The sequence below is a fragment of the Parerythrobacter aurantius genome (assembly GCF_045291475.1).
In the GTDB taxonomy this organism is placed as follows: Bacteria; Pseudomonadota; Alphaproteobacteria; order Sphingomonadales; family Sphingomonadaceae; genus Parerythrobacter; species Parerythrobacter aurantius.
Window position 1 is genome coordinate 2681443 of the sequence record NZ_CP147985.1, and the last position, 57039, is coordinate 2738481.

At 64.0% G+C, this 57039-nt stretch carries 53 protein-coding genes (2 of these 53 cut by a window edge); 20 read left to right on the plus strand and 33 right to left on the minus strand.

Annotated features, from left to right (window positions below):
- The 6 genes from WAB17_RS13350 to WAB17_RS13375 all read right to left on the minus strand — a co-directional run.
- Positions 1–214: the beginning of a glutathione S-transferase family protein gene (locus WAB17_RS13350; RefSeq protein WP_435417832.1), read on the minus strand. Its footprint begins 398 nt before the window's first position; only the first 214 of its 612 coding nucleotides appear in the window; the start codon lies at positions 212–214; its stop codon lies off the left edge, out of view.
- A gap of 1 nt (position 215) precedes the next feature.
- A complete protein-coding gene (locus WAB17_RS13355) occupies positions 216–1001 on the minus strand; it encodes an enoyl-CoA hydratase-related protein (RefSeq protein ID WP_435417833.1) in 786 nt (261 codons plus the stop codon).
- A gap of 96 nt (positions 1002–1097) precedes the next feature.
- Complete coding sequence (gene mce, locus WAB17_RS13360) at positions 1098–1547, minus strand: methylmalonyl-CoA epimerase (protein WP_435417834.1); 450 nt, start codon at positions 1545–1547, stop codon at positions 1098–1100.
- Positions 1544–2446 carry a hypothetical protein gene (locus WAB17_RS13365; RefSeq protein ID WP_435417835.1) on the minus strand — a complete coding sequence of 301 codons (903 nt, stop codon included), beginning with the start codon at positions 2444–2446 and terminating at the stop codon, positions 1544–1546. The genes mce and WAB17_RS13365 overlap by 4 nt, the downstream gene beginning before the upstream one ends.
- 8 nt (positions 2447–2454) lie before the next feature.
- A complete protein-coding gene (locus WAB17_RS13370; RefSeq protein WP_435417836.1) occupies positions 2455–3981 on the minus strand; it encodes an acyl-CoA carboxylase subunit beta in 1527 nt (508 codons plus the stop codon).
- A gap of 64 nt (positions 3982–4045) precedes the next feature.
- Positions 4046–5071: an NAD-dependent epimerase/dehydratase family protein gene (locus WAB17_RS13375; protein WP_435417837.1), complete on the minus strand. Its 1026-nt coding sequence runs from the start codon at positions 5069–5071 to the stop codon at positions 4046–4048.
- A 71-nt stretch (positions 5072–5142) separates the two neighbouring features.
- On the opposite strand from WAB17_RS13375, the gene WAB17_RS13380 reads away from it, so the two are divergent.
- Positions 5143–6267, plus strand: coding sequence for an NAD(P)/FAD-dependent oxidoreductase (locus tag WAB17_RS13380; RefSeq protein ID WP_435417838.1), 1125 nt, complete (start codon positions 5143–5145; stop codon positions 6265–6267).
- Positions 6268–6270: 3 nt separating this feature from the next.
- Here the strand turns inward: WAB17_RS13380 and gorA are convergent, their stop codons facing one another.
- The 4 genes from gorA to WAB17_RS13400 form a co-directional block, all read right to left on the minus strand.
- Complete coding sequence (gene gorA / locus WAB17_RS13385; protein ID WP_435419393.1) at positions 6271–7620, minus strand: glutathione-disulfide reductase; 1350 nt, start codon at positions 7618–7620, stop codon at positions 6271–6273.
- A gap of 98 nt (positions 7621–7718) precedes the next feature.
- Positions 7719–9194 carry a DEAD/DEAH box helicase gene (locus WAB17_RS13390; RefSeq protein ID WP_435417839.1) on the minus strand — a complete coding sequence of 492 codons (1476 nt, stop codon included), beginning with the start codon at positions 9192–9194 and terminating at the stop codon, positions 7719–7721.
- 250 nt (positions 9195–9444) lie between these two features.
- Positions 9445–9882 carry a hypothetical protein gene (locus tag WAB17_RS13395; RefSeq protein ID WP_435417840.1) on the minus strand — a complete coding sequence of 146 codons (438 nt, stop codon included), beginning with the start codon at positions 9880–9882 and terminating at the stop codon, positions 9445–9447.
- A gap of 25 nt (positions 9883–9907) precedes the next feature.
- Complete coding sequence (locus tag WAB17_RS13400) at positions 9908–10615, minus strand: CDP-alcohol phosphatidyltransferase family protein (RefSeq protein ID WP_435417841.1); 708 nt, start codon at positions 10613–10615, stop codon at positions 9908–9910.
- Between the two features lie 62 nt (positions 10616–10677).
- Here WAB17_RS13400 and chrA point away from each other — a divergent pair, with 62 nt between their 5' ends.
- Complete coding sequence (gene chrA / locus WAB17_RS13405) at positions 10678–11988, plus strand: chromate efflux transporter (protein WP_435417842.1); 1311 nt, start codon at positions 10678–10680, stop codon at positions 11986–11988.
- On the opposite strand, the gene WAB17_RS13410 is transcribed toward chrA, so the two are convergent.
- On the minus strand, positions 11985–12455 hold the full coding sequence (locus WAB17_RS13410) for a TspO/MBR family protein (RefSeq protein ID WP_435417843.1): 471 nt from the start codon (positions 12453–12455) through the stop codon (positions 11985–11987). The genes chrA and WAB17_RS13410 overlap by 4 nt on opposite strands.
- Positions 12452–13996 carry a glucose-6-phosphate isomerase gene (pgi, locus tag WAB17_RS13415; protein WP_435417844.1) on the minus strand — a complete coding sequence of 515 codons (1545 nt, stop codon included), beginning with the start codon at positions 13994–13996 and terminating at the stop codon, positions 12452–12454. Before pgi ends, WAB17_RS13410 begins: the two co-directional genes overlap by 4 nt.
- Before the next feature lie 51 nt (positions 13997–14047).
- Between pgi and lepB the strand changes: the two genes are divergently transcribed.
- Genes lepB through WAB17_RS13435 form a run of 4 tightly spaced genes read left to right on the plus strand, consistent with a single transcriptional unit; the run spans position 14048 to position 17735 of the window.
- Positions 14048–14899 (plus strand): signal peptidase I, encoded by an 852-nt coding sequence (lepB, locus tag WAB17_RS13420; protein ID WP_435417845.1) that lies wholly within the window; start codon positions 14048–14050, stop codon positions 14897–14899.
- Positions 14896–15567 (plus strand): ribonuclease III, encoded by a 672-nt coding sequence (gene rnc, locus WAB17_RS13425; RefSeq protein ID WP_435417846.1) that lies wholly within the window; start codon positions 14896–14898, stop codon positions 15565–15567. The genes lepB and rnc overlap by 4 nt, the downstream gene beginning before the upstream one ends.
- The gene (gene era, locus WAB17_RS13430; RefSeq protein WP_435417847.1) at positions 15564–16469 is read left to right on the plus strand and encodes a GTPase Era; all 906 of its coding nucleotides are present in this window, start codon (positions 15564–15566) and stop codon (positions 16467–16469) included. The genes rnc and era overlap by 4 nt, the downstream gene beginning before the upstream one ends.
- A 6-nt stretch (positions 16470–16475) precedes the next feature.
- Positions 16476–17735: an MgtC/SapB family protein gene (locus WAB17_RS13435; protein ID WP_435417848.1), complete on the plus strand. Its 1260-nt coding sequence runs from the start codon at positions 16476–16478 to the stop codon at positions 17733–17735.
- Positions 17736–17751: 16 nt separating this feature from the next.
- Here WAB17_RS13435 and WAB17_RS13440 read toward each other — a convergent pair whose 3' ends face one another.
- From WAB17_RS13440 to plsY, 6 genes are all read right to left on the minus strand, one after another.
- Positions 17752–18183, minus strand: coding sequence for a response regulator (locus WAB17_RS13440; RefSeq protein ID WP_435417849.1), 432 nt, complete (start codon positions 18181–18183; stop codon positions 17752–17754).
- Positions 18184–18377: 194 nt separating this feature from the next.
- Complete coding sequence (locus WAB17_RS13445) at positions 18378–18701, minus strand: hypothetical protein (protein ID WP_435417850.1); 324 nt, start codon at positions 18699–18701, stop codon at positions 18378–18380.
- 82 nt (positions 18702–18783) lie between these two features.
- Positions 18784–21336, minus strand: coding sequence for a type I DNA topoisomerase (gene topA, locus WAB17_RS13450; protein ID WP_435417851.1), 2553 nt, complete (start codon positions 21334–21336; stop codon positions 18784–18786).
- A gap of 92 nt (positions 21337–21428) precedes the next feature.
- Positions 21429–22091: a hypothetical protein gene (locus tag WAB17_RS13455; RefSeq protein WP_435417852.1), complete on the minus strand. Its 663-nt coding sequence runs from the start codon at positions 22089–22091 to the stop codon at positions 21429–21431.
- Positions 22091–23206, minus strand: a complete 1116-nt coding sequence (gene dprA, locus WAB17_RS13460) for a DNA-processing protein DprA (RefSeq protein WP_435417853.1) — start codon at positions 23204–23206, stop codon at positions 22091–22093. The genes WAB17_RS13455 and dprA overlap by 1 nt, the downstream gene beginning before the upstream one ends.
- Before the next feature lie 7 nt (positions 23207–23213).
- Positions 23214–23807, minus strand: a complete 594-nt coding sequence (gene plsY, locus WAB17_RS13465; protein ID WP_435417854.1) for a glycerol-3-phosphate 1-O-acyltransferase PlsY — start codon at positions 23805–23807, stop codon at positions 23214–23216.
- 96 nt (positions 23808–23903) lie between these two features.
- Here plsY and murI point away from each other — a divergent pair, with 96 nt between their 5' ends.
- The 7 genes from murI to WAB17_RS13500 all read left to right on the plus strand — a co-directional run bounded on the left by murI (position 23904) and on the right by WAB17_RS13500 (position 31321).
- Positions 23904–24698: a glutamate racemase gene (murI, locus tag WAB17_RS13470; protein WP_435417855.1), complete on the plus strand. Its 795-nt coding sequence runs from the start codon at positions 23904–23906 to the stop codon at positions 24696–24698.
- Positions 24699–24780: 82 nt separating this feature from the next.
- Positions 24781–26001 carry a 5-aminolevulinate synthase gene (hemA, locus tag WAB17_RS13475; RefSeq protein ID WP_435417856.1) on the plus strand — a complete coding sequence of 407 codons (1221 nt, stop codon included), beginning with the start codon at positions 24781–24783 and terminating at the stop codon, positions 25999–26001.
- A gap of 40 nt (positions 26002–26041) precedes the next feature.
- The gene (locus WAB17_RS13480) at positions 26042–27265 is read left to right on the plus strand and encodes a cell wall hydrolase (RefSeq protein WP_435417857.1); all 1224 of its coding nucleotides are present in this window, start codon (positions 26042–26044) and stop codon (positions 27263–27265) included.
- An 11-nt stretch (positions 27266–27276) separates the two neighbouring features.
- Complete coding sequence (locus WAB17_RS13485; RefSeq protein WP_435417858.1) at positions 27277–27555, plus strand: YdeI/OmpD-associated family protein; 279 nt, start codon at positions 27277–27279, stop codon at positions 27553–27555.
- 59 nt (positions 27556–27614) lie between these two features.
- Positions 27615–28289, plus strand: a complete 675-nt coding sequence (locus tag WAB17_RS13490; RefSeq protein ID WP_435419394.1) for a nitroreductase — start codon at positions 27615–27617, stop codon at positions 28287–28289.
- 104 nt (positions 28290–28393) lie between these two features.
- A complete protein-coding gene (locus WAB17_RS13495; RefSeq protein WP_435417859.1) occupies positions 28394–30589 on the plus strand; it encodes a putative bifunctional diguanylate cyclase/phosphodiesterase in 2196 nt (731 codons plus the stop codon).
- 69 nt (positions 30590–30658) lie between these two features.
- The gene (locus WAB17_RS13500; RefSeq protein ID WP_435417860.1) at positions 30659–31321 is read left to right on the plus strand and encodes a LuxR C-terminal-related transcriptional regulator; all 663 of its coding nucleotides are present in this window, start codon (positions 30659–30661) and stop codon (positions 31319–31321) included.
- Between the two features lie 278 nt (positions 31322–31599).
- Here WAB17_RS13500 and WAB17_RS13505 read toward each other — a convergent pair whose 3' ends face one another.
- From WAB17_RS13505 to WAB17_RS13525, 5 genes are all read right to left on the minus strand, one after another.
- Positions 31600–32802 carry a type III PLP-dependent enzyme gene (locus WAB17_RS13505; RefSeq protein WP_435417861.1) on the minus strand — a complete coding sequence of 401 codons (1203 nt, stop codon included), beginning with the start codon at positions 32800–32802 and terminating at the stop codon, positions 31600–31602.
- A 232-nt stretch (positions 32803–33034) separates the two neighbouring features.
- On the minus strand, positions 33035–33544 hold the full coding sequence (locus tag WAB17_RS13510) for a hypothetical protein (RefSeq protein ID WP_435417862.1): 510 nt from the start codon (positions 33542–33544) through the stop codon (positions 33035–33037).
- 70 nt (positions 33545–33614) lie between these two features.
- Complete coding sequence (locus WAB17_RS13515; RefSeq protein ID WP_435417863.1) at positions 33615–34787, minus strand: carboxynorspermidine decarboxylase; 1173 nt, start codon at positions 34785–34787, stop codon at positions 33615–33617.
- Positions 34788–34794: 7 nt separating this feature from the next.
- Positions 34795–35688 (minus strand): peptidyl-alpha-hydroxyglycine alpha-amidating lyase family protein, encoded by an 894-nt coding sequence (locus tag WAB17_RS13520; RefSeq protein WP_435417864.1) that lies wholly within the window; start codon positions 35686–35688, stop codon positions 34795–34797.
- 74 nt (positions 35689–35762) lie between these two features.
- Positions 35763–36974: a saccharopine dehydrogenase family protein gene (locus tag WAB17_RS13525; RefSeq protein ID WP_435417865.1), complete on the minus strand. Its 1212-nt coding sequence runs from the start codon at positions 36972–36974 to the stop codon at positions 35763–35765.
- 110 nt (positions 36975–37084) lie between these two features.
- Here WAB17_RS13525 and WAB17_RS13530 point away from each other — a divergent pair, with 110 nt between their 5' ends.
- From WAB17_RS13530 to WAB17_RS13540, 3 genes are all read left to right on the plus strand, one after another.
- Positions 37085–38050: a threonine ammonia-lyase gene (locus WAB17_RS13530; protein WP_435417866.1), complete on the plus strand. Its 966-nt coding sequence runs from the start codon at positions 37085–37087 to the stop codon at positions 38048–38050.
- Positions 38051–38117: 67 nt separating this feature from the next.
- Entirely contained in the window at positions 38118–38567 is a 450-nt protein-coding gene (locus tag WAB17_RS13535) for an MAPEG family protein (RefSeq protein ID WP_435417867.1), read from the plus strand.
- The gene (locus WAB17_RS13540; protein WP_435417868.1) at positions 38564–38995 is read left to right on the plus strand and encodes an MAPEG family protein; all 432 of its coding nucleotides are present in this window, start codon (positions 38564–38566) and stop codon (positions 38993–38995) included. The genes WAB17_RS13535 and WAB17_RS13540 overlap by 4 nt, the downstream gene beginning before the upstream one ends.
- Here the strand turns inward: WAB17_RS13540 and trxB are convergent.
- Positions 38992–39972, minus strand: a complete 981-nt coding sequence (gene trxB / locus WAB17_RS13545; RefSeq protein WP_435417869.1) for a thioredoxin-disulfide reductase — start codon at positions 39970–39972, stop codon at positions 38992–38994. The two genes, WAB17_RS13540 and trxB, sit on opposite strands and share 4 nt — an antisense overlap.
- Before the next feature lie 71 nt (positions 39973–40043).
- Positions 40044–40823, minus strand: coding sequence for a tyrosine-protein phosphatase (locus tag WAB17_RS13550; RefSeq protein WP_435417870.1), 780 nt, complete (start codon positions 40821–40823; stop codon positions 40044–40046).
- Between the two features lie 141 nt (positions 40824–40964).
- Here WAB17_RS13550 and WAB17_RS13555 point away from each other — a divergent pair, with 141 nt between their 5' ends.
- The gene (locus WAB17_RS13555) at positions 40965–41429 is read left to right on the plus strand and encodes a response regulator (RefSeq protein WP_435417871.1); all 465 of its coding nucleotides are present in this window, start codon (positions 40965–40967) and stop codon (positions 41427–41429) included.
- A 47-nt stretch (positions 41430–41476) separates the two neighbouring features.
- On the opposite strand, the gene WAB17_RS13560 is transcribed toward WAB17_RS13555, so the two are convergent.
- Positions 41477–42424 (minus strand): acyl-CoA dehydrogenase family protein, encoded by a 948-nt coding sequence (locus tag WAB17_RS13560; RefSeq protein WP_435417872.1) that lies wholly within the window; start codon positions 42422–42424, stop codon positions 41477–41479.
- A complete protein-coding gene (locus WAB17_RS13565; RefSeq protein ID WP_435417873.1) occupies positions 42421–43560 on the minus strand; it encodes an acyl-CoA dehydrogenase family protein in 1140 nt (379 codons plus the stop codon). Before WAB17_RS13565 ends, WAB17_RS13560 begins: the two co-directional genes overlap by 4 nt.
- A gap of 93 nt (positions 43561–43653) precedes the next feature.
- On the opposite strand from WAB17_RS13565, the gene WAB17_RS13570 reads away from it, so the two are divergent.
- Complete coding sequence (locus WAB17_RS13570) at positions 43654–44457, plus strand: crotonase/enoyl-CoA hydratase family protein (protein ID WP_435417874.1); 804 nt, start codon at positions 43654–43656, stop codon at positions 44455–44457.
- Positions 44458–44460: 3 nt separating this feature from the next.
- Here the strand turns inward: WAB17_RS13570 and WAB17_RS13575 are convergent, their stop codons facing one another.
- Both WAB17_RS13575 and WAB17_RS13580 read right to left on the minus strand, forming a co-directional pair.
- Positions 44461–48045 carry a M1 family aminopeptidase gene (locus tag WAB17_RS13575; RefSeq protein WP_435417875.1) on the minus strand — a complete coding sequence of 1195 codons (3585 nt, stop codon included), beginning with the start codon at positions 48043–48045 and terminating at the stop codon, positions 44461–44463.
- Between the two features lie 14 nt (positions 48046–48059).
- Positions 48060–48956: an ABC transporter ATP-binding protein gene (locus WAB17_RS13580; RefSeq protein ID WP_435417876.1), complete on the minus strand. Its 897-nt coding sequence runs from the start codon at positions 48954–48956 to the stop codon at positions 48060–48062.
- A 166-nt stretch (positions 48957–49122) separates the two neighbouring features.
- On the opposite strand from WAB17_RS13580, the gene acs reads away from it, so the two are divergent.
- Positions 49123–51066 carry an acetate--CoA ligase gene (gene acs, locus WAB17_RS13585; protein ID WP_435417877.1) on the plus strand — a complete coding sequence of 648 codons (1944 nt, stop codon included), beginning with the start codon at positions 49123–49125 and terminating at the stop codon, positions 51064–51066.
- Between the two features lie 67 nt (positions 51067–51133).
- Positions 51134–52084 (plus strand): transglutaminase-like cysteine peptidase, encoded by a 951-nt coding sequence (locus tag WAB17_RS13590; protein ID WP_435417878.1) that lies wholly within the window; start codon positions 51134–51136, stop codon positions 52082–52084.
- A gap of 15 nt (positions 52085–52099) precedes the next feature.
- Here the strand turns inward: WAB17_RS13590 and WAB17_RS13595 are convergent, their stop codons facing one another.
- The 4 genes in view from WAB17_RS13595 to WAB17_RS13610 are tightly spaced (at most 23 nt apart) and all read right to left on the minus strand, a layout consistent with a single transcriptional unit that may run on beyond the window.
- Positions 52100–53365, minus strand: a complete 1266-nt coding sequence (locus tag WAB17_RS13595; protein ID WP_435417879.1) for an HlyD family type I secretion periplasmic adaptor subunit — start codon at positions 53363–53365, stop codon at positions 52100–52102.
- Positions 53362–54381, minus strand: a complete 1020-nt coding sequence (locus tag WAB17_RS13600) for a cell wall hydrolase (protein WP_435417880.1) — start codon at positions 54379–54381, stop codon at positions 53362–53364. Before WAB17_RS13600 ends, WAB17_RS13595 begins: the two co-directional genes overlap by 4 nt.
- Positions 54378–56522, minus strand: coding sequence for a type I secretion system permease/ATPase (locus WAB17_RS13605; protein ID WP_435417881.1), 2145 nt, complete (start codon positions 56520–56522; stop codon positions 54378–54380). The genes WAB17_RS13600 and WAB17_RS13605 overlap by 4 nt, the downstream gene beginning before the upstream one ends.
- Positions 56523–56545: 23 nt before the next feature.
- Positions 56546–57039, minus strand: partial view of a TolC family protein gene (locus WAB17_RS13610; RefSeq protein WP_435417882.1) — the final stretch only. It continues 907 nt past the right edge of the window; 494 of the gene's 1401 nt are visible here — the last part of the coding sequence; its start codon lies off the right edge, out of view; it ends in the stop codon at positions 56546–56548.

Consider the following 57039-nt stretch of genomic DNA (forward strand, 5'->3'; position numbering starts at 1 on the left):
GGCAGATCGCCACGCTCTCAGTAATGACCGCGCCATCGTCGGTTTCCAGCGCCGGGGTCTGCCCGCGCGGGTTGATCCGCAGGAACTCTTCGGACTTCTGCTCGCGCGCGGGGATCGAAATCTCGCGGCTCGGCAGGTCGATGCCCTTTTCGGCCGCAAAGATGCGCACCCGGCGCGGGTTGGGCGCCGGGTTGGGACTGTCATAGAACAGCATACTACTTGCCCTTGAACTCGGCCTTGCGCTTCTGGAGGAAGGCCATTCCCCCTTCCATCGCATCGGCGCTGCCGCCGGCGATCTGCTGCCCCTCGGCCTCGGCCAGCAGGACGTCGGACAGTGTACCGTCCATCGCCAGCGCGATGTTGCGCTTCATGGTGGCGTAGGAAACGGTGGGGCCGTTGGCGAGCTTCTCGGCCAACGCCTTCGCCTCGGTCATCAGCGCGTCGTCATCCACGGCCTTGTAGATCAGGCCCCATTCCTCGGCCTGCTCTGCACCGATCTTCTCGCCCAGCATCATCATGCGGGTGGCGCGGGCGCGGCCGATCGCGCGGGCGAGCAGCCAGGTCGAGCCGCCATCGGGCACCAGGCCAATATTGACGAAGGCCTGGAGGAAATAGGCGCTCTTGCCCGCGATGGTGAAGTCCGCCGCCAGCGCGAGCGAGCAGCCGACGCCCGCCGCCGGGCCGTTGACCGCGCAGATCACGGGCACCTTGGCCCGCAGCACCTGCGTCACCGCCGGGTTGTAGTGATTCTGCAAGGCGCGGTGGCTGCCGCCCTTTGCCTGCAGCGCGCTGCGCTCTCCGCGCGCGGCAAGGTCCGCACCCGAGCAGAAGCCCTTGCCCGCGCCGGTGATCAGCACCGCCCGTGCATCGCCCAGGTCATATAGCGCGCCGCCCAGCTCGTCGGCCATGTCCGGGCCCATGGCATTAAGGCGCTCTGGTCGGTTGAGGGTGATGGTCAGCAGCGGCCCGTCGCGCTCGACGGTGATGGTTTCGTAGGACACGCTTGTCTCTCTCCCAAAAGTCCTGTTTCGCAACCGACTGTGGCGCTGCTCGGTTGTGCTGGCAAGTCCGTTACGACGCGCGACGTCGGGCGAACCTCAATTCGACCAGTGCGTGTCGTCCCTGGGCGTTTCCATGATCTCGGTCAGCTGGCCCATCATGTCCTTGGGATGCAGGAAGAAGATCGGCGTGCCATGCGCCCCGATGCGGGTCGGACCGAGGATGCGCTTGCCCAGCCCCTCGAACCACGCGCGCGCCGCCGCGATGTCCTCGACCTCGTAGCAGAGGTGGTGCTGCCCTCCGTGCGGATTCTTGGCTAGGAAGCCGGTGAGCGTGCTGTCCGGGCCCAGCGGCTCGATGAGTTCGATCTGGGTGCCGTGGGTGCCATTCTCGCCGGGCGTATCGACGAAGCACACCTTCACCCCCTGCTCGGGCAGGTCGAACGGCTCGGTGATCGAACTCGCCCCCATCACCTCGCGGTAATAGGCCACGCTCTGAGCGATCGAAGGCGTCGCGACGCCGATATGGTTGAGACGGCCGAGTTTCATGGCACGACAATTGAATCTATGGACACATCAGGTCCGAGCAATTTCGCGATTTCCCTCATAGTCATCGACGTCTCACGCATATCGTTGTCGATAAATGTGACCTCTAAGCGATGAGCGCCCCCTGCACGGTCAGAGGTGATGGAGTCGACGTTATCCAAAAACAGAACCTTATTCTGTAAGTTCTCCGGGATTTCTTTCTCAGATTTTATGATAACCTTTCTCTTGCCACCATAGTTGCTCAGCGCACCCCGCGCAGCGCGAACATTGGAAGGATAGTTACCACCAAAGTTAGCTCTACGCTCTAACCGCGACATCATAGCAAATAAGTCATCCATTCTCTCGGCAACATATTTATCACCTGGCACGGTCTCAGTTGTAGGCTGAAAAATCTGAAAGCTTCCGAAAGCTGAAAGCGGACTTTTATACTTACCAGTTTTTACTTGCTCCAGAATTTGCAATATCTTTCCAGTCAATTTCTTCTGGAATTCGACGGTTTTGTGTATATGTAGGTCCGTGGGGTAGCCAACGTGTTCTATGACTTTGGTGTCGAATGGAATAGATGCAAAGTCGTCAGTGACAATTACAACAGGCTTATTAAAGGTCAGCCTCATTCCTAATTCAAACATAACATTAGGATTCAGGCCACTTACATCACAAACGACCATTTCATTGTCATATAAATTGTGGATGATGCGTGATTGAACTACATCACTTTCAAACGAATCACTAACAATCTGGGGCGTCATGCCCGCGTCGACGATTGCGTCGTCTAAAACACGCTTTACGTCAGCCCAATGCGAAGCGTCATATTTTGGAGGAATAGCCGAAATGGGCATGATAATGCCGCAAATTGGCTTCCTTTTGTCGACATCCTTGGGAGTTGAGGGCTCTTTCGCCATATTAGTCCTTAAAGCGGAATATTATCGTGCTTTTTCCATGGATTCTCTAGTACCTTGCCTCGCAACTTTCGCAACCCCAGCGCGATCCGCCGTCGGGTCGAGTGCGGGTAGATCACCTCGTCGATATAGCCCCGCTGCGCCGCGACGAAGGGGTTGGCGAAGCGCTCCTCGTATTCGCGGGTCTTCTCGGCCTGCTCCTCGGCGCTCATGCCGCGGAAGATGATCTCCACCGCGCCCTTGGCGCCCATCACCGCGATCTCGGCGGTCGGCCAGGCGTAGTTCAAATCGCCGCGCAGGTGCTTCGACGCCATCACGTCGTACGCCCCGCCATAGGCCTTGCGGGTGATGACGGTGATCTTGGGCACGGTCGCCTCGGCATAGGCGAACAGCAGCTTGGCACCATGCTTGATGATGCCGTTGTGTTCCTGGTCCGTGCCGGGGAGGAAGCCGGGCACGTCGACGAAGGTCAGGATCGGGATCTCGAACGCGTCGCAGAACCGCACGAAGCGCGCGGCTTTCTTGGACGAATTGATATCGAGCACGCCCGCCAGCACCATTGGCTGATTGGCGACCACGCCCACCGTGCGCCCTTCGACCCGGCCGAAGCCGCACAGGATATTGCCCGCATGGGCCGGCTGGATTTCGAAGAAGTCGCCTTCGTCGAGCACCTTCCGCATCACTTCGTGCATGTCGTAGGGCTGGTTGGCGTTGGCCGGGATCAACGTGTCGAGGCTGTCCTCTTGTCTGTCCCACGGGTCGCTGGTCGGTCGCTCGGGCACCGGCTCGCGGTTCGACAGCGGCAGGTAGTCGAAGAAATTGCGGGTGGCGAGCAGCGCCTCGATATCGTTTTCGAAGGCGTTATCGGCGACGCTGGTCTTGGTGGTGTGGGTCACCGCCCCGCCCAGCTCTTCCTGTGTCACGGTCTCGTTGGTGACGGTCTTCACCACGTCCGGCCCGGTAACGAACATGTAGCTCGAATCCTTCACCATGAAGATGAAGTCGGTCATCGCCGGGGAATAGACCGCCCCGCCCGCGCACGGCCCCATGATCAGGCTGATCTGCGGCACCACCCCGCTGGCAAGGACATTGCGCTGGAACACATCGGCATAGCCGCCGAGCGACGCCACCCCTTCCTGAATGCGCGCCCCGCCACTATCGTTCAGGCCGATGACGGGCGCGCCGTATTTCATGGCGCTTTCCATCACCTTGCAGATCTTCTCCGCATGGCGCTTCGACAGCGAGCCGCCGAAGACAGTGAAGTCCTGCGAGAAGACGTAGACAAGCCGCCCGTTGATCGTGCCGCTGCCGGTGACCACGCCGTCGCCCGGGATCTTCTGGTCCTGCATCCCGAAATCGACACAGTCATGCTCGACATAAGCGTCGAGCTCCTCGAAGCTGTCTTCGTCGAGCAGGATGTCGAGCCGCTCGCGCGCGGTCAGCTTGCCCTTGGCATGCTGCGCGGCGATGCGCTTCGCGCCCCCACCCATCAGGGCAGCTTCACGGCGACGTTCCATTTCAGCGATATTGGCGGACATGTGCTCTCCCGGTCTGGTGCAAGGCGGTTAGCCAGCGTGGTCGGCCAGCGTCAAGCGACGTGGTTCAGGGCTTCACCACGCCGTGGTCGAACAGGCTGCGGGCGCAATCGAGGATACTCTCTTCCTCCGGGCGCGTTTTCCAGCCCAGCACGCGTTCCGCATGGCTGGCATTGGAATGACGGATGCGGCCCAGTTCGGCTTTTACCGAGCGGAAAGGCGGGTTGATGATCATGAAGAGGCTGACCAGCCAGCCCGGCATCACGCGCCTGGGCACTTTGCGCGTTTGCTCTGCCGGCAGGCCGGCCCGCAGGATATTCGCGATCTCGATCATCTTCAGGAACCGGCCCGAGGCGATGAACCGCTCGCCCGCGATGCCGGGCGTCTCCAGGCAACGCACATGCAGGTCGGCGACATCGCGCAGGTCGACCACGCCGAAGCCGATATCGGGCGCCATCGGCACCTTGCCGCCCAGCAGCATGGTGATCGGCGTGACCGAGGGCGAAAAGTCGCCGCTGTCGACCGGGCCCAGCACCAGCACCGGGTTGACCGAGACGAACTCCATGTCGCCACCCTCGGTCTCGATGAACTTGCGCGCCTCGCGCTCGGCGATGGTCTTGGATTTGGCATAGGCGTTGGTGTCGGGCGAGTTGAGGTCGGTCCAGTCGGCTTCGGTCGAGGTGTATTCCTTCCCGCCCCGACCATAGGCGATGGCGGCGATCGAACTGGTCTGGACGAAGCGCCTGACCCCCGCCGCCTTAGCGAAACGCAGCGCGCGAAGCGTGCCTTCGCGGGCCGGGACGATCAGCTCGTCCTCGTGATCGGGCACCGAGTCCGACACCGGCGAGGCGACATGGGCGACATGGGTGCAGCCCGCCACCGCCTCGGCCCAGCCATCATCGCTTAACAGTTCGGCCTGAAACACCTTCAGCCGCTCTGCGGGCGGATTACCGAAACGCTGACGCAGGCCCGCCTCGCTCTTGGCCGTGTTTCGGACGGTGGTGTGAACCGTCCACCCCTTGGCCAGCAGCTGCTTGATGAGTTCCCCGCCGATGAAGCCGGTGCCGCCGGTGACCAGAACCGTATTTTGCATGATTGTTCTCCCTTGTTACCGACGTAAGGCCAACGGTTGCGGCGCGCAACGCAATGCGTCACTCTCGGCCGATGCAGGATGTGGATGTCATCGTTGTCGGAGGCGGGATCGCCGGACTGTCGCTGGCCGCCCGCTGCACCGCGCATGCCAGCGTGACCGTGCTGGAGGCGGAGGCCGCTGTCGGTTTCCACTCCTCCGGTCGTAGCGTGGCGCACGCGCATTTTGGTTTGGGCGACGATGTCATCCGCGCGCTGACGGCATTGAGCATGGGCCGTCTCGCGGAAAGGCCGATCGATGGCAGCGCACCCGCCGGGACGGTGCACCCGACACTGCATATCGCGAGCGCCGATCAGCAGGCGGCGCTTGACCAGCTCGAATGCGATCACCTTCGCGTCGGGCGAACGATGAGGCGGCTCAATACCGGGGGTGCACGGGCGCTGGTCCCGATCCTGAGAGAAGAGGCAGTCGTTGCCGCCCTGATCGACGAGACGAGCCTGAAACTCGATGCGGACGCAATGCTGCAAGGCCATGTCCGCACGCTCCGCTCCGGCGGCGGCGAGCTGGTCCTGGGTGCGGCGGTGTCGGCCGTTTCTCGCGATGGGAACCGCTGGACTGTCGAGACGAAGAACGCCTCCTACAGCGCCCGTTTCCTCGTCAACGCTGCCGGGGCCTGGGCCGACCGGCTCGCCGCCATGGCCGGTGTCACCCCGATCGGATTGCAGCCCCGACGCCGGACGGTCATCGCGCTCGACGGCCCGGATGGGCAGGATATCATGCACTGGCCCTTCACCAAGACCGTCGGCGAGGGGTTCTACCTGCTGCCCGAAGGCAGCGGCCGGTTGCTGGCTTCGTCGATGGATGCGACCCCTAGCGAGCCGTGTGACGCTGCGCCAGAGGAGCTCGACATCGCCGTTGCCGCGCACCGCATCGAGGAAGCGACCACGCTCCAGATCCGCCGTATCCACCACAGCTGGGCGGGCCTGCGCAGCTTCGTGGCGGACGAGCGACCGGTGGTGGGCTTTGCCCCCGATGCGGCAGGCTTCTTCTGGTTCGCAGGCCAGGGCGGGTTCGGGTTGCAGACCTCGCCGGCGCTGGCCGATCTCGGCGAGGCGCTGCTGTTCGGCGTGGAGTTACCTGCCGAGTGGGAAGTACACGGCCTAGCGCCTGGACTGTTCTCGGCCGACCGGTTCGGCTGAGGGCTACTTCATCAGCACCAGTTCTTCGGCCATAGTCGGATGGATCGCTGTGGTGGCATCGAAATCCGCCTTGGTCAGTCCCGCCTTCACCGCGATGGCGGCTGCCTGCATCATCTCGGGCGCGTCGGGCGCGATCATGTGGATGCCGACGATCCGGCCGGAATCGCCGTCGCAGATCATCTTAAACAGGCTCCGTTCGTTTCGCCCGGCCAGCACGTTCTTCATCGGGCGGAAATCAGACAGGTAGACCTTGACCGAGCCAAGCTTGTTCTTGGCCTCCCCCTCCGTCATCCCAACGGCGGCGATCGGGGGGTGGCTGAAGACGGCGCTGGCGACGCAGGAATGGTCCACCGCCACGGGCGGGCCCTTGCCGAACACGGTTTCGGCAAAGGCCTGGCCTTCGCGGATGGCGACGGGGGTCAATTGCACGCGGTCCGTCACGTCGCCGACGGCGTAGATGTGATCGACATTGGTCTTGCTGAAGCGATCGACCTTGATCTCGCCATTCTCGCCAAGCTCGACCCCTGCCTTGTCGAGGCCGAGAGCTTCGGTGTTGGGCGTGCGGCCGACCGCCATCATCACCAGGTCGGCCTTTTCCTCGTCGCAATCCGACATCTTCACGAAGTAGCCGCCGTCGGGGCACGGCTTGATGTACTCGAACGTCGTATTGAAGCGGAACTTGATCCCCTTCATCGTGGAAATCTGGAGCAGGCGGTCGCGCACTGCCTCATCATAGCTACGCAGCAGGACATCGCCGCGGTTGACAATGTGAACGTCGCATCCGAACTCGTTGAAAATACCGGCGAATTCATTGGCGATATAGCCGCCGCCGGCAATGATGACCTTCTTTGGCAGTTCGTCGAGATGGAACGCCTCGTTCGAACTGATAGCGTGCTCCGAGCCCTCGAAATCCGGCATCCGCGGCCTGGCGCCGGTGGCGATGAGAATGTGCGCGGCAGTGACCTTGCGGCCGCTGGCAAGGGTTATCTCGTGCGGCCCCGTGATCTCGGCCCGTTCCCGGAAGATGGTCACGTCGTGGTTCTGGAGCGTGTCGGTGTAGGCACCCTCGAGCCGGTCGACATCGGCCAGCACATTGTCGCGCAGCACTTTCCAGTCGAACTTGCGTTCGCCGATTTCCCACCCGAAGCGCTGGCAATCCTCCAAGTCTTCCGCGAAATGCGCGCCGTAGACGAGCATCTTCTTGGGCACGCAGCCGCGGATGACGCAGGTGCCGCCGACGCGATGCTCTTCGGCAATGGCGACTTTAGCCCCCAGCGCCGCGGAAACGCGGCTGGCGCGAACCCCGCCGGAGCCCGCGCCAATCGTGAAGAGGTCGTAATCGTATTCGGCCATGCGGCTCATCTCCTGCTGCGCGGGCGATATGGCGGCTCAGGGCGAGCTTGCCAACCGCCGTGCGCGCAGGAGCGTGTTCGCAGGCCGCAAGCTCGGGGTTACCCTTGGCGGCGCTGCTGGCCGCTCCCGCCGTTGCCGCCGCCATTGCCACCGTTGCCGCGACCGCCGAAGCGACGACGACGGTTGCTGCCCGGCTTGCCGCTCGGTGCGCGACCGGCATCACCCTGGCCGGCATGCTTGGGTTTGCCTGCACGATTGGGGTGCTTGCTGCCGGGGCTGCCCTGCTTCTTCACCGGGTTCTCCACCGGGCCGCGCGCATCGCCACCAGCGCGAGCTGCGCTGCTACCGCGCGGCTTGGGCTGGACGCGGGGGCCGCGCTGCTGCTGCTCACGCTTGGTCGGGCCGACGCCTTCGACCACGGCACGGAAGTTGTCCGGCAGGGCGAGCCGCTCGAACTCCGCATCGGTATTCTTGCGGATATCCTTCAGATAGGCGCGTTCGTCCTCGGCGCAGAAGGCGATGGCGATACCATCCTTGCCGGCGCGAGCGGTGCGGCCGATGCGGTGGACATACTGTCCCGGAACATTGGGCAGTTCGTAATTGATAACGTGGCTGACGCCCGGGATGTCGATCCCGCGCGCGGCTACATCGGTGGCCACCAGCACGGGTACGCGGGCGCTCTTGAACTCGGCCAGGGCGCGTTCGCGCTGTGGCTGGCTCTTGTTGCCGTGGATGGCGTTGGCCGCGATGCCGACCTGCGCCAGCTTCTTCACCACGCGGTCCGCACCATGCTTCGTGCGGGTGAAGACGAGCATGCGCTCCTGCTTGCCCGGCACCGGGTGGCGGCCCTTGAGGATCATCTCGAGCAGCGACTGCTTCTCGTCCTGCTGGACCATGAACAAATACTGGTCGATCCGTTCCGCCGTGGTCGCCGCCGGGGTGACCGAGACATGCGCCGGATCGGTCAGGTAGTTCTTGCTCAGTTCCTTGATGCTGGCCGGCATGGTGGCGCTGAACAGCAGCGTCTGGCGTTCCTTGGGCAGCATCGGCACGATTTTGCGCAGGGCATGGATGAAGCCGAGGTCGAGCATCTGGTCGGCCTCGTCGAGGACGAGGATCTCGACCCCGTTCAGCGCAAAGGCGCGCTGGTCGATCAGATCGAGCAGGCGGCCCGGTGTGGCGACGAGGATATCGGTGCCGCGGTGCAGCTTGTTGCGATCCTTGCCGACGGAGGTACCGCCGACGATCGACTGGACCTTGAGGCCCGCCATCGCGCCATAATCCTTGGCCGACTGGGCGATCTGCCCGGCCAGTTCGCGGGTCGGGGCCAGCACCAGCATGCGGCAGGACTTGAACGGCGTCTGCCGGTCAGCCTCACGCAGATTGTCGATGCTTGGCAGCATGAAGGCGGCGGTCTTGCCGGTGCCGGTCTGGGCGATGCCGAGCAGGTCGCGACCTTCGAGCAGCAACGGAATGGCCTGTTCCTGGATCGGGGTCGGGGTGTTGTAGCCCTTCATGTCGAGGGCTTGGAGCACAGGCTGCGAAAGCCCGAGGGTTTCGAAAGTTGTGGTCATATAAACTCGCAATCTATGCGGTGCACCTCGCGGAATCCTGACGGAATCCGGGCGCAGCGCGGGTGTCAAAACGACCCGCGTGAAAAGGGAAGCTTCTTGAAAAAGGACCGAAGGGCTGCCGGGGCCTGGGGAATGTCTCTCCCCCGCCACTTCACGCTGGCGGGCGCTTCGATGGCCGGCATATGGTGCAACGCAGCATGAAAGTCAATTAAAGTTGTTCGATCCGATACTTGGAGCATAGCCCTGCCGGTCAGTCACCCTTGACCCATGTCTGAAAATCGATCGTACCCGTGTAGGTGCCAAAAACAGGTCGAACTTCGCAGTCCCGCGCCGGTTCGAAGCTATGATGCCTTTTGAGGACCCGGCAGAAAGATATCTCTACAGACTTGCGGCGGAACTTGCGGTTGAATTTGCAGCCAACGGCCTTGCCAACATCGTCGACGGTCAAAGTGTAGTTGAGCACCTGTGTCAGCATCCCCTGGCGGCCAGCCTCAATGACGAGCTCATCGACCCCGGTAAATTCAATCAGGATCGGCGGGCTGCCACCGGGCGGGCCGGTATCCTCAACCGATTCCTGGCCCGATGCCGATTGTGGAGAATGAACTGCAAGAGCTGCGATAACGACAAGAGACCACACGAGGATTCTCATTTCGCGTACTCCAAAAGCCAAACCAATCGGAGCCAGCATTGCTTCTGCAAAAGGGACGGCAAGCCTAGCGCTTGCGCCATTCCTCGTTGCGCGCAGGCTCTTCCTTCGCCAGGCGCCGCGCCGTCACGCCGGTCTGGATCGCGAACAGCGCGATCAGCGTCAGCCCGACGAAGCCCGTGAACAGGTCGAAGCCCGAGAGCGCACCGAACCAGCCCGGCCCTGTCCCGAACCACATCATCGCCAGCGTCAACGCGATCAGCATGAAGCGCAGCTCGGTCGGCCCGGCATTGAGGTAGGACAGCTTGAGTTCGCCCAGAACGCGGACCGACAGGAAGGCGTGGATTGACAGCAGAAGGTAGCCCGCGAGCGCCACCAGCGCCCATTCGAGTGTCACATAAGGGCTGAGGCCGATGCCCATCACGACAAGCGTGGTCGCCAGCCCGTCGCAGCTATGGTCGAGGAAATAGCCGTAGCGCGGCCGCTCGATCTGCCGGAAGCGGGCGAGGCTGCCGTCGGTGCTGTCGCCGAACCACTGAACGGCATAACCGGCAATCGCCAACCAGAGCCATTCTTCGCCCCGGTTGCTGGCCAGGTATCCTGCGAAGACCATGAAGGCCCCGACCATGCCGATCCCGGTGAGCATGTCGGGCGTCACCCATCCGGGCAGCCGCGCGCAGATCCAGTTGAGCAGCCGCCGCTCGCTGCGGGCCAGCAGGTTTTCCTGGATGCGGTTGATCGGCGGTAGCGGCTTGGGGGACTGTGACTCTTCCATGACGGCGCCATGCGCTGCTTTGCGATGGCGCACAATCGCTAAAGCGCGCATATCCGCCTCGCATGACCCCTACCCTCGCCGCATCCCCCGATCTCGCCGCGCTGACCCGCGCATTCTGGCGCATCGGCTGGCTCAGCTTCGGCGGACCGGCCGGCCAGATCGCCCTGATGCACCGCGAAATCGTCGAGGACCGGCGCTGGGTGGGGGAGCAGGACTATCTGGAGGCGCTCAACCTCTGCCACCTGCTACCCGGTCCGGAAGCGCAGCAACTGGCGACATGGATCGGCTGGCGTCTCCACGGCTGGCGCGGCGGAGTCATCGCGGGCGGACTGTTCGTGCTGCCCGGCGCGGTTGTAATGCTCGGCCTGTCGGTCCTCTATGCGATTGCAGCCGATCTCGCGTGGTTCGAGGCGCTCTTCCTCGGCATCAAGGCGGCGGTGCTGGCGATCGTTCTGCAGGCGCTGATCCGCATCGGCTCGCGCGCGCTGGGCGGACCCTTGCGCAAGCTGCTGGCGGTGGCGGCCTTCGTCGCCTTGTTCGTCTTCGCCCTGCCCTTTCCGCTGGTCGTGCTCGGCGCACTCGCGCTGGGTGCAGCGATCGGCGGAGTGCGGCCCGAATGGCTCGCCCTGAAGCCGGTCGAAGCCGTAACGCATGGACCGATGCCGTGGGGCGCCAGCCTGCGCGCGGTCGCGGCTTGGGGAGCGATCTGGGTCGCACCGCTCGGTCTGGTCCTCACGACGCTCGGGCCCGAGCACGTGCTGTGGGATGTCGGGCTGTTCTTCTCGAAACTGGCGGTCGTCACCTTCGGCGGGGCCTATGCCGTGCTGGCCTATATGGCGCAGCAGGCGGTCGAAACCTACGGCTGGCTCGCACCCGGCGAAATGGCGGACGGGCTGGGCCTGGCCGAAACGACGCCCGGGCCACTCATCATGGTGACGCAGTTCACCGGTTTCCTGGCCGGATGGCGCGCGCCGGAGCCATTTGCGCCGCTGCTTGCCGGCATCCTTGCCGCGGGCCTGACGACCTGGGTCACCTTCGCCCCGTGCTTCCTGTGGATTTTCGCGCTGGCGCCGTGGATGGAACGGTTGAAGGCTGCACCCCGCATCCGTGCCGGGCTTGCTGCGGTGACGGCAGCGGTCGTCGGGGTCATCGCGAACCTGGCGCTGTGGTTCGCGCTGCATGTGCTGTTTGCGCAGGTGGCGACGGCGCAGGCGGGACCGGTGCGACTGTCCGTCGCCGAATGGACGACGCTGGACTGGCGCGCGGCCGCGCTGACGGTCGTCGCGCTGTTGCTGACCTTCGCCGCCAGATGGAGCGTCATCCGCGTGCTGGCCCTCTGCGCCGCCGGTGGGCTTGCGCTGTCCCTGCTCTAGCCGAAAGGCCGGTTGAGCCGGACGATCGCGAGATTAAGGCAGGCGGCGAAGCTGACCCACACGAGGTAGGGCACGATCAGCCAGCTCGCCAGCACCGAGAACTCGCGCAGGACGATGCAAAGCGACAGCACCGAGGCCCACAGGAACGGCACCTCGACCAGCGACCAGTCGGGCCGCTTCAGCGTGAAGAACAGCGGCGACCACAGGAAGTGGAACACGCCGTTGACCACGTAGAGCGCGATGAGCAGTTGCCGCGCACTCTCGTCCGGTGCGCCGTTCCAGCTCAGCACGAATGCCCATGCCGCCAGCCCGAGGATCAGCGTCCACGCCGGCCCGAACAGCCAGTCGGGCGGCTGCCAGCTCGGCTTGTTGAGCTCGCGATACCAACTGCCGATCTTGGTCAGTAGCCCGCCGCCTAGCCCGAGAATCACTGCCCATGCGATGGCGAAGGTCAGCTGGAAGTTCATTGGTTCAATCCTGCCGCCTCCAGCAGCGCCTGCGTGCTGGCATCGAACTCCGCCTCGCCGGCCTCGATATCCTTGGCCATCTTCTTGCCCAGTTCGACGCCGAACTGGTCGAAGGGATTGATGCCCATCAGCACGGCATTGGCGAAGGTGCGATGCTCGTGGAAGGCGATCAGCGCGCCTAATGTGGCGGCGTCGAGATCGTCGCACAGCATCGTCGCGCTCGGGCGGTCGCCGGGAAAGGCACGCGCGGGGTCTTTTCCGTCGGCACTCATATTGCCGCCCGCCATCAGCGCGGCGCCTTGCGCGAAGCAGTTGGTCAGCAGGATGCGGTGATGCGCCGGGTCGAGCTGGTCGCCGGGCGCGATGCTGGCGATGAAGTCGACGGGCACGAGGGTGGTTCCCTGATGGAGCAACTGGAACACCGCGTGCTGCGCGTCCGTCCCCACCCCGCCCCAGGTGATCGGCGCGGTCGGGCCGTCGACCGGCGAGCCGTCGGCCTTCACCCTCTTGCCGTTCGATTCCATCTCCAGCTGCTGGAGGTAGTCGGGCAGCAGGCCGAGCCGTTCGTCATAAGCGAACACCGCCCGGGTCTGGCAGCCGCGCACGCGGATGTAATACTGGTCGGCAAAGGCGGCGAGGAGCGGGATGTTGGCCCTGCCCTCGCTCTCCGCGAAGTGAATGTCCATGGCCTGCGCGCCCGCCAGCATCGCCTCAAACTCGTCCCATCCGGCCGCAAGCGCGACCGGGAAGCCGATGGACGACCATAGCGAATAACGCCCGCCGACGCTCTCCATGAAGGGCAGCACGCGGGTCTCGTCGATGCCCCACTCGACTGCCTTCTCCGGCGCGGCGGTGAGCGCGATCACCCGCCCGCTCGGGTCCTTGACGCCGTTTTCGCCCAGCCATTTCAGCGCGCTTTCGGCGTTGGTCATGGTCTCGATCGTGGTGAAGGTCTTGGAAGCTACGGCCACCAGTGTCGTCGCCGGGTCGCAGGTGGCAAAGGCCTGCTCAAGCGCCACGCCGTCGATATTGGAGACGACAGGGACATCGACCAGCGCCAGATCCCGCGTTAGCGCATCGATTGCGAGCTTGGGTCCGAGCGCGCTGCCACCGATCCCGATGTGGATCAGGTGCTTCACCTCGCCCAGCGCACCCTCATGGATCGCCTCGACCAGCATCTGCATGCGTGCGAGCAGCGCCTGCGCCTCCTCGACGCTCGCGTCCGAGCCGGTCCCTCGTTGCGCGGTATGTTCCGCTGCTCGCCCTTCGGTGACGTTGATCTTCGCCCCCGACAGAAGTTTGTCCCGTGCGCCGGCAAAATCGACCGCTGCTGCGAGCGCCTCGAAACCGTCGAGCAGCGCGTCGGCAAGATGGGTCTTCGACCAGTCGAACAGGATACCGCCCGCCGTTTCGCCCTCGCCCCACGTCAGGCGGCGGCTCAGCTTGGTCACCCTGTCGGGGTCTCCGGCGAAGAGGGCGGCAAGCGTCGCATGCTCCTGTTCGCGGATTGTGTTCCAGGCTTTTGTTGCAGCGTCGGTCACGGTTCCAGAATCCCCTTGCCAGTGATGGCCGGTGGCCTAGGGGTGCAAGCCATGGATGGGAAGAGCCAAAGCCTCGCCGATGCAACGGTGGCGACAGATTCCGCCACGGGCGGTGTGCCCGGGCGCACGCGGCGCGAGATGAGTTTTCCCTTGTTCCTGCTGCTGGTGGTCACCTTCGCGCTCGCCTTCCGCAGTTTCGCCTTTTCCCTCTTCAGCATCCCGAGCGAAAGCATGATGCCGCGGCTGATGGTGGGTGACTACCTGATCGCGTCCAAATGGGATTACGGCCTGTCGCGCCACTCGCTGCCGCTGGAGCTGGGCCTTCCGGCAGGGCGTGTCCTCGCTTCGACGCCGGCGCGCGGGGACGTGGTGATCTTCAAGCATCCGGTCGATCACGTCGATTACGTCAAGCGCGTCATCGGCCTGCCGGGCGATGTGGTGGAGGTGCGTGGAGGCAATGTCGTCGTCAACGGCCAAGTGCTGGCGCAGAAACGCATCGGCGAATTCCGTGTGCCCGTCTCGCCCAACACGGATTGCCCCAGCGGCATCCCGATGGAACAGCGACCGGGCGCCGTGCCGCGCTGCCGCTACGCCATGTGGCAAGAAATCAACACTCAGGGTGTAAGCTATCCGGTACTCGATTTCGGCCCGAGCCCGCAGGACGACTGGGGGCCGCGCGTGGTGCCCGACGGCCGCTTGTTCCTGATGGGCGACAACCGCGACAATTCACTCGACAGCAGGTTCCCGGCCGAGCCGGGCAAGGGCATCGCCTTTGTCCCGCAGGACCTGCTGGTCGGCAAGGCCCGCGTCATCGTCTGGTCGACCGACGGCAGCGCCCAGTGGCTCAAGCCATGGACATGGTTCACGGCGGCACGCGAAGGGCGTATGGGAACAGGCCTATGACCAGTCTCGCCCCCACTACCCGCGAATGGCTCGCGGGAATCGGCTTTACCGTGACCGACGACGAATTGTGGCTGGAAGCCCTTACCCACGGCAGCACCGGCGCCCTGCGCGACTACCAGCGTCTCGAGTTTCTCGGCGACAGGGTCCTCGGCCTCGCGATTTCCGACCACCTCTACCGCAACGTAGGCGGGGCGGAAGGCGCACTCGCCCAGCGGCTGAACGCCCTCGTCAGCAAAGGGTCCTGCGCCAGGGTCGCTCGGCAGCTGGGTGTCTGCGACTATGTCGTGCTGGGAAAGCAGGCCCGCGAAGACGGCGCGGCGGGCAGCACCAATATCATGGGCGATGTCATGGAATCGCTGCTGGGAGCGAACTATCTCGAGGCCGGTTATGCGGCGACGGCGCTGTTGGTGCACCGGTTCTGGGAGGAAGACCTGCAAGGCAAGACCGGCCGTTCCAAGCACCCCAAATCGGCCCTGCAGGAATGGGCTGCCGGCAACCAGCGGCGCCCCCCGGAATACCGGCTGGTGGACCGGTCCGGACCGGACCACGCGGCCGTTTTCACGGTCCGCGTCGAAGTTCGCAATGTCGGTGCCGCAGAAGCAAGCGCCAACAGCAAACAGGAAGCGGAGACGGCGGCCGCCAAACTTTTCATGGAGCAATTCGGGTGACCGATACCCCCACACCCCATTGCGGCGTCGTCGCTGTCCTCGGCGCCCCCAATGCCGGCAAGTCGACGCTGGTCAACCAGTTGGTCGGCCAGAAGGTCGCAATCACGAGCGCCAAGGCGCAGACTACCCGTGCGCGGATGCTCGGCATCGCCCTGCACGAACAGACGCAGATGATCCTCGTCGATACCCCTGGTATCTTCGCGCCCAAACGGCGGCTCGACCGGGCCATGGTCAGCGCCGCCTGGGAAGGCGCCGAGGCTGCCGATGCCGTTCTGCTGATGGTCGATCCGGTCAAGCAGCGGCGGCACGAGCTCGAGCCTTTGCTGGAGAGCCTCGCCAACCGGCCGGAGCGCAAGATCCTCGTCCTCAACAAGGTCGACGTCGCCAAGAAGGAACCCCTGCTGGCGCTGGCGCAGGAACTGACCGGCAAGGTCGAGTTCAGCGAAGTCTTCTTCGTATCTGCCCTCACCGGCGACGGCGTCGCGGAGATGAAGGCAGCGCTGGCCGCGTTGATACCCGAAGGGCCGTGGCATTACCCCGAAGATCAGGTCAGCGATGCCAGCGAGCGCTTGCTCGCCACCGAAATAACGCGCGAACAGCTCTACCAGCAACTGCACGAGGAACTGCCTTACGACAGCGCCGTGCGCCCGGAACTGTACCAGCACCGCCCCGACGGCAGCCTCGAAATCCACCAGCAGATCGTCGTCACCCGCGACAACCAGCGCGCCATCGTGCTCGGTAAGGGCGGCAGCCGGATCAAGGCCATCGGCGAGGCCGCGCGCAAGGAATTGGCAGAGGTGCTTGGCGTGAAGGTCCACCTGTTCCTGCACGTGAAGGTCGAGGAGAACTGGGCCGAAAGCCGCGAAATCTTCGAGGAGATCGGGCTCGACTGGGTCCGATAGGTCGCCGTGATACCTTTCCCGCCTGACCTGTGGGCGCACGCCGGGTCCGGCCTAGCGGTCGGCCTGCTGGTCGGGATCGAGCGGGGGTGGAAACTGCGCGGCGAGGCCGATGGCATGCGGGTCGCGGGCATCCGCACATTCACCCTGCTGGGCCTCGTGGCCGGACTGGCTGGCGTGCTGGCCGCAGCCGGCTACGCCTTCGTATCGGGAATGGTTGTTGCCACTGCCGCGCTGGTGATCGCTATCGGATATGGCAGGGCGGCGTTGGAAATTGGCTCGCCCGATGCGACTTCGGCCGTCTCAGCTCTCGCGGTACTGGCGCTGGGCTTCCTTGGCGGCACGGGCGAGCCGGCGCTGGCGGTGGCGGGTGGTGCGGTAATGACGCTAATCCTCGCCCTGCGGACCGAGGTCCATGGCTTCATCGACCGGCTGGACGAGGCCGATATCAAGGCCTTCGCCCGCTATGCCGTCATCGCACTGGCGGTCTATCCCTTCCTCCCCGCCGGTCGCTACGGTCCCTATGATGCGTGGGAGCCACGCACGCTGTGGCTCGTGGTGGTACTGGTGACCGGCTTCTCCTTCGCCGGATACGTCGCCAACCGCATCTTCGGAGCCAAGCGCGGGACCATTGCCACCGCCATCATCGGCGGGGCATACAGTTCTACGGCGGTCACCCAATCGCTCTCGCAAAGGCTGGGCGCCGATGAAGGCACCGGGGCCGAGAATGCCGGCATCGCCCTTGCGAGCGCTGTGATGTACATGCGGGTTAGCCTGCTGGTCGGCGTTCTGGCGACACCGCTGCTCAAGCCCTTCGTCATCCTGATCCTGCCCCCGCTGCTGACAGCCTGGGGTGTCAGTTGGTGGCTGACCCGCAAGGCCGCGCACAGCACCGGCCCCGCCCCGCCAGGGAACCCGATCGCGCTCATCCCCGCTTTCGGCTTCGCCGCCTTCGTGGCCGTGGCCGCTGTCGCGGCGCGCTGGGCGCAAGGCGAGTTCGGCGAACAGGGCATCGCGGTCTTGCTCCTGCTGATGGGGAGCATGGATGTCGACGCCGCCATCGTCACGGCAGGCGGGCTGGAACCCGGCACCATCGCCAACGAATTGGCTGCGCTGGCGATCACCGGGACGATTCTGGCCAATATGACCGTCAAGCTGGGCGTGACGATCGCCTACGGCCGCTCAGCCGCGAAGGCCGCCGCTTGGGCGCTGGGCGCGAGCATGCTGGCGCTGGTGGCCAGCTTGATAGTTGGATATTTGCAACTCTAGCGAAGCGGTCGAGGGGCTAGCCCGCCACTAACCGCTCCACCTTCGCCTTCAGCGCTGCCTCGTTGAACGGTTTGACGATGTAATCGTCGGCCCCGGCGCTGATGCCTTCATGGATGTCGGTCGCCTCGCCCTTGGAGGTGCAGAACATCACCTTCGCGCGTTCAGCACCGGGGATCGAACGCAATTGCGCGACGAATTCGACACCGCTCATCACCGGCATCTGCCAGTCGGTGATGACGAGGTCGGGCATGACCTGGCGGCAGCGGGCGAGCGCTTCCTCGCCGTTTTCGGCTTCGGCCACGCGGTAACCGAGTTCCTCGGCGATCTTGCGCGAAAGCTTGCGGACGACGCGGCTGTCGTCGACGATCAGGCAACGCTTGCTGCCCGGCGACGCGTTGCCCTCGCGCATGGCCTTGGCGGCGGCGACGATGGCGTCGGTATCGCTCATGTCCGGCGTCGCAGGCGCGCTACCCGGCAGCGGATCGTCCCTGTAGGGCACGTCCTCGTACACCAGCTCGCTGCGGGTGGCCGGTTCCGGCGGATAGACCGGTTCCTCGCGTGGGACAGCCTGCTGCTTCGCGGGAGCATGGGCGTCCTGCGACAGGGTTTCCTGGCCCGCAGTCGGGCCGGTGCGGCGCTTGATCAGATTTTGAATGGTCGTGCCTCCCGCTCGAGCGCGCTGCGCATGGCAAGCTCGTCGTCGAACTCCCGCCCGTAGCCGTCGTCGAAACCTTCATCGTCGTTATGTCCGCCGACTTCTTCGCCTGCAGTCAGGCGGACGTGGATGTAGGGCATCCAGACATCGCCGAAGTCGGCTTTCTGGTACCAAACGTCGAGCACATCGTAGCTCGCCCACATACCGTTCTTTTCGCGCAGCCGTAGGCCTTCGCCAATGCGCGGCACCGCAGCGAAGCGCAGGCGGTGCTGCGACTGGTGCGTTTCGTTCTGGACTTCGATTTCGATCACAGCCGTTCCCCGATTGGGATCAGGCCTAACAGCCAATGCTTGATGATTTACCAACAAGCACGGGCGGCTGATCGCGTGGCTCCTATTTGGCGGCGGCCTTCTTTTTTGCCGGGGCTTTCTTCGCAGCCGCCTTCTTCGGTGCAGCCTTCTTGCGCCCCTTCTTCTTCGGCGGACCCTTCGCTGTACGGGCGTCGATCAGTTCGATCGCCTGCGCCTCGGTCACGTCCTCGGGCTTCACGTCCCGCGGCAGGGTCGCATTGGTGGTGCCGTCGGTGACATAAGGGCCATAGCGGCCCGGCATGACCTTCATCTCGCCGCCGCTGGTCGGGTGCGCACCGAGGCTCTTGATCGCCTCTGCCTTGCCGCGCGCCGCACCGCCGCGGTTGGCCGCCTGCGCCAGGATATCGACCGCACGGTTCATGCCGACTTCGAACACCTCGCGCGTATTGGTCAGCTTGCCGTATTTGCCGTCGTGGCGGAGATATGGGCCGTAACGTCCTATGTTCGCTTCGATTTCTTTGCCGGTTTCCGGATGCGCACCGACGATGCGCGGCAGGTCGAGCAGCTTGGCGGCCCATTCGACATCGAAATCGTCGAGGTCCTTGGGAATGCTGGCGCGCTTCTTCTCGCCGTCGGCTTCCATCTCGACATAGGGGCCGAAGCGCCCGGTCTTGCGGTGGATATCCGCGCCGGTGACGGGGTGCTGGCCCATCACGCCATCTTCCTCGCCCGCACCGCCCTCGCCGCCCGGCTGGGCGAAGCGGCGGGTATATTTGCATTCGGGATAGTTGGCACAGGCGACGAAGGCCCCGAACTTGCCCCCGCGCAGCGCCAGGCGGCCACCACTGCGGCCCTCGGCAATGCATTGCGGGCAGGCACGCGGATCGCTGCCGTCCTCGCGCGGGGGGAAGAGGTAGTCTGAGAGATATTCGTCGAGCGCCTCGGTCACTTCCGAAGGCAGCTTCTCCATCACCTCGTCGGCCTTGACCTTGAAGTCGGCCCAGAACTTGGCGAGCAGCTCCTTGTACTCCTCGCGCCCATCGGAGACGGTATCGAGCTCGTCCTCCATCCCTGCGGTGAAGTCGTAAGCGACATATTGCGGGAAGAAGCGTTCGAGGAACACCGTGAGCAATCGGCCCGATTCCTCTGCAAAGAAACGGTTTTTCTCCATCCGCACATAGTCGCGGTCGCGCAACGTCTGGATGGTCGAGGCGTAGGTCGAGGGGCGACCGATGCCGAGCTCCTCGAGCCGCTTGACCAGCGAAGCTTCGGAAAAACGCGGCGGCGGCTGGGTGAAGTGCTGGTTGGCCTCCACGCCGCGCTTGGCGGGGCTGTCGCCCTTGTGCATCACAGGCAGCAGGCCGTCATCGTCGTCTTCGGACTTCTCGTCGAAGCTTTCCTGGTAAACCGCGAAATAGCCGGGGAATTTTACCACCTGCCCGGTGGCGCGCAGCTCGTGCTGGCCGGTTGCATCACGCAGGGTCACGGTGGTCCGCTCGAGCTGCGCGGCGGACATCTGGCTCGCCATGGCGCGCTTGAAGATCAGGTGGTAAAGCTTTGCTTCGTCACCCGAACCGGCATGCTCGCGCTTGAAACTGGTCGGGCGGATCGCCTCGTGGGCTTCCTGCGCGTTCTTGGCCTTGGTGGCGTAGAACCGTGGCTTCTCAGGCCGGTAATCCTCGCTGAACCGCTCCGCGATGGCGTCGCGCGCGGCCATGATGGCGCTCATGTCCATCTGCACGCCGTCGGTGCGCATATAGGTGATCGCACCCGCCTCGTAGAGCGACTGCGCCAGGCGCATGGTGTGGCTGGCCGAGAAGCCGAGTTTTCGCGCGGCCTCCTGCTGAAGCGTAGATGTGGTGAACGGCGGTGCGGGGTTGCGCTTGAGCGGCTTGGTCTCGATCTCCTCGACCGTGAAGCGCCCCTGCTCGACCGCAGCCTTGGCCGCGAGCGCGGAGCCCTCGTTGCCCAGCGTCATCTTGTCGAGCTTTTTGCCGTCGAACTTCACCAGGCGCGCGTCGAACTCGGTCCCGTCGTGCAGCAGATGCGCTACGATCGACCAGTATTCCTCGGCCTTGAAGGCCTCGATCTCGCGCTCGCGATCGACGATCAGCCGCAGCGCAACCGATTGCACGCGGCCCGCGCTCTTCGCGCCGGGCAGCTTGCGCCACAGCACGGGGCTGAGGGTGAAACCAAACAGGTAGTCGAGCGCGCGGCGGGCGAGATAGGCATCGATCAGCGGCTGGTCGAGCTCGCGCGGTTTGCCCATCGCCTCGGTCACCGCTGCCTTGGTGATGGCGTTGAAGGTGACCCGGTCGACCTTGGCAGGCAGCGCCTTGCGCTTGGCCAGCAGTTCCTTGACGTGCCACGAAATCGCCTCACCCTCGCGGTCGGGGTCGGTCGCGAGCACGAGCCGATCCGCGCCTTTTGCCGCGTCGGCGATTTCCTTGAAGCGGCTCTGCTTGTCGCGATAGAGTTCCCAGTCCATCGCAAAATCCTCATCCGGGCGCACGCTGCCATCCTTGGGCGGCAGGTCGCGGACATGGCCGTAGGAGGCGAGAACCTTGAAGTCCTTGCCCAGATAGCCCTCGATAGTCTTCGCCTTGGCCGGCGATTCAACGATAACAAGCTGCATGGAATGAGCGATCCAGTCCCTTACGCGTATACGTGTACGTACGCGCGAGGGTGGGGTTGGCGGTTGAAGGTCGTCAAGTGGATAGAATGTCCCTACTCAAAAACCGCCGCCAAAGTCCGGCTTCTGTCCGCAGTCAATGAGTAGACGGCGATGCCCACGGTTGCGAAGACATTACCACCAATCGCCAATCCCACATTTCCGAGAATCGACAAAGGCAGATTGACCTCACCGAAACCGCGCACAGACCAAAACAAACCGGCTATCGATACGGCATAGATGCCAATTGGCACCAAGAGAGAGATCGCGATCGGTGTGAAATGCGGCCCGGTCGCATCCCAGGATTTTCCCATGGCATTTGCGATACCGTCGCCATCGACCAGGCCGTACCCGTAGATGGCAGACCAACGGACCGCGAGCACCAATCCGGGTATAACCAACAAGACCAACCCAGCCGTCAGGCCAATCGCGCTCAGCAATGCAAGACCGAAGTAAGTCCCGACCTGTCCGTTAAGATCGCCCGAGACCAATCCGGAATTGCGTAAGAGCGCGCGCAAGACAATGAAGTCGATTGCGAGACTAACGATGCCAAGAAAGAGGTTCGATACAGAAGACGTGAAAAACAAGTCGACCGCAATATTTCCTAGCGCCAAGACCATGGTGGTCACCACCAGCGTGCCGGATGCTGCCATTGCTAGCCGGCGGAATTCCGCAAAAATAAGGTCGACCCGGTTTCCAACCGTTTCGTTGGCGTCCACTAATGTTCTCCCAGGGCTAGGCTCACCCGCCCGGCCGCATGCCGCTCCAGTTTGCCAACGATCTCCAACTCCAGCAGCGCCAATTGCACCGACGCCGCGCTCTCGCCCGACTGGCGGATCAGTTCGTCCACCGCCACCGGCGCGGTTGTCAGCAGGCCCTCGATATCGGCGGGCTCCGCAACGGCCAGTTCCTCGGGTGCGTGGTCGAAGTCGAATGCACCTCCTTCGCGGAAGCTCAAGCGCGGAGTGCCGTCGAAGCTGCTGAGCAGTTCGACCACATCCTCCGGCGCCTGCACCAGCACCGCGCCTTCGCGGATCAGCTGGTTGCACCCGGCGGAGCGCGCATCGAGCGGGGAGCCGGGAATGGCCATGACCTCCCTCCCCGCCTCGCCCGCCAGCCTCGCCGTGATAAGCGAGCCGGACTTGGGCGCGGCCTCGACCACCAGCGTACCCGCGGCGAGACCCGCGATGATGCGGTTGCGGCTGGGGAAGTGGCTGCCGCGCGGTTCGGTGCCGGGGGGTTGCTCGGCCAGCAGCAGCGCCTCACTGGCGATCCGTTCCTGCAAGTCGGCGTGCTGCGGCGGATAGGCGATGTCGATCCCGCTGGCGATGACGCCGATGGTCGCGGGGAATGCGCCTTCATGGGCGGCACCGTCAATACCGCGTGCCAGACCGGAGACGACGGTGAACCCCTCCCCCGCAAGCGCCGCTGCGAATTCGCGCGCGATCTTGACCGCCGCCGCACTGGAATTGCGCGCGCCGACCATGGCGACGCAGGGCTTGGCCGCTAGCGACAGGTCGCCGCGAAAGGTCAGGATCGGCGGCGCGCTGTCGAGCTGGCCGAGCGACGCGGGATAATCCGGCTGGTCATGGAACAGGTAGCGCGCGCCCGCCCGGCGGATCGCCTCCACCTCCCGCTCGATCACCTCTGCGGCTACGGCGCGATAGGCCCGGCCGCCCCGCTGCGCCAGGTCGGGCAATGCCTCCAGCGCCGCCTGCGCATTGCCGAACCGCGCCAGCAACTGCGCGTAGCTGACCGGTCCGATGTTGGGCGAGCGCAGCAGCCGGATCCTGGCAAAGGCTTCGGTTTGGGAGAGTGCGACCTCTTGCGACATGGGGCGGTCAGTTCTTGCTGCCGACCCTCGGTTCCTCGCCCCTCAACAATCGCCCGACGTTCTCGCGGTGCAGGAAGATCACGATCACCGCGATCAACCCCAGCGCCGCAGCAAAGGTCGGCCGGTCGAAATACCACGCCGCGCCTACGGCCGCGACCACCGCGCTCATTCCGGCGAGCGAGCTGATGCGGGTGAGCGCCAGCATACCTAGCCAGACCAGCGCATAGGCGAGCCCGATGGGCCATCCGAGCCCGAAGCAAACGCCGCCTGTCGTCGCAACACCCTTGCCGCCCTTGAAGCCGAGCCAGACGGGAAAGCAGTGCCCCAGGACCGCGCCGAGCGCCGTCCATCCGATATCGTTGAGGAACCAGCCCCATGCGAGGAAGACCGGGATGAAACCCTTCAGCGCATCCAGCACCAGCGTCGCCGCGGCGACGCCCTTGTTTCCGGTGCGCAGCACATTGGTCGCGCCGATATTGCCGCTGCCGATTTGGCGAACATCGCCGAGCCCGGCCATGCGCGCCAGGATCAGCCCGAACGGGATCGACCCGAAGGCGTAACCCAGCAGCAGCGCGAGCGAGGGGTCGATGTTGAAATCCATTTGAAAATCCCCCGAAGCCTTGCACCGCTTTACTTATCACGGCGGTTAAGTGAAGAGCGCGACTTCGACAAGCTTAGCCCGATCGGAAACGGACCCTTGGCCCCAGTTTCTCCCATCCTGCTGTTCGATTCCGGTGTCGGCGGGCTGACGGTGCTGGCCGAGCTGCGCAAGCTGTTGCCCGGGGCACCGGTCATCTACGCGGCCGACCATGCCGGGTTACCTTATGGCGCGAAGAGCGAAGCCGAAGTGGCGGCGCGCGTCTGCGGATTGCTGGGCCGGATGAGCGAGCGTTACGCCCCCCGCGCCATCTGTATCGCCTGCAATACGGCCAGCACCATCGCCTTGGGCATGGTCCGCGAAGTGCTGGAGGTGCCCGTTGTCGGGACCGTGCCGGCGATCAAGACTGCGGCTGCGCTCACCAAGTCGGGGGTGATTGGCCTTTTGGGGACGGCGGCGACGGTCCGCCAGCCCTATGTCGACCGGCTGGAAGCCGAATTCGCGGCGGACAAGACCTTGATCCGCCACGCCGCGCCCGGCCTGGTGGGCCTCGCCGAGGCGAAACTGCGCGGCGAGGACGTCGATCCAGCCGCGGTCAGCGAGCAACTCGCAGGGCTGCTGGAAGCCGAGCAAGGCCGCGATATCGACACTGTCGTCCTCGCTTGCACCCATTTCCCGTTGCTGGAGGACGACCTGCGCATGGCTTTCGGCCCGGACGTCCACTTCGTGCACGGTGCCGAAGGCATCGCGCGGCGCATTCTTGCGATTACTGAGGGCCAATCCTTCGATAAAAGCGCACCCGACCTGTTCGTCACCACAGGCGATCTGGCTGGAATCGAAGCACTTTCTCCGGCGCTCGGCAGATACGGCTTGTTGCGTACCAGGCAATTCTGATCTCGCTGTCAATCCTGCGAATCGTTCGCAAAGATCGCGCTGGAACGGGGCCTGATTCCGGAGTATTTGCGCCCGCGATCCAATGAACTACGACCAGATCTTTGACCAGGCGATCGACCGGCTCCACGCCGAAGGCCGCTACCGGGTCTTCATCGACATCCTGCGCAACAAGGGTGCATATCCCAACGCGCGATGCTTCCACGGCCACAACGGGCCCAAGCCGATAACGGTCTGGTGTTCCAACGATTATCTCGCGATGGGCCAGCATCCCAAGGTCATCGCGGCGATGGAAGAAGCGCTGCATGATGTGGGCGCCGGATCAGGCGGTACCCGCAATATCGGTGGCAACACGCACTACCATATTCAGCTGGAGCAGGAACTCGCGGATCTGCACGGCAAGGAATCGGCATTGCTGTTCACCAGCGGCTATGTTTCCAACGATGCCACGCTCAGCACGCTGGCCAAGCTGCTTCCCGGCTGCGTCATATTCTCCGACGAATTGAACCATGCCAGCATGATCGCCGGCATTCGCAATTCGGGCGCCGAAAAGCGGGTTTTCCGCCACAACGACGTGGACCATCTGGAAGAACTGCTCGCCGCCGAAGATCCGGCCACGCCCAAGCTGATCGCCTTCGAAAGCGTCTATTCGATGGACGGCGATGTCGCGCCGATCCACGCGATCTGCGACCTTGCCGAGAAGTACAATGCGCTCACCTATATCGACGAGGTTCACGCCGTGGGTATGTACGGCGCACGCGGCGGCGGCATTTCGGAACGCGACGAGGCGGCGCACCGGATCGACATCATCGAAGGCACGATGGGCAAGGCCTTCGGCGTCATGGGCGGCTATATCGCGGCCGATGCGAAGATCATCGACTGCATCCGCAGCTATGCCCCGGGCTTCATCTTCACCACTTCGCTGGCCCCGCCATTGGTGGCCGGCGTGCTCGCCTCGGTTCGACATCTCAAGCAATCGAGTGTCGAGCGCGATGGCCAGCAGGCGGCCGCCGCCACGCTCAAGGCGCTGATGCGCGATGCAGGATTGCCGGTGATGGACAGCACCACCCATATCGTCCCGCTGATGGTGGGCGATCCGGTGCGCGCGAAGAAGATCAGCGATATTCTGCTGGCCGAGTACGGCGTCTATGTTCAGCCGATCAACTTCCCGACCGTGCCGCGCGGGACCGAACGACTGCGCTTCACGCCGGGCCCCGCGCATACCGAGGAAATGATGCGCGAGCTGGTAGAGGCGCTTGTCGAAATCTGGGACCGGCTCGAGCTTGCGTTGAAGCAGGCGGCCTGATCCGCTGCCTTGACGGCGCCGCCGCGTCCAACATGCATCCATGACCGGCCCATCGACCTTGCAGCTTCATTTGCGCGAAAACGCGCCCATGTACGGCGTGCTTGCCCTGCTGGTCCTGACGTTCTTCACCCTCGCGGCGCTGACACCGGACAGCAGACGTGCGCCGGTCGCAGCCGCGACGTGGGAGCACGGGGCGACGCCGCCTCCGTTGCCCGGTCTCAACGCACTTCCCGCGGCCGCGGATGACACCGTGGTCCTGTCGGATCTCGCCCCCCTCGATGCCCGGGCCAGGAACGCAATCGTGGAGCTTGCCGCCATCGGCCCCGGCACGGCGGCTCCGTTCCGGTTCCGCGGCAGTTCCGATGACCGTCGGCGGGCGCGCGAATGCCTTGCTCTTGCGGGCATGGCCGAGGCGGGCAGCGGCGACGGAGACCAACGGGCCGTGATGCAGGTCATCCTGAACCGGGTGCGCCACCCGGCCTTCGCCAAGACCGTCTGCGGGGTCGTATTCGAAGGCTCACAGCGCGCCACCGGATGCCAGTTCAGCTTTACCTGCGACGGCTCGCTCGCACGCCGGTATAGCGATGCGGCATGGACGGCAGCGCGCCAGCGCGCCGAGCAGATGCTGGGCGGAGCGACCTACGCGCCGGTCGGCAATGCGACCCACTTCCATGCCGATTTCGTCTATCCCTGGTGGAGCCCCAAGCTCGACAAGGTGGCACAGGTCGGGCCGCATATCTTCTTCCGCTGGCGCGGCCCGTGGGGCGCTGCGACGGCGCTCTCGGCTCGATACGCAGGGTCGGAGCCGGACCCTCTTCCGCTGCGGCAGCGTGCGTTAGAGGTCGCGGCTGCCCATCCGCTGCCTGTACCCGGGTCCACGGAGACCCTTCTCGAGACTGGTTCGGCCGTGCGCTCGATAACGGCAAGCCCGGCAGCCGCCAAGCCGGCGCAGGCGTCCGACAGCGCCGCGCCGGGGTCGCCGGCTCCGGGGGTTCATTTCGTCCTGGTTTCTGCCAGCGACAGCCCCGCGGCCCTTGTCGACAAGGCGCGCATGCTCTGCCCGGGTGACCGATACTGCCAGGTCTATGGCTGGGACGATCCCACTGCGATTCCGGCAAAACTGCCGATCTCGCCGGACGCCCGGCGTGCGCTACGGTTCAGCTTCCTCCCTGCACGAGCAGGCAATGCTGAAGCGGTCTTCTTCGATTGCCAGCTCTTTCCTGCACCTTCACCCGGCTCTTGCCTTCCGCGCGCAAGGCCATAGGCTGTTGGGTGATGGATACGCCCGCCGACCCCGGATTTCGTCATGACACGCCGCCCGAGATCGTCGCGGCACTCAATGCCGATCCGCGGCTGAAGGCTTGCTGGGACGTGCTTACCCCGCTGGCTCGCAACGAATGGATTTGCTGGACGATCAGCGCACGGCAGCAGGCCACCCGCACAAGGCGGCTCGAACGCTTGAAAGTCGAAGTCGCGTCCGGGAAAAAGCGGCCGTGCTGTTGGCCGGGCTGCCCCCATCGGCGGGAGTCCGCGCGAAAATGGCTGGACGCGTAGCCGGGCGACGGGGCACGAATTCCAAGTTCGAACAGGGAGAATTTATGACATCGACGGCGATGACCTATGACGAGGTGGTGCTCGGCCGCAAATCGATCCGCGGCAATCTCGACAAGCCGGTGCCGCGCCCGTTGCTGGAGGAGGTCATCGCGCTCGCCATGCGCTCGCCCAGCTCGATGAACACCCAGCCTTGGCATTTCCACATCATCACCGGCGAACCGCTCGACCGTATCCGTCGCGGCAACACCGAACGCATCCTCGCCGGCGTTCCCGACAGTCGGGAATTCCGCCGGGGCGAGCCATTCGCCGGCGTACACCGCGACCGGCAGGTAGAGGTCGCCAAGCAGCTCTTCGCCGAAATGGGAATCGAGCGGGACGACAAGGAAGGCCGGCAGGACTGGGTATTGCGCGGGTTTCGCCAGTTCGACGCCCCCGTTTGCGTCATCATTACCTATGACCGCGAGCTGGGCGGAAGCGACGACACGGCGTTCGATTGCGGCGCCGTCACCACCGCGCTGGTCAACGCCGCGTGGAGTAGAGGACTGGGCTGCGTCATCAACTCGCAAGGCATCATGCAAAGCCCTGTCGTCCGCGAGCACGCCGGCATCCCCGACGACCAGGTCATCATGAAGGCCGTCGCCCTGGGATGGCCCGATCCGGATTTCCCCGCCAACCGGGTCTATTCGAACCGCAAGACCCTTGCCGAGGCAGCGCGCTTCCTCGGCTTCCCCTGACATTTCTCGACGGCCGCGACGGTCAATCCTTAGGGCGATGGTAACCAATGCGCTTGTAGCAATATTGGTCAACACTGGCCCGAACAGAGAGAACCGTCCGCTTCATGTCCGTCCGCAGCCTTTTCCAGGGAATATCGTCACGCGGCGATGCCGGCGGGATCATCGGGCCGCATGATGGCGCACGCCGCATCGAAGTGCTGGAGGATGTCGAGCAGGCCGGGATAAACTGGGTCTGGGCCAGCGACGCCGAAGGGCGGCTCATTTATCTCACCAGAGGCGCAAGCGAAAAGCTCAGCCTCGGGGCCGAAGACATCATGGGCAAGTCGCTGGTCGACCTGTTCGAGATCGATCCCGACAATCCCGATGGCGGCACCGCCCGTCCCCTCAACTTTCAGCTCAAGGCCCATAACCGCCTACACGACCTCGTCGTGCGCTTTGCGCTGGGCAAGTCGCGCCACGACGTCAAACAGGTATGGTGGTCGCTGACCGCCCTGCCCAAGTTCGACAAGGCCGGCACATTCTGCGGCTATCGCGGGCATGCCAAGGACATCACCGTCGAATACGAGCGCAAGCTGGTCGATACCAAGCTGGCCGAATTCGACTCGCTGACGGGCCTCGCCAACCGGCACTACATGAACAAGCGGATCGAGAATATTCTCGCCGCGTACCGGACCGCAAAGCGGTCGTGCGCGCTGATGATGCTCGACCTCGACAAGTTCAAATACGTCAACGACACCATGGGCCACCCGGCAGGCGACGCCGTACTGATCCAGGCCGCAGAGCGCCTTCGCGCGGTGGTCGGCGACCGCGGGGAAATCGGCCGTCTCGGCGGCGACGAGTTCCAGATCATCCTGCCCGATATAGACGATCGCGGGACATTGGGTGAGCTGGCGGAAAAGATCATCAAGATCGTCAGCCAGCCCTACCCGGTCGGCGATGAGAAGCGGGCAGTGATCGGCACCTCCGTCGGCATCGCCATCGCGCCCTACGACGGGGTAGAAAAGGAAGAGCTGGTCAAGGCCAGCGACCTAGCCCTTTATTCGGCCAAGAACGGCGGACGCGGCCAGTTCCGTTTCTATCATGCCGACCTGCGCGACGAGGAAGAGGAACGCCAGGCGCTGATCGACGATTTGCGGGAAGCGCTCAAGAAGGGCGAACTCGAACTCCATTACCAACCGGTAGTCCGAGCCAACGACAACACTGTAGTGTGCCTCGAGGCGCTGATGCGCTGGCAGCACGAAGAGCGTGGCTCTGTCAGCCCGGGGGTCTTCATCCCGGTCGCCGAGGAATCCGATCTCATCATCCAGATGGGTGAATGGGCGCTGCGCCAGGCCTGCGAACATGCCTTGGCATGGCCTGCAACCGTCAGGGTGGCAGTGAACGTGTCGGCTGTGCAATTCGTGCACAAGGCCTTCCCCGAAACCATTGCCAATGTCCTGGCCCAGACCGGTCTCGACCCGGATCGCCTGGAGCTCGAACTGACCGAAAGCGTCTTCCTCGGGGACACCGATGCGACCGAAGAAACATTCAAGATCCTGAAGCGCCTTGGCGTGCGCCTCGCGCTCGACGATTTCGGGACCGGCTATTCCTCACTCAGCTACCTGCGTTCGGCCCCGTTCGACAAGATCAAGGTCGACCGCAGCTTCGTGGATTCCTGCACCGAGCAGGAAAAGAACAGCGCCAAGATCATTGCGGCCATTGTCGGGCTTTCCAACGCCCTCGGCATGGAAACGACGGTCGAAGGTGTGGAGGCGTTCGACCAGCTCAAGGTCGTACGCGAAAAGGGTGCCAAGCTGATCCAGGGCTGGCTCTATGCCAAGGCCATGCCGCAGGAACAGGTGCTCGAGCGGATACAGTCCGGCGCCTTCATCATCGAGCCGGAAGGGCCCGACACGCACAGGCGCGAGCGGCGGAGCGTTTTCCGCCGGATCGGCGTCATTCATGACGATCACCATTACCGCGCCGTCATGCGCGATCTTTCGACCACAGGGGCGCGGATCGAGGGCCTCGTGGGTGTACCGTCCGGGACGCCGCTGGTGCTGGACCTCGGCGCAGGCCAACTGGTCGTTTGCGAAGTGATACGTTCGAAGGAAGCGATGATCGCGGTGGAATTCGAAACGCCGCTGGTCAGCGACGGGGCCGGCGGGCTTGTGACCCGCCATCGCGTCTCTCCCTATGCCCTGGCCGCCGCCGGCATGCCGCTTACCGCCCTGCCCGAGGGTCGCTATCCGATGGAGCGGATGCATGGTGTTCCGACAGGCAAGCCACAGTTCATCGAGGTACAGGTCGGCCAGGGATAACGCAGTCTGGAGGTAATATCCCGGAAGCTTGCCATTGCCTTATTTGCAACTTGCGCCAATATTGCCGTTATGGAACCGGCAGATACAGCTTCCGCACAGACGCCTGCAGCCGCAGGTTCCGCACCGGTGCCGAGCCCTGCGCGCTGGGTGCTCGACCTGATCGAGGCCAGCCCCATTGCTTCGGTCGTGTCGGATCCTCGCCTGCCGGACAATCCCCTCGTCGCGGTCAACCAAGCTTTCGTGGATTTGACGGGCTATTCGCAAGAGGAATGCGTCGGTCGCAATTGCCGCTTCCTGTCGGGCAGCGGTACCGAGCCTTGGCTGAGCGACAAGATCAAGGAAGGCGTGCGGGAACACCGTCCCGTCCTGGTCGAAATCCTGAACTACAAGAAGGATGGATCGCCGTTCCGCAACGCCGTGCTCGTCGCGCCGATTTTCGACGATCGCGAGGAGCTGCTCTATTTCCTCGGCAGCCAGGTCGAGGTGCGTGACGACGAACCCAACATGGGCATGGCCCGCCGCGAGCGGGCAGCCGAAATGCTCAAGACCCTGTCGCCGCGTCAGCTCGAGGTGACCACGCTGGTGGCGTCGGGACTGCGCAACAAGGAAGTTGCTGCGCGGCTCGGACTGTCGGAAAAGACAGTCAAGATGCACCGCGGCCTCGTCATGGAAAAGCTGGGCTTGAAGACCAGTGCCGATCTCGTGAGGGTCGCGGTCGAAGCCGGCATCTGATCGGGTCCGGTCGGCAAGCTTGGCCACTAATCATTTGCCGGCACCCATGGGCCAAGGTCCATATTTTCCGGGCGCGCCGAATCGCCTATTTCGACACACGCCGAGGTCGGTTGTCGACAGTTTCCTCCTGTCCCTCCCGAAGCGTCCTCCGACCGACCCGGCACCCTTGTCCTGATCGCGGTGCCGCCAAGCTTCCAGGATTCCATAGGGGTCGCACACCGAAGACCGCCGCGACCGATCCCGTCGCTGGCGGTCTTCTTTTTGCCCGAACCTCGGCTCTAGCGCAGGCTTACGACGTTGTCCGTCGACTTGATCACGCGGTCGCCGCGATAGAGGCTCGCCATCGGCTCGTCCTCGACCACGATCTGCTGGGCGTTGCCGAAGCCGTTGAAACCGGTCTTCATCGCCGCACCATACGCACCCAGCATGCCGATCTCGATGAAATCGCCGGCCTGGATATCTTCCGGCAACCGGAACGGGCCTTCCATGTAGTCGGCATCGTCGCAGGTCGGGCCGTAGAAGGCGAAATCCGCCTCCGGCTTGATCAGGTCGTCCTCCAGCGCGCGGACAGGAAACTTCCAGCCCACATGCGCCGCATCGTAGAGGGCACCATAGGCACCATCGTTGATGTAGAGCTCTTCGCCGCGGCGCTTTTCCACCCGCACGATCAGCGAGCTGTATTCGGCGCACAGCGCCCGGCCCGGTTCGCACCAGAGTTCGGCATTGTAGGCGATCGGCAGCGCTTCGAAGTGCTTGTGGATGATGGCGAAGTAATCTTCCATCGGCGGGGGATCGAGCTCCGGATAGACGCTTGGGAATCCGCCGCCGACGTCGATCATGTCGATCACCACCGAGGCATCGGCGATGGCAGCACGGGTGCGCTCGATCGCCTGGACGTAGGCGAACGGGGTCATCGCCTGGCTGCCGACATGGAAACACACACCCAGCCAGTCGCAATGCTGGCGGGTCTGCTGCAGCAGCAGCGGGGCCTCGATCAGGTCGCAGCCGAACTTGCTGGCGAGCGACAGCTCCGAATAATCCGAGGACACGCGGATGCGCACGCAGAGCTTCAAGTCGCGGGCAGGATTGCCCTGCTCGTCCGCACAGGCATCGACGATCTTCTCCAGTTCCTCGACCGTATCGAGGCTGAAGGTGCGGACGCCATGGTCATGATACGCCTCGGCAATTGCGCGCGGGGTCTTGACCGGGTGCATGAAACACAGGGTCGCGGCCGGCAGCGTTTGCCGCACGAGGCGCACTTCCGCAATCGAGGCGACGTCATAATGCGTGACGCCATTGTCCCACAGGATCTGCAGGAGTTCGGGCGACGGGTTGGCCTTGACGGCATAGAGCACCCGCCCCGGGAACTTCTCGACGAAGAAACGGGCGGCGCGCGCCGCAGCATGCGGGCGATTGAGGATGACCGGCTCGTCCGGCGAAAGGGCGCGAACTACAGACCGTGCGTCAGGAAAATGCTGCAACTCAAGGGACCCCCTAAACGGCTCTTGCGAGCCATGAAACGACAAGCTGCCTTGCGGTTAGGAAGTCCCCTTGGGGCAGCGGAAGGGGCGCGTATAGAGATTCGCCGATGAACATCAAGTGAAATCAGGGAGCGGCGAACCCTTCATTTGCACACCACCGATCGCGTCGGTCGCAGGCGCAGGCGGAGCGATTGCGGCGCCCCGATTCCATGGGCGCCGCAACCCGATCCTGCTATTCCGCCGCCTCGCCGAGAACCACCGAATAGGCTGCGCTCGACACGTCCAGCAGCACGAGGACGTTGGCCTTGATATTGGCCATGGTAACGCCGTCATCGAGGACCTGGTAACGGGTGAAGCCGAGCGTGCCCTCGTCGAAATCCGCCCAGGTGTTGATCGCCGCCTGCGCCAGATTGGCTTCCGCCAGGCGTTGGTGCGTCAGGCCTTCGGGCACGTCGTACCGCACCTGCATCATGATGCCCTGGCAACCCGAGACACCGTTGACGTCGCACGCCGTGCCGATCAGCAGGTAGATGATGCCGTATTCGTCGGTCGCGACGACGCTGTCCTCGCCATAATCGCCTTCGCTGTTGAAGGTATGCCCCAGTTCCTTCACGATCGCCTTGAGGTCTTCGACCTGAACGGATTTCTTGATCTCGCTTGCCTTGTAGGACTGGGCCGACACAGCGGTCGGCAACGCTGCACCGAGCAGAGCCCCTGCCAGCGCGAAAACTTGCCACTTCATGGAAAATGTCCCTCCGGAAAAATGTCCGGCACAGCTCATCGCAGGTGCAGAACGTTTTGACGAGGGCAAATCAGCTCAGCCGGTCGCGAAATGAATCATAGCCGAATGATTTTACCTGCTCGAGCTGGTCGGTGTCGCTGTCCCACAGCCAGATCGACGGCAAGGGAACGCCATTGAAGGTGTTGGTCTTGACCATCGAATAATGCGCCTGATCAAGGAAGGCGAAGCGCGAGCCCGGCTCGCATGGCACGGGCAGGCGATAGTCGCCGATGACGTCGCCCGCGAGGCACGACGGACCGCCGAGACGCACGGCTTCGCCCTCGCCTGCCTCGTGCAGCATGGCGGGGCGATACGGCGCCTCGATCACGTCAGGCATGTGGCACGTGGCCGATACGTCAGTAATTGCGAAGGGGACTTCGTTGGTTCCGGCATCGAGGATGGTGCCGACGAGAATGCCCGCATCCAGCGCCACTGCCTCGCCCGGTTCGAGGTAGATCTCGGCGCCGGTGTCCTCCTTGGCGTCGCGCAGGAACTCGACCAGCTCCTCGCGCTGGTAGTCGGCCCGGGTGATGTGATGCCCGCCGCCCATGTTGATCCACTTGAGCTGACCGAACCACGGTTCGATCGCGTCGAAGACCTTGTCCCAGGTCTGGTGCAAGGGCTCGAAATCCTGCTCGCACAGATTGTGGAAGTGGATCCCGTCGATTCCTTCCATGATTTCGGGCGTCAGCTGGTCGATCGGGAAGCCGAGGCGGCTGCCGGGGCTCGAGGGGTCGTAGCGCGGAACCTCGCCGGTCGGGACCATGGGATTGATCCTGAGGCCGATCTCGAAATCCCCGCCGGTGGAGCGCGCATGGTCGAGAATCAGCCGCGCGCGTTCGATCTGCTGCGGCGAATTGAAGATGACATGATCGGACAAGCGGCAGACCTCCTCCAGGTCCTCCGGTTTGTAAGCCGCGCAATAGGTGCTGATCTCGCCGTCGTAGAACTCGCTCGCGAGCCGCGCTTCCCACAGGCCCGAGGTGCAGACTCCGTCGAGATACTCGCCGATGATCGGCGCGACCGACCACATGGAGAACGCCTTGAGCGCGGCCAGCACCTTTATGTCGGCGGCATCGCGTACGTCGGCCAGGACCTGCAGGTTGGCGCGCAGCCGGGCGGCATCGACGACGAAGGCAGGGCTATCCACGCGGCCGAGGTCGAAATGCGCGAATGCACCGGGATCGCCGGCCTTCGTTTCCATGGTCGAGTTATTCCTTCGTCTGCCCCGCCGCGGCCGTGGCCGGATCGAACCTGACCACGCGGTTGCCCGGCACGTCGGTCATATAGATGATGCCGCCCGGCCCGATAGCAAGATCGTGGCCGAGGCTCGAATCCTCGCCCTCAAGCCCGAGGTCGAACGAACGCTCGACCGTGCCGTCGGCGGCGTAGTAGCGCAGGATAGCGCCCTTGCGATCATAGGCATCGCGCCCCTCCACCGCGAGCAGGCGCCCTCCCCCCAGGGGTTTAAGCCCGTAGGTGTGATTGCCGGCGGGCGATGCCCAGGTATCGACCAGCTTTCCGTCATGCGAAAACAACTGGATGCGCGCATTCTCGCGGTCCGCGACGTAGATGAAGCGATCGTCGACCGCCACCGCATGGGCGACCGCGAAGTCGCCGAAGTCGCGCAGGAACTTCCCGCTGCGGTCGAACTCGGCCACGCGCGTGTTCACATATCCGTCGGCGACCAGCACCTTGTCACCCAGGAAGGCGACATCAGCTGGACGCCCGAAGTGCGTCGCATCCTGCCGCGAAACGCCGCGCTCGCCGAGACTCAGTTCCAGCTTGCCGTCCTTGCTGAAGCGAAACACCTGCTCGCGCCCGACATCCGTGATCCAGACCTTGCCTTGCGGATCGATCGAAATGCCGTGCGGCATGATGAACTGACCTGCGCCCCATTGCGCCAGGAGCTTGCCGTCAGGCGAAAACTCGAACACCGTCGCTTCCGCAATCGGCTCGGCCGGAAACGGCTCCTCCCAGACCCGTCCGGCCCGGTGGAGGACGAAGACGTGTCCGCGGCTGTCGACATCGACCCCGCTGACCTCGCCGAACCTTACGCCCGCCGGAATCGTAGGCCAGCCATTGTCTACAACCGCCTCGGGCACGGCTTCCTTAGGAGTGAGAGCCTCGCTGCAGGCCGCAAGCGCAAGGAATGCGGTCGCGGCCAACACACGGCGCATCAGAATTCGACCGGTCCCGACAGTTCCTCGACCGTCCACGGCAGGCCGTCGCTATTGAGCATCTCCATGAAGGGATCGGGGTCCATCTCTTCCATGTTGAACACGCCGTCGCCCGACCACTTGCCGGTCACCATCATGGCGGCGCCGATCATGGCCGGCACACCGGTGGTGTAGGAAACGGCCTGGTTGCCGGTTTCCTCATAAGCAGCCTCGTGGCTGCAGATGTTCTTGATGTAGAACGTCCTCTCGCCCGAGCCGTCGAGCGCTTCGCCGGTCGCGATGACGCCAATGTTGGTGTTGCCCTTGGTCGTCTCGCCGAGCGTTTCGGGCTTCGGCAGCACCGCGGCGAGGAACTGCAGCGGGATGATGTCCTTGCCCTGGTAGCGGATCGGCTCGATGCTGGTCATGCCGACGTTCTGTAGCACGGTCAGGTGAGTGATGTAGGCATCGCCGAAGGTCATCCAGAATCGCGCGCGTTCGAGTTCGGGGACGAACTTGGCGAGGCTTTCCAGCTCCTCGTGATACATCAGATAGGCGCTCTTCTTGCCGACCGCCTCGAAGTCGAATTCGGTCTTCACCTGCATCGCGGGCGTCTCCACCCATTCGCCGTTTTCCCAATGGCGCGCCGGCGCGGTCACTTCGCGGATGTTGATTTCCGGGTTGAAGTTGGTGGCGAAGTGCTGGCCATGGTCGCCGCCGTTGCAGTCGAGAATGTCGAGCTGGCGGATAGTCTTCAGCTTGTGCTTCTTGAGCCACATGGTGAACACGCTGGTGACCCCCGGATCGAAGCCCGAGCCGAGCAGCGCCATGAGCCCCGCCTGCTTGAAGCGGTCGTGATAGGCCCACTGCCACTTGTATTCGAACTTGGCTTCGTCCTTCGGCTCGTAGTTCGCCGTGTCGAGATAGCTGACGCCCGCTTCGAGGCAGGCGTCCATGATCGGCAGGTCCTGGTACGGCAGCGCCAGGTTGACGACGAGGCTCGGCTGCACCTTGCGGATCAGGTTGACCATCGCCGGTACTTCTTCGGCATCGATTTCATAGGTGGCGACATCGACGCCGCAGCGTTCCTTCACGCTCGCCGCGATCGCATCGCACTTGCTCGTGGTGCGGCTGGCGAGGTGGATCGAGGTGAAAATGTCCGGATTGAAGGCCATCTTGTGGACGCAGACCGAGCTGACGCCGCCGGCACCGATTACGAGGACTGTCGACATGGGGGTGGGTGCTCCTGAAACGAATCTTGCCGCGCGCTCTAGTGCAACGTGCCTGCGGCGTAAATCGATCCGGCATTCCCTTGCCGCCGGTGCGGGTGCATAGCGGCGGAATGAAAAGCCAACGCCTGCCGACCCGCGCCGGAGTGATGGAGGCCGCAGACAAGATCGCCGCCATTCTCCCCCCCACCCCCTTACTCCCGGTCACGATCGGCGACGTACAATGCTGGGCCAAGGCGGAAATGCTGCAACCGGTCGGCGCGTTCAAGATCCGCGGAGCCTGGCACCGGTTGAGCGCCCTCGACGAGGCCGAGCGCGCGGCGGGTGTGGTGGCGGTGTCGAGCGGCAACCATGCCCAGGGTGTTGCCTGGGCAGCCAAACGGCTCGGGATACGGGCAACCATCGTGATGCCGCACGATGCCCCGCAGGTGAAGCTCGACGCGACCCGGGCGCTCGGGGCCGAGATCGTGCTCTACCTGCGCGCGCCCAAGGACAAAGGAGGCGAGGACCGCGATGCGGTCGCGGCAGGGATCATCGCCGAGCGCGGCGGCACGCTCGTCCACGCTTTCGGCGATCCATGGGTCATCGAAGGCCAGGGCAGCGCGGGGATCGAGATCACGCAGCAACTGGGCCGCGAGCCGAGCCGGATCCTCGCCTGCTGCGGCGGCGGCGGCCTGACGGCCGGTCTCGTCCTCGCCTGCCCTACGGCCAGGGTGCATCCGGTCGAACCTTATGGCTGGGACATGGTGGGCCAGGCCATGGAGGCCGGCGAGATCGTGAGCGCCGCGCCCGACGCGCCGCAAACCATCTGCGACGCACTGCAGCCGACTGCGACCAAGCCCATCAATCTCGACGTTTTGCGCGGTCGTGCCGCGCCGGGCCTGATCGTATCCGACGACGAGGTCCGCGCGGCCCAGCGCTTCGCGTTCTCCAGCCTGCACCTGGTAGTCGAGCCCGGCGGAGCCGCCGCCCTTGCCGTAGCGCTCGCCGGCAAGGTCGAAATCGATTCAGACACTGTCATCATGTTGACCGGCGGCAATACCGATCCTGCCGCTTTCGCCGCCACGATTGCGGGATAATCGGTTGCAATTGACAATTCATCTGGCGACCGTCACTCTGCAGGCCGGATAACAGGGAGGGGAACCGATGCAGGCTCAGATGCTCGCGCCGGCCGCAATACTTATCGCATGGTCGCTGGTGATGCTGTTCTGGGTGGCGGGTACCCGCTTCCCGGCCATCGCCAAGAGCGGCATCGACATCAAGGCCGGGCCGCCGGGCGGCCGCGGGCAGAACCTCGAAGGCGTGCTGCCGGACAAGGTCAACTGGAAGGCGCACAACTACGCGCACCTGATGGAACAGCCGACGATCTTCTATCCTGCCGTCATCATCATCGCGCTGATGGGTGCAAGTCAGTGGGACGTCCTCGCCGCATGGTTCTACGTCGGGCTGCGGATCGTGCACTCGGTCTACCAGGCGACCGTGAACGTGGTGATGGTTCGCTTCACGATCTTCTTCGTTTCGACACTCGCGCTGATTTACCTAGCCATTCGCGCGATCGCCCTGACCCTGTTCCACAACCCGGGAGTACTGGCATGATCGGAATGGAGATACTGCAGTCGGTCGTCGCACTGGCAGCGTGGACCATGGTGATGTGGCTATGGATGTACGTGACTCGCATCCCGGCGATGAGCAAGGCGGGGATTGACGGCACCAAGCTGGTGGGCTCGACCGGTGCCAGCCTGCGTGGGCAGCTGCCCGACAGCGTCAACTGGAAGGCGGACAACTACAACCACCTGCACGAACAGCCGACGGTATTCTACGCCATCGCCATCACGCTGGCGATCATCGGCCAGGGCGACGGGCTCAACGCCTTGCTAGGCTGGATCTACGTCGGGCTACGTGTCGCGCATTCGCTCGTTCAGGCGACTTCAAACGTGGTGCTGGTACGCTTCGTCCTCTTCGCGCTATCCAGCTTGGTGCTGATCGCGCAGATCCTGCATGCGGCGATTGCGCTGTTCCACTAGGCTTCGGCCGGAGCGTGGACATGGCCATCGTGCTCGATCTCGAGCCCGGCGAGGAAGCGCTCGGCATCGAGCGCGGCCATGCAGCCCATTCCTGCCGCGGTCACCGCCTGGCGATAGACATGATCGGTCACGTCGCCGGCCGCGAAAACGCCCGGCACGGCGGTCTTAGGTGATCCGGGTTCGGTGAGCAAATATCCACTCTCGTCGAGCGGCAACTTGCCCCTGAAGAGTTCGGTCGCGGGGGCATGGCCGATAGCCACGAACGCGCCGTGCGCTTCAAAGGTCGATACCTCCCCGGTAACCGTGTCGCGCAGGACGAGATGCGACAGGCCGCCATCGGCCCCCGCCTCGAAGCGCTCGACGGTCTTGTTCCACAGTGTCGAGATCTTGGGGTGCTTCATCAGCCGGTCCTGAAGGATCTTTTCCGCGCGCAATTCGTCGCGGCGATGGATCAGCGTCACATCGTCGGAATGGTTGGTGAGATAGAGCGCCTCCTCGACAGCGGTGTTGCCGCCGCCGATCACGACGACCTTCTTGCCGCGATAGAAGAACCCGTCGCAGGTGGCGCAGGCCGACACGCCCTTGCCGCCAAGTTCCATTTCGCCCGGCACGCCAAGCCACTTTGCCTGGGCGCCGGTGGCGATGACCAGCACATCGCCGATATATTCGTCGCCGCTGTCGCCCACAGCACGGAACGGTGAGCCGTTCTCGAGGTCGACCGAGACGATCGTGTCCCACATCATCCGCGTGCCGACATGCTCGGCCTGCTTCTGCATCTGGTCCATCAGCCACGGACCCTGGATCACGTCGGCAAAGCCGGGATAGTTCTCGACATCCGTGGTGATCGTCAGCTGCCCGCCCGGTTGCAGGCCCTGCACCACGATCGGTTCCATCATCGCGCGGGCACCGTAGATGGCAGCCGAATAGCCGGCGGGGCCGGATCCGATGATGAGCATCTTGGTGCGGTGGGTGGCCATGGAATGCGTCCTGTCAGTAGAATTCGGACCCGTCCTTGCGCGATGCGCCAGCGACGGTCCAGCCGATGTGGTCAGCTTTCCACCAGATGCAAGCGGAGCGCGTCCCGCTTCGCGGCATCGACACCAAGTGCCTGTTCCAGGAATAGGTCGATGGAGCCAAACCTTTCGATCAAGGCACCGCGCGATGCGCGCAGATAGCGCTCATCCACGCCCATTACCACGCGCACGGTCTCGTCATCGACATCGCCGTAGCGCGACCGGATCACAGGAGAGCTCTGCGCAATCCGCGCATCCTGGTCGCCGACGGAGTTGGTCAGCAGGAAATCCGCCATCGCATCGTCCGGATGCACGCCCAGCGCATGATGCAGCAGGTCCACGGCCATGCCGGTGCGGTCCTTGCCGGCGTGGCAATGCACCAGGCTGGCCCCCTTCCCGCTCGCCAGCGCTTCGAAATAGCGTCGGAATATCCAGAGCAGGTTCGGGCGATCCGGCAGTGCGGCATAAAGGCCTTCCATTGCCCGATGCGCATCCTCGGCAGTCATCGCCCCTTCGACTGCCCCCATGTGATGGCCGAGGCCGGCGGTTTCTCCGTCGAAGAACAGCAGCTCGCCGGCAAAACCGTCGGGAAGCCGGACGGGCTGCCCTTCGCGTTCGCCATTGCCGCGCAGGTCGACGACGTGTGCCAGCGAAAGGGCGTCAATAGCAGCCAGATCGCTTGCGGTCGCCTGCGCATGGTGGCCGGAGCGCCAGAGCTTACCTGCGACGACCCGGCCGCCGCCGGTTACGGGATAGCCACCGTAATCGCGGAAATTGTGGACGTTTTCGAGCGGGAGGGTGCGGTCGGTCTTCATCCATCCGCCTTGGCATGAGCGGCGCGCCCCGACAAGCAAGCCACGTCATCCGATAGGCAAATGCACCTATGGACCGATTGGAACCGGTTTCACCAACGATGCGTTAGCGACGCGCCAACCCCCGACCGCACGAGACTGGCCATGGCCCGCATAGCAATCATCGACGACGACCCGCTGGCCGCAGCGCTTGCCACTGCGGCCTTGAAAGACAAAACGCATGCGATCGTCTGGTATGCGACAGGCGACGATGCCTTGAGAGGATGCGCCCGGGACCCCGCCGATATAGTCCTCGTCGATTCAGACATTCCCGGCTGCCCGCCGAACATCCTGATATCGCGCCTGAGGCAAATGCAATCGCGCCCTGCCCCGATCGTCGTGCTGACAGGCTTCTTCGATGCCGGATCGGCCTGGGCCTTCCACCGCGTCAGCCGGCCGGACTGCGTTCTGGAAAAGCCCCTGTCGCCAATAAGCCTGCGCCAGACAGTGGCATCGATGCTTTCACGCAGAAACAACCCGCTGGCACGTCAAGAAGCTATCGGGTCTGCCGTGAAGCGCTCGGTCCACTCCTGCACATTTCCTACCCCGACGCTGTCGATCGGCGTCTGATCGCGGAGTTGGCAAGACCCCGTTTGACCAGATGGGAGAATGGACCATTATAGGGGATCGGTCCTCGAGGTCAGTTGATCCCATAACCCGCTACCGCCCCACTGCATCGCCTGGCGGCCGATCCTGCGGCTCCAAAGAGCGTCATTGCCGCCTTCGCTGCGCCATCCCATCATGCGGCGCGTGAGTTCGTGGAGAGGGTAGTCCTGCGTAAAGCCGATGGCGCCATGCACCTGGTGCGCCAGCGCGGATCCCCGTGCGATGGCCGCGTTGGCGCGCAGCTTGGCCGCGCCGATTTCGAATGCTGCCTCGCCGCTATAGCCATGTCGGTCCAGCGCATCGGCCGCGCCTTGGGCTGCGCAGTTTACTGCCGCAGCTTCCATCGCGAGCACCGCTATGCTTTGCTGAACGGCCTGGAATTGCGAAAGTTTTCGCCCGAACTGTTCGCGCTGCCCGCAATGGTCAATCGAGAGGGCCAAGGCTGCATCCAGCGCGCCTGCAGCCTGGCAAACGCGCAGGAATGCGATCAATTGGTCCATCGCAGCGTAGATCCCTGTCTCAACGGCGTTGACGAGGTCGATAGCCACGCGGTCACGCGGTTCGCCGGCCGGGCTCTCGCCGCAAACGACCGTGCCTTTGCCAAACAGCAACCCATCCGGTCCCGGGACGACGAATGTGCCGCCGTGCCGGCCCCACGGCACCGGCCCTCCAGACATGATCAGGCACAAGTCGCCGGTGACAATGCCGGCGTCGAAAGCCAGCTTTCGGGCAATCACATGCTCCCCCAGCGGCCAGCAGAGCGCGTGTTTGCCAGCAAGGCGCATGATCGCGGCCAGATCCCCCCAATCGCCACCGAACCCGTCGCTATCGGCAGGGATCAGCAAGAGGCCGAAACCAGCTTCCTCCACGGCCTTTGCGATGGCATCGAATTCCTGCCCTCGCAAATCGGCGAACAGGCCCTCTGCCATTTCGCACAGTGCGTCGCGGTTCTCGCTCATCTCAGACCGAGCCCCCGGGCAATGATGCCGCGCAGGATTTCCCGCGTCCCGCCACGCAGGGAAAAGCTGGGCGAGACTTGCAGCAAGGTCGCCAGCAACCGCGCCAGCACGGTGCCGTCAGCCAGGTCGGCATCGATCACCGCCTGGATCGCAATCGGCATGTCCTGCTCGAAACTGTTGCCGAGATCCTTCACGATCGAGGCTTCGACTACCGGGTCCACACCGCTGGCGAGTTTCGCTGCGACGGACATCGACATTTGCCGCAAGGTCCACATATCGCTCACCAGCTTGCCGACCGTGGCGACCAGTTCCGCGGGAGCGTCGGGTCCCGCACCGTCGATCAGTTCGACAAGCAGGGCATGGCTGGAAAGATACCGTTCCGGCCCGGACCGTTCCAGTGCAAGCTCCGCCGTCGCCTGCTTCCACCCCTCACCCTCCGTGCCCACAAGTGCACCATGCGGGACTTCGACATTGTCGAAAAACACCTCGTTGAAGTGGTGCGTGCCGAACATGTCGATGATCGGCCGGATGGTGACACCGGGCAAAGTCAGGTCGATGAGCAACTGGCTGAGACCGGCCTGGCGTTCGCTGCCCGGCTGAGTGCGTACCAGCGCCAGCATGGCATGGCTGATATGCGCTCCCGTGGTCCAGACTTTCTGCCCGTTCACGATCCAGCCCCGGTCGGTGCGTCTTGCCGACGTCCTGACCGATGCGAGGTCGGACCCTGAACCCGGCTCGCTCAGCCCGATGCAGGCATACAGCGTTCCCGCGGCGAAGCCGGGCAGGTATTGCCGGCGCTGCTCTTCCGTGCCGTAGCGCAGGAGCAGCGGCCCGGTCTGGCGGTCGGCGATCCAGTGCGCGCCGACCGGAGCCCCGGCTGCAAGCAGTTCCTCCAGCACGATGTACCGTTCGAGCGGCCCTCGCTCGTGCCCACCGTACTGCTGCGGCCACACCATCCCGATGTAGCCAGCCTCGCCGAGCGCCGCCGAAAAACCGGTATCGAACTCGGTCCAGCAGTTCGCCCGCCGAACGGGGTCACCTTTCGGCTGGTGGACAGCCAAGAAGGCCCGCACGTCCTGCCGGATATGCCGGGCGTTTCGGGGCGCCTCGAAAGGATGGACGGCGAATGTCTGCACGCCGGGGTGATGCGCAAAACGTTCACGCTATGCAAGGGCTGGCGGCGCCTCCAACTGCTGCTAGGGTTGGGACACATTCGCAGGAGACATTCGATGGGTCAGTTCGTGAAGCTCGAAAAGCGGGGCAAGATCGCGATCATGACGATGAACAGCCCCGAAACGCTCAACGCGATCGGGACGCAGGAAGACTGCGAGGATGTGATTGCAGCGCTGCACACCATCGGGGAAGACGCGGGCGTATCCTGTGCTATCCTGACCGGATCGGGCAAGGGCTTCAGCGCCGGCGGCAATATCAGGGCCATGAAGGACAAGACCGGTATCGGGCCCCGCGCCAAACCTGACGAGACGCGGTCCAACTATCGTCGCGGCGTGCAACGTATCACCCGCGCCTTCCTCGACTGTGAAGTCCCGCTGATCGCTGCCGTCAACGGCCATGCTGTCGGGCTCGGTTGCGATCTTGCCTGCCTTTGCGACATCCGTCTCGCGGCGGAGAGCGCAAGGTTTTCCGCCAGCTTCATCAAGGTCGGGATCGTACCCGGCGATGGGGGAGCCTGGTCGCTCCAGCGTGTGGTCGGGTATTCGCAGGCGGCGGAAATGTTCCTTACCGGCGATCGCTATTCGGCACAGGACGCGAAGTCATTCGGCCTTGTGAGCCGGGTTGTGGCGGACGACGAGTTGATGGCCGCCAGCATGGAAATCGCCACACGCATCGCCGCCAATCCGTCCCGGTCGCTGCGACTCACGAAGCGGCTCTTGCGCGAGGCACAGCACAGCCGGATGTCCGACATACTGGAGCTTTCCGCCGCCTATCAGGCGCTCGCCCATACGACGGACGACCATGCAGAAGCGGTCGATGCCTTCCTGGAAAAACGCGAGCCCAAATTCACCGGCGGCTGACGGCTATTCGGCGGCCACCAGGTTGTCGTCCGAATTGCGGTCCACATATTTGTTGTAGGGGTCGATCCCCGCCCATGCCGGCTTCGCCTTCGTCACGATCCTGACCGTCTGCGTGCCCGAACGGATCGGGCGACGTTCGAGGAAGAGCACGTTCTTCCTGTCGAACACGCCCTCACCGGGCTTTTCGGTGAACAAGCCGATTTCGATGACGTCGTCCAGCTTGGCGGCAGACTCCTTGCCCTGGCCGTCGGCATAGAACTTGCCCGCATCGATCGTCAGCCTCGTCTCGTACCGGCCATCGGCAAGCTTCCTCACTTTCGCATCCTCGACCTTGAGATCGTAGAGCGTGATCTTCTGCATCAGGTCCCGCACCAGATCGCGTTCCTGTTGGTTCCGAGCGAGCGAATAGAGGCCGTCGACCAGCTCCTTCGAGCCGGCGTAGGGCTGGCTCTTGAAGCGAAATCGGTCGAGCAGGCCGCGCAGCATGGCGTTCATGCGGTCTTCGCCCAAGCGGTCCTGCATCAAATACATGACAACCGCACCCTTGCGATAGTGGATATACCCTTGGTCCTCCACACGCTCCAGCGGGAGTTCCTCGATCGCTTCACTGCCGCGGGAATTGAGATAGCTGTCCAGCTCGTACTTGAGGAAGCGGCGCATCTGGTCTTCGCCATAGAGCTGCTTCATCACCATCATGGCGGAATATTGCGCCATGGTCTCAACCAGGAGGGTGCCGCCCTGCTGGTCGGCGCTGATCAGCTGATGCGCCCAGTACTGGTGCCCCGCCTCGTGGGCAGTGATATAGGTGACGTAGTCGATCTCGCCCCGATCGGCGAGATTGGCGAGAAAACCGAGGCTTTCCGAATAGGGCATGGTCCCGGCGAAGGCCTGCGCGAAATCGGCATAGGCCGGAAACTCGATTATGCGCGCATGGTCGAACTGGTAAGGCCCGAAATTAGCGCGATAATACCCCAGTGACGTCTGCAGCGCATCGAGAATGCGGTCGACATTGTAGGGGTGTTTCGCGTCGTAATAGACCTGCAGCTCGACCCCGTCGGCATTGCGGGTCCTGATCTGGTAGTCGGCCGACTGGATCGAGAAGAAGCCGAGGATCGGCGCAGTCGACTTGAACCGCGCAATCCGTCGATCGCCCCTGATCTCGTCCGACAACTTCTTGCCCGGCGCGATCGGCACCTGACCTGCGCTGGTAGAAAGCGTGATATCCGAATTCACCCAGTCGATGTTGCCGACATAGTTCCGCTCGCGCCCCTTGGGGTCTTCCAGCTTTGCCGGGCGCAATTCGGGTTCAAGGCCGTATTTGCGCCGCGTCGCGCGATCCTGGAGCAAGCCCGAACGGTCCATGCCGATACTTGGGGCAAACTCGCCATTGTTGAGGAAGGTGCCGTTCTTCACCAGCCGCGTGCCATAGCCTGTGGTGCTGAGCGCCTTGTGCCAGCGCTGCGTCTTGAACGTCATGGTGGCCTCCGCACCAGGTGCCATGGGGCTGTCGAAGCGATAGATGCGATGCTGGAACGTCGTATCGTTCGCTACGAGCCTTGCGCCCGGCAACTGGACTTCGAGCAGCCTGGTGTCGTCGTCGACCAGCCGGACATGGAGCGTTTCGACAGGCGCGCCGGTGTCGTTCACGAGACGATAGGTGCCGCTGACATCGGCCCTGAGCTGGTCCGGATAGAGGTCGACCTTCAGCGTCACATCGGTCAGCGACGGCTGTTTCAGCGCCTCGTACTTGAGGTACTTCTTCTCGTAATCCGCCTGCAGCTTCTCGCCCGCATCTTCGTTGCGGTAGGTGTTCACGACATTCATCTGGTTGTAGAGCGATGCACCCGTCGCGGCCGTCGTCGCCAGGCCTGCCACCACGAGCGCACCTGCTGGAGAAACCATCCGGCGCGGCAGCGTCTTCAATCGCGGCACAATCCGTGTTTCCGTCCCCCTCCGCCACATCAGGTGGGCGATCGCCGCCAGCGCCAGCGCGACCCCGCCCCAGTAGAGCCGCAGCCACCAGCCCAGTGCGCCGCCGACGGCATCGCCATTCATGTCCGAAAACGGGCTCGGCCCGGTCGAGCCGTAAAGGATCATCGGATGATCGAACCCGATGTTGCCCAGCGTGATGGTGCCGACGACGTAGATCACCATGATCCCCCAGCCGACATACTTGTTGGGGCTCAGGGCCTGCACGAACACGGCAAGCACGGCGAGCAGCAGCATGTCGACAGTGCCCGGCAGGATGTACCAGGCGAAGTACTTGTCCAGCTCGAAGTCGAAATACCCGCGGAAGGCCTGAATGAGCACCGCCGCCACCACCGATACCAGCAGCGTCGCCAGCAACACGACCGCGACGGCGATGGTCTTGGGAGCCATGTAAGCCCATCCCGGCAACGAGGTGCTGTCGACGATTTCGTGGAACTTGCGGTCGCGGTCGCGCCACACCAGTTCGCCACCGTAATAGATCGCGATGATGATCGGGATCAGGGTGAAGGTTCCCTGCAGCAGCCCGAGGAGCGAGAATGTCGCCGGAATGGGCGGCGTGCCGTAGATTTCCGTGCCGAACAGCAAGGCAGTCCCGCTGTTGAACAGCCCCATGACGAGCAACACGATGAAGGCCGGGCTACGCATGACCTGGCGAACTTCGAAGCCGGTCGTGGTCACCAACCGCGCCAGTGCCGCACGCTCAGGCCTGGCTGGCGGAAGCGTGGCAACGGCCTTCGGTTCCGTACGCGCAAGCTTTTCAGCCTTCCTGGTGAGCTTTTTCGCCTTGCGCGCCGACACCCCCTTCTCGGCGAAAGTGAACCGCCAGTACGCCAGCGCGAGCGAAAGCGCCGCGAGCGCCAGGACCAGCAACCGGTTGTACAGGATCAACCCCGAGAAGGCCGGCAGCTGCGTGTTCGATTCCGAGGCCGTCCAGTAGCGGGTTTCCAGCGCAAATCCGCTGAATCCCAGCGGATCGACCAGCGCGGCAAACGGCCGCCATTCGGGTTCCTGCCCGACCATGACATTGAAGGTCGTGAACAGGACGAGGAAACCGACGACAGCGACATAGGAATACATCATCGACCGCGTGATCGTCGCCACGGCAAAGAACAGCGCGCAAATCAGGATGATGTTGGGCACCGCGAAGATGAGGTAGCTGTTCGCGTAGTAGGCCAGCTTGTTCGGTCCGAGCGTTTCCGGGTCGATCCACGGCATTATCGACCCGAACCAGATGGCCAGCGGAACGACGAGAAACGCGGCCAGCGCAGCCAGTGTCGCCCCGGAAAACCGCCCCAGCAGATAGGCGAACTTGCTTACCCGGGTGGAGCGGACCATGGGTCCGAACCCGCTTTCGTCGTCGCGCACGATGACGTTGGCGACGAAGGCGGTCGTCACGAACATGAAGAACAGGGTCAGGATCAGCTGCGTCTGGACGATCGCCACCGGGGCGTTCTTGTGGATGTTGCCGCCACCGCCGATCTGGATGCTTTCGCTCGCCGTCGCGCCGAAGGTGAGAAGGAAGAAAATGACCAGCGCCACCCAGAACACCGGGTTACGCAGCTGGTAGCGCAATTCGAAGCGCGCGATCTTGCCGAACATGGTCCGCCCTCCCCTTACGCCGCTTCGGCGGCGGCGGGAGTGCGGCGGGTCGTGGCCAGGGTCGAGAAATAGACATCCTCCAACCCGCCATCGACGGGGCTGAAACCATTGCCCGGATCAGTCGGCGCGAGCACATGGACAATCGTCTCGCCCGCAAACAGCCGGGTGGAGATAACCTCGTACCGCGCGCGGTATTCTTCCAGCGAGCCGCGTTCGATCGTTTTCGCCCAGATGCTGCCGCGAGACCGCTCGATCAGTTCCCTGGGGGCGCCTTCGAGCTGGATCTTGCCGCGAACGATCACCGCCATGCGCGGGCACAGGTCGGCGACGTCCTCGACGATATGGGTCGAGAGGATCACCACGACATTCTCGCCGATCTCGGCCAGCAGGTTGAGGAACCGGTTGCGTTCTTCGGGATCGAGCCCGGCGGTCGGTTCGTCGACGATGATGAGATCCGGATTGCCGATCAGCGCCTGCGCGATGCCGAAGCGCTGGCGCATCCCGCCCGAATAGCCTGCCACCGCTTTCTTGCGGACGTCCCAAAGGTTGACCTGCGACAGCAGGGTTTCGACCGTATCCCGGCGTTCACCCTTGGCTGCGATGCCCTTCAGCACCGCCATGTGGTCGAGCAGGTCGTAGGCCGAGACGCGCGGATACACGCCGAAATCCTGCGGCAGGTAGCCAAGCCTTTTGCGCAACTCCTCCGGTTGCTGCAGGATGTCGAGCCCGTCGAACGTGATCCTGCCGGAGGTCGGCGTCTGAAGGGTTGCGACAGTTCGCATAAGGGTGGACTTGCCCGCGCCGTTCGGCCCCAGCAGCCCGAACATCCCCTTTGGAATCGTCAAGGTGACATCGTCGAGCGCGCGCGTGCCGTTCGAATACACATGCGTGACGTTCTGCAATTCCAGCATCAACCCGATCCTCCCTGAAGCCCGGGAAGCTATTGACGGGCCGAGCCCAAGTAAAGCGAGCGGGCCGTCTTATCGCCAAGCGTATGAGCGGCCCCGACGGAGGGCTTCACAGGGCAGGCAAATTGCCGCTATCGACCGACGAAACGCATCGCCGGGGAGAACATCGATGAGCAGTCATGACGACGAATGGGTCCGTCGCCCCGCCAGTGCCGGGCATGGCACCAATTGCACCGCCGAACAGTATGCGGCGATGTATGCCCGCTCGATCGAGGACAGCGATGGTTTCTGGGCCGAGCAAGCGAAGCGGCTCGACTGGTTCACCCCGCCGACGACAATCGCCAACTGGAGCTACGACCCGGTCAGCATCAAGTGGTTCGAGGACGGCACGCTCAACATCTGTCATAACGCGGTCGACCGGCATTTCGCCGCCGGCAAAGGTGACACCGTTGCGCTGATCTTCGAACCGGACTCTCCCGAAGGCGAAGTGCGTACCCTGACCTATGCCGATCTCCAGCGCGAGGTCATCCGCATGGCGGGCACGCTCAAGAAACTGGGCGTGAAGAAGGGTGACCGGGTCACGATCTACATGCCGATGGTGCCCGAAGGCGCGATGGCAATGCTCGCCTGCGCCCGCATCGGGGCGATCCATTCGGTCATCTTCGGCGGCTTCTCGCCAGATGCCATCGCCGGCCGGGTCGAGGATTGCAAAAGCGACTGGATCGTCACAGCGGACGAAGGCCTGCGCGGCTCCAAGAAGATCCCGCTCAAGGCCAATGTCGATGCCGCGCTGGAGAAAGTCAGCGCCAAGGGCGTACTGGTGCTGCGCCACACCGGCGGCGATGTTGCCATGACCGAAGGCCGCGACCACTGGTATCACGAGCTGTCCGAAGGCGTTCCCGAGGAATGCCCGTGCGAGCCGATGAACGCCGAGGATCCGCTCTTTATCCTCTATACAAGTGGTTCCACCGGCAAGCCCAAGGGCGTCCTCCACACCACCGGCGGCTATGCCGTTTGGACCGAGACGACTTTCCGCTACATTTTCGACTATCGCCCTGGCGAAGTATTCTGGTGCACCGCCGATATCGGCTGGGTCACCGGCCATAGCTACATTGTCTATGGCCCGCTGCAGAACGGGGCGACGGCGCTGATGTTCGAAGGCGTGCCCAACTATCCCGACCACGATCGGTTCTGGGCGGTGTGCGAGAAGCACAAGGTCAACATCTTCTACACCGCCCCCACTGCCATCCGCGCGCTGATGCGCGAGGGCGATGGGCATGTGACCAAACACGATCTCTCCTCGATTCGCCTGCTCGGTAGCGTCGGCGAGCCGATCAACCCGGAGGCATGGCGCTGGTACCACGACACCGTCGGCAGGGGCGCGGTGCCGATCATCGACACCTGGTGGCAGACCGAAACCGGCGGCTGCATGATCACCACCCTGCCCGGCGCGCACGACATGAAACCGGGTAGTGCGGGCAAGCCGTTCTTCGGCGTTTGCCCCCAGCTGGTCGACAATGAGGGCGGCGTGCTTGACGGCGCGACCAGCGGCAATCTGTGCATCACCCGCAGCTGGCCTGGCCAGGCGCGCACGGTCTATGGCGACCACGACCGGTTCGTGCAGACCTATTTCAGTACTTACAAGGGCAAGTACTTCACCGGTGATGGCTGCCGCCGCGATGCGGACGGTTACTACTGGATCACCGGGCGGGTGGACGATGTGATCAACGTCAGCGGCCACCGCATGGGCACGGCCGAAGTCGAAAGCGCGTTGGTGCTCCACCCCAAGGTCAGCGAGGCGGCGGTTGTCGGATTCCCGCACGACATCAAGGGACAGGGCATCTACTGCTTCGTGACCCTGATGGAAGGCGAACGGGACAGCGACGACCTCGCCACCGAACTCCGCCAATGGGTCCGCAAGGAAATCGGCCCAATTGCAACGCCCGACCATATCCAGTTCACGCCAGCTTTGCCCAAGACCCGCAGCGGCAAGATCATGCGCCGCATCCTGCGAAAGATCGGGGAGAACGACTTCGGCTCGCTGGGTGACACATCGACGCTGGCGGATCCGGGCGTGGTCGAAAGCCTCGTGGCAGGTCGGCGCAACCGCTGAAACCCTTCACCTGCGTTAACCCAAACCCGAAACCGTCCGTTTCGAGGTTGGGTGGCAATGGGATGCCATGGCATTCCATGCGCCTTCCATCCTGTCGCGTTCGACCACCCTCGCCGCTGGCTGCGCCGGGCTTGCATTGGCCGGCGCAACTCCGGTCCACGCAGGGCAGTTCCTGCTGAGTTCCAGCCCGGCTGCCCTGGCACTGGTCGTGGAAACGAGCTGTTCGACCATCGGCACGCAGGCTGCGGCTGATGTCGTCCCGTCCACGCTCCTGTCTGGTCAGGTCGGAAAGCGGGCAGCGATACTTGGCGGCGAGATGAGCGCGCTCGACCGGATGCGTCTCGCCCAGCAACAGCCTGAGGTCGTCACGGTGGCCGTGGCGCCGCAGGTCGCGGCTGTGACCCTGCAGCCCGGTGCGGGCGGTTTGCGCGAGATTGCCCAGTCGTGCCTGTCGCGCAACAAACCGGGGCGGCTGGCCGTCCTTCCGAAACCCTTGCCCGGCGCCTCGCCGGAAGATTTCCTCGCCTCGAAAAGAACCCGTATCGGCAAGACCGGCTTCGATGCCGACTGGCGCCGCGTGCGATCCGAGCGACCGACCCTCTCCATGCGACGGGTAGTCGGCACTGGCGCCGCCGTCGACATCGCGACGGTCGAGCGCGTCAACGCCTGGGTCAACACCGCCATCACCTTCGTCGAGGACCGCGATCTTTTCGGCAAGGCCGACTTCTGGGCCGGCGGGCGCCGGACGATGCAGCTCGGCAAGGGCGATTGCGAAGATATCGCCATCACCAAGATGCAGCTGCTCGCCGCCGCCGGTTTTTCCCGCGACGACATGTTCCTCACTATCGCCCGCGACCGGGTCCGCAATGCCGACCATGCCCTGCTTGTCGTGCGAGTCGGCGGGCGCTTCGTGGTACTCGACAATACGACCAGCGAGCTGCTCGATGCAGGGGTCAATCACGATTACGCGCCGGTGCTGAGCTTCAGCAACCGGACAGCGTGGATGCACGGATACTAGTGCAGGAGCGCTGGCTCAGCGCTCCGTCATCGCCCGGTCGAACGCTTTCAGCACCGGCTTGAACAGGTAGCTCAGAATACTGCGGCTGCCGGTAATCACTTCTACGTCGCAGATCATGCCCGGGACGATCGGGAACGACTGGCCAGCCCGACTGATGTAGGACCGGCGCGTTTCGATCAGCACTGTGTAATAGGCTTCGCGCTCGACCTCGTCGAAAATGCTGTCGGCCGAAACCTGCTGGACCGTGCCCTGCAACCCGCCGTAGATCGAGAAATCATAGGCCGTGACCTTTACCACTGCCGGATCGCCGACCTTGATGAAGGCGATATCGCTCGGTGCGACGCGGGCCTCCACCAGCAATCTGTCGCCAACCGGAACGATCTGCATGATCTTCTCGCCGGCATTGACGAAGCCGCCCTCCGTGGTCACCTGCACGTCGTTGACCACACCGTCGCTCGGCGCACGCAATTCGTTGCGCAGCTGGCGCGCTTCGGCACCGCGGATGGTCTGCTCGTTCACTGCCATGCGTGTCGTGACTTCCGACCGTTCATCGAGAGCCTGTTGACGAAACTCGAGCCGCGCAGAGCTGAGATCGGCCTGCGCCTGGCTGATGGCTGCCCCGGCACGCGCGGCCGCCTGCTGGGCTGCCGACAACCTGCCCTGCACATCGACGAGATCGCGCTGCGCGGTCAGCAGCTCGGTCTTGGGAACGATACCCTGCGCCGCCATCGGCTCCAGCATCTGAACCTGTTCCCGCGCGAGGCGCACGCTGTCCCGCAGCGAGGCAACGGTGGCGGCTGCTTCCTGCTGGTCGCGCCGGCGCTGCTCCACTGCTGCCGCAAGGGAACTCTCGCGCGCCCTCGCCGTGGAAACGCGGGCCTGCTGCAGGCGGCGTTCGTCGGCGCATACCGTGCCCGGTGCGCAGCCGAGCGCCCCGCCGGACGCTTCCTGCTCGAGACGCTGGGCGCGCACGGCAAGGCGCTGGTTCTCTGTCTCGAGCTGGCCGAGTTCGGACGACGACTGGGCATCGTCGAGCCGCACCAGAAGCTGTCCCTTGCGAACCGATTGTCCGCTGCGGACAAGGATTTCCTCGACCACCGCAGGTTCGGCGGGCTGCACCAGCTGTGCCTTGCTCGACGGAATGACCCGGCCGGTTCCGCGAGTGACGCTGTCGACCTGGGCAAAGGCGGCCCAGACCAGCAAGATTGCAAGTCCGGCCGCCGAAACAACAATCAACCGCCGAGGAGCATCAAGCCGCTGCCACCATCGTGCCAAATTCATTCAGTGGGCTCCCTCGCCTCTGTGTCCGCGACCATGTCTGCTGTCATCGATCCCGCCTGCTCGGCCACCGCTGCATCATAGCGCGATTTCGTCGCGACAGGGTCGGGAATGCTGAGGCGCCATTGTTTCGTGGTATCGAGCCTTCCACCAACGTCGGCACTGGCATGGCGGTCGCTCGGATGCGCCGTCACCGTCAGGCCGGGCACGAAGGTTTCGACCGGCTCCACCATTTCGGGCACGGCATCAAGTTCCTGCGCCCGTGCCAGCCGTTCCCAGTCGAGCTGCGGGATGGCCTCGCTGCGCGACCAGAGATCGGTAAAGGCCGCGGTGCTGCCGCCACGACCGGGGAAACGGTAGAAGATATGCGCGCCGATGACCTTCAGCTTTTCCAGCGTGAACGCCCATTTGGGCAGGACATAATCGGCATGGTAGTGGGTCGCGGTTCCGACCGGCGTGAACTGTTCGCCTGCCAGGGCCAGCCTGGCGATCCGGGCCGATTCGTCCCACTGGCGCTGCATCGGGCGCCTGAGCAGGGCCCCGTCGCAGGTGAAGCTGAACTGGCACACCCGCGCATTGGCACCCTGGTACACCACCCCGCAAACGGAGTCGGGATAGGCCGGGTGGCGCATCCGGTTCATGACGACCTGAGCGACGGCCTTCTTGCCGTCTTCGGGCTCGTTGGCCGCTTCGTAATATATCGCCTGCGTCAGACAGCGCAGCGCCATGCCGTATTGCGTCGACTGCTGCCCCATCGGGCTGTAGGCCGAAAGATAGGCGAAGTTGCCGCCCACGACCGGGATGAGCTTGTTGCGCGATTGCGCGTCGGTCCCCGCCACAAGCAGTTCCTGCGCGTCTCCGGTCGACATGCCGGAAAGGGCAGACTGCATTTCACGGGCGATGCCAACGCTGGACATTTCCCCCGCCGCCTCGACCGTGGGCCAGCTGGGGGCCGCGGCAAACGCCATGATGGGCAGCATTGCCAGCGTGCGTAACGAAAATGTGGGCAGGCCAATCATCGGACAAGTCCTTCCAGTCCCGATCCGGCAGAAGCGAGCACGTCACGAACGGGGCCGTCGGTGACGATCTTGCCTTGCGACAGGACCACAATGCGATCGCAAAGGGAAAACAGGGCCGGGCGATGGGTGGCGATCACCAGGGTCTGGCCGGGGAGCATTGATGCCCCGAGGTGTTCGACGAAATGCCGTTCGGTCTGACTGTCCATCGCGCCGGTGGGTTCGTCGAGAAACAGCAATTCGCACGGCGTGACCATCGCACGCGCCAGCGAGAGGAAGGCTCGCTGCCCGCCTGAAAGCTTGCGCCCGCCCTCGCCGACGGCGCGATCGAACCCGCCGCCGTCCTGGACGAGGAAACGGTCCGCGCCGGTCTTCTGCAAGGATGCAAGAATTCGGTCGTCGGTCGCCTCGGGTCGGCCGAGCGACAGATTGTCGCGGATCGTTCCCGAAAACAATGCGGCATCCTGACCCACAAAGCGCAGCGCACCGCGCAACTGGTCAGGACGGTATTGGCCGGCATCGAGCCCGCCTACCAGCACCGTCCCCTCTGTCGGCTGGTAGAGCCCGCACATCAGCCGACCCAAGGTCGACTTTCCGGAAGCGACGCGCCCCACCAGCGCCACCTTTTCGCCCGGCGCAATCGTCAGGTTGATGCCGTCGATCGCTGCCTGCTGTGCCTCGGGATAGGCAAATCGGACATTCTCGAAACGGATGGTCGGCTTGCTGATCGCCGAAGGGGCCAGAGACCCGCCGCGATGCCTTTCGTCGCTCGCTTCGAACAGGCGTTCGATGCTCGCAAGCATTTCCTGCGCCTGCCGGCCCCGGGTCAGGACGAATGCAATCTGCCCGGCCGGTGCCAGCGACCGCGAAGCGAGCATGACGATGGCGATGATAGCCCCCATCGAGATCTCACCGGCGGCAAAGAGGTAGTAGCCCCCGATAATGAGTGCGACCGTCGAAAGCTGCTGGAAGGTCTGGGCAAGACCGACGGCGACAGAATTGATGTTGCGCAGGCGTTCCTGCGAATGCGCCCCGGCATCGGCCAAGCGATGCCAGCGACCGAGGATGCCGCCCTCGCCCCCCATCGCCTTCAATGTCTCGGCACCGGCGAGGGACTCGACCAGCAGGGTCTGCTGCAATCCGTAATCCGCCTGTGCGTCCTGTGCCGCAGTGCTGACCTTGCGCTGCAGTACGTACCCTGCCGCAAACATCGCCAGGATAATCACAAGCGGCACCAGCGCGAGCCAGCCCCCGATGATCGCGATCACAGCGACAAAGACGAAGAGGAACAGGACGTCGATCAGCAGAACGACCGTGGTGGACACGAAGAAATCGCGCACGATGGCGTATTCTGACACGCGAGCGGCCAGCGAGCCGGTATGGCCCTTGCGCTCGTTCAGCGGAGTCGCCAGCAACCGGCCGAAAATCTTTTGCGAGAGTTTCAGATCGAGTCGCCTGGTGACCTGGTCGAGCACGGCGGTCCGACTGCGACGCAGCGCGAATTCCAGGGCGAAAGCAATTACGACCCCGACGCCGAGCACCCACAGCGTTTCGGTGGCGCGGTTCGGTATGACCCTGTCGTAAACGTTCATCGTGAAGAGTGGCAGCGCAACGGCCAGCAGGTTGATCACCAGCGATGCCAACAGCACCGGCCAGAACGCCTGCCGTTCCTTGCGCAGTTCGCTCCAGAACCAGTGGCCCCTTCCCTTGGCATGCCAGGGTGCCTCTTCGGCGCGCTGCAGGTCCGGATTGCCGAACACCAGGAACATACGGCCGGCGTAATCGCGGGCGATATCCGAAACCGGCCGCCAGTGTTCCTGTCCGGTGGCCGGTTCCCAGACCAGTGCCTCGTTCTCCCGCAGTTCGGCGATAACGACGAAGCGCTCGTCTGCCAGTTCGATCAAGGCAGGATAGTCGGAAGTGGAGCGCGACAGGCTGCGCCGCCTGACGGGTTCGAAACCTACCCCGGCAAGCTCGAGCGCAGCCTCGGCCTGGTGCGCCGGCAACCGCCCGTCGACGTGACGGGGAAGCTGGGCCAACGCAGTGGCGGCAGCGCCGCGCCCATACCGTCGGGCAATTTCACCGATGCAGCCCGAAAGGCTGTCGATTTCGCTGCCTGCAAGATGGTCTTCGGGACGCGACACTTCCGCCAATCTCCTGAACCGAACTACTTCGGGTAAACCCGACGCTGCGCCTCGGCGGGCACGGGCGGTCCGTAATCGAACCGCTCGCGTTCCGCCGAGCCCGAACCCTCCCCTGGGCCAATGCTGAGCGCGTCGAGGAAGTTATTGGTCGCAGCCAGGATCTGGTACCGCGCAAAGGTTTCCGAAAAGCGGGAGGTTTCCAGACGAACCTGCGTATTGAAGCGCGTATTCTGCGCATCAAGCACGTCCAGCAGCGAGCGGCGTCCGATATTGAACTGGCTGCGGTAGGACAGCAGCAGGTCGTCGGAGACGCTCGACTGGCGATCGAGGGCGGTGGTCACGCGGCGCTGCGAATCGAGAGCGTTCCACGCGGCGCGGACATCCTCTTCGGCCTCGCGCTGCCTGGCGTGCAAGGCGTAACGGGCGATGGAAGCCTGCCGGATCGTTTCCTGCAGGCGCGCACGATTGATGCCGCCATCGAAAACGTTCCAGCGCAGAACCACCCGGCCCTGCACGT

What these genes read in the sequence shown, in the direction of transcription:
- mce (WP_435417834.1), bottom strand. Translation starts at nt 1,547, where the DNA reads ATGAAACTCGGCCGTCTCAACCATATCGGCGTCGCGACGCCTTCGATC.
- WAB17_RS13365 (WP_435417835.1), bottom strand. Translation starts at nt 2,446, where the DNA reads ATGGCGAAAGAGCCCTCAACTCCCAAGGATGTCGACAAAAGGAAGCCA.
- WAB17_RS13370 (WP_435417836.1), bottom strand. Translation starts at nt 3,981, where the DNA reads ATGTCCGCCAATATCGCTGAAATGGAACGTCGCCGTGAAGCTGCCCTG.
- WAB17_RS13375 (WP_435417837.1), bottom strand. Translation starts at nt 5,071, where the DNA reads ATGCAAAATACGGTTCTGGTCACCGGCGGCACCGGCTTCATCGGCGGG.
- WAB17_RS13380 (WP_435417838.1), top strand. Translation starts at nt 5,143, where the DNA reads ATGCAGGATGTGGATGTCATCGTTGTCGGAGGCGGGATCGCCGGACTG.
- gorA (WP_435419393.1), bottom strand. Translation starts at nt 7,620, where the DNA reads ATGGCCGAATACGATTACGACCTCTTCACGATTGGCGCGGGCTCCGGC.
- WAB17_RS13390 (WP_435417839.1), bottom strand. Translation starts at nt 9,194, where the DNA reads ATGACCACAACTTTCGAAACCCTCGGGCTTTCGCAGCCTGTGCTCCAA.
- WAB17_RS13395 (WP_435417840.1), bottom strand. Translation starts at nt 9,882, where the DNA reads ATGCTGGCTCCGATTGGTTTGGCTTTTGGAGTACGCGAAATGAGAATC.
- WAB17_RS13400 (WP_435417841.1), bottom strand. Translation starts at nt 10,615, where the DNA reads ATGGAAGAGTCACAGTCCCCCAAGCCGCTACCGCCGATCAACCGCATC.
- chrA (WP_435417842.1), top strand. Translation starts at nt 10,678, where the DNA reads ATGACCCCTACCCTCGCCGCATCCCCCGATCTCGCCGCGCTGACCCGC.
- WAB17_RS13410 (WP_435417843.1), bottom strand. Translation starts at nt 12,455, where the DNA reads ATGAACTTCCAGCTGACCTTCGCCATCGCATGGGCAGTGATTCTCGGG.
- lepB (WP_435417845.1), top strand. Translation starts at nt 14,048, where the DNA reads ATGGATGGGAAGAGCCAAAGCCTCGCCGATGCAACGGTGGCGACAGAT.
- rnc (WP_435417846.1), top strand. Translation starts at nt 14,896, where the DNA reads ATGACCAGTCTCGCCCCCACTACCCGCGAATGGCTCGCGGGAATCGGC.
- WAB17_RS13440 (WP_435417849.1), bottom strand. Translation starts at nt 18,183, where the DNA reads ATGAGCGATACCGACGCCATCGTCGCCGCCGCCAAGGCCATGCGCGAG.
- topA (WP_435417851.1), bottom strand. Translation starts at nt 21,336, where the DNA reads ATGCAGCTTGTTATCGTTGAATCGCCGGCCAAGGCGAAGACTATCGAG.
- dprA (WP_435417853.1), bottom strand. Translation starts at nt 23,206, where the DNA reads ATGTCGCAAGAGGTCGCACTCTCCCAAACCGAAGCCTTTGCCAGGATC.
- plsY (WP_435417854.1), bottom strand. Translation starts at nt 23,807, where the DNA reads ATGGATTTCAACATCGACCCCTCGCTCGCGCTGCTGCTGGGTTACGCC.
- hemA (WP_435417856.1), top strand. Translation starts at nt 24,781, where the DNA reads ATGAACTACGACCAGATCTTTGACCAGGCGATCGACCGGCTCCACGCC.
- WAB17_RS13480 (WP_435417857.1), top strand. Translation starts at nt 26,042, where the DNA reads ATGACCGGCCCATCGACCTTGCAGCTTCATTTGCGCGAAAACGCGCCC.
- WAB17_RS13485 (WP_435417858.1), top strand. Translation starts at nt 27,277, where the DNA reads ATGGATACGCCCGCCGACCCCGGATTTCGTCATGACACGCCGCCCGAG.
- WAB17_RS13490 (WP_435419394.1), top strand. Translation starts at nt 27,615, where the DNA reads ATGACCTATGACGAGGTGGTGCTCGGCCGCAAATCGATCCGCGGCAAT.
- WAB17_RS13495 (WP_435417859.1), top strand. Translation starts at nt 28,394, where the DNA reads ATGTCCGTCCGCAGCCTTTTCCAGGGAATATCGTCACGCGGCGATGCC.
- WAB17_RS13500 (WP_435417860.1), top strand. Translation starts at nt 30,659, where the DNA reads ATGGAACCGGCAGATACAGCTTCCGCACAGACGCCTGCAGCCGCAGGT.
- WAB17_RS13510 (WP_435417862.1), bottom strand. Translation starts at nt 33,544, where the DNA reads ATGAAGTGGCAAGTTTTCGCGCTGGCAGGGGCTCTGCTCGGTGCAGCG.
- WAB17_RS13515 (WP_435417863.1), bottom strand. Translation starts at nt 34,787, where the DNA reads ATGGAAACGAAGGCCGGCGATCCCGGTGCATTCGCGCATTTCGACCTC.
- WAB17_RS13525 (WP_435417865.1), bottom strand. Translation starts at nt 36,974, where the DNA reads ATGTCGACAGTCCTCGTAATCGGTGCCGGCGGCGTCAGCTCGGTCTGC.
- WAB17_RS13530 (WP_435417866.1), top strand. Translation starts at nt 37,085, where the DNA reads ATGAAAAGCCAACGCCTGCCGACCCGCGCCGGAGTGATGGAGGCCGCA.
- WAB17_RS13535 (WP_435417867.1), top strand. Translation starts at nt 38,118, where the DNA reads ATGCAGGCTCAGATGCTCGCGCCGGCCGCAATACTTATCGCATGGTCG.
- WAB17_RS13540 (WP_435417868.1), top strand. Translation starts at nt 38,564, where the DNA reads ATGATCGGAATGGAGATACTGCAGTCGGTCGTCGCACTGGCAGCGTGG.
- trxB (WP_435417869.1), bottom strand. Translation starts at nt 39,972, where the DNA reads ATGGCCACCCACCGCACCAAGATGCTCATCATCGGATCCGGCCCCGCC.
- WAB17_RS13550 (WP_435417870.1), bottom strand. Translation starts at nt 40,823, where the DNA reads ATGAAGACCGACCGCACCCTCCCGCTCGAAAACGTCCACAATTTCCGC.
- WAB17_RS13555 (WP_435417871.1), top strand. Translation starts at nt 40,965, where the DNA reads ATGGCCCGCATAGCAATCATCGACGACGACCCGCTGGCCGCAGCGCTT.
- WAB17_RS13560 (WP_435417872.1), bottom strand. Translation starts at nt 42,424, where the DNA reads ATGAGCGAGAACCGCGACGCACTGTGCGAAATGGCAGAGGGCCTGTTC.
- WAB17_RS13570 (WP_435417874.1), top strand. Translation starts at nt 43,654, where the DNA reads ATGGGTCAGTTCGTGAAGCTCGAAAAGCGGGGCAAGATCGCGATCATG.
- WAB17_RS13575 (WP_435417875.1), bottom strand. Translation starts at nt 48,045, where the DNA reads ATGTTCGGCAAGATCGCGCGCTTCGAATTGCGCTACCAGCTGCGTAAC.
- WAB17_RS13580 (WP_435417876.1), bottom strand. Translation starts at nt 48,956, where the DNA reads ATGCTGGAATTGCAGAACGTCACGCATGTGTATTCGAACGGCACGCGC.
- acs (WP_435417877.1), top strand. Translation starts at nt 49,123, where the DNA reads ATGAGCAGTCATGACGACGAATGGGTCCGTCGCCCCGCCAGTGCCGGG.
- WAB17_RS13590 (WP_435417878.1), top strand. Translation starts at nt 51,134, where the DNA reads ATGGCATTCCATGCGCCTTCCATCCTGTCGCGTTCGACCACCCTCGCC.
- WAB17_RS13595 (WP_435417879.1), bottom strand. Translation starts at nt 53,365, where the DNA reads ATGAATTTGGCACGATGGTGGCAGCGGCTTGATGCTCCTCGGCGGTTG.
- WAB17_RS13600 (WP_435417880.1), bottom strand. Translation starts at nt 54,381, where the DNA reads ATGATTGGCCTGCCCACATTTTCGTTACGCACGCTGGCAATGCTGCCC.